A 57671-nucleotide genomic window follows, 5' to 3' on the forward strand; every position below is an offset into this window, starting at 1 on the left:
AAGGCAACGGATTTTGATTCCGTCATGCGAAGGTTCGAATCCTTCTAGCCCAGCCATTTAATATATGCGGGTGTAGTTTAGTGGTAAAACCTCAGCCTTCCAAGCTGATGATGAGAGTTCGATTCTCTTCACCCGCTCCAAAAGAATGGGCCTATAGCTCAGCTGGTTAGAGCGCACGCCTGATAAGCGTGAGGTCGATGGTTCGAGTCCATTTAGGCCCATCATAATTTTATATTTTTTGTTCCGCAGTAGCTCAGTGGTAGAGCATTCGGCTGTTAACCGAACGGTCGTAGGTTCGAATCCTACCTGCGGAGCCATTTTTTTTGAGAATACATTTAAGAGGTTGTAGCTTTAAATTTCTCCCTTGCTATCACCGATAGAGTGATACGTACTCTCTAAACGTTTAAAGCTAATCAAACTAGGGTTAGTTTTTTTTTGTTTTATCAGAAGCTATAATGTACATCTAAATTTTCACAGAACTTCGTAAGGGCCAACTATGGCAGAGGCTTTACATAGTTGCATCAGATATGATCTCTCAAATCCCCACACAATTAATTTTTTCATCACTTAATAATTATACCCATAGAGATTACAGAAGTACTTTCTTTAAAACCATAGCTAGAATAGTTGAATCCTTATCTATTAAAGCAGTGCTATTCATAACGAAAGGGTCAGACCTCACTTCTACTATATAGATAAGCATACAAAGAGACCATTTGGCGGGTGGTATACCAAGTGGTCTCTTTGTGCTTCTTTCTTTAACCTAGGCGCTGGACAAACCAGAAGAGGCCTATGGCCATGATAAGGGTGGAGCTGGTTGTGACGAAAGCGGGAAAACGTTTGTACTTTCTGGCCATGGCAAGCAATGGAAAGACGAGTGCGATGATGGCGATCTGGCCGATTTCGACACCAAGGTTGAAAAATAGCAGCGATGACGCGACGGTGCTGCTAGAGAGCTCCATTTCCTGCAAGATTCCGGCAAATCCGAAGCCGTGGATGAGGCCGAACAGGAGGGTGATGATCCAGCGCTTTTTCATTTTCCACTTAAACAGGTTTTCAATGGCGACAAAAACGATGCTGAGGGCAATCGCTGCCTCTACCAATTGGCTAGGAAGTGAAACGATGCCGAGTGTTGCAAGGCCAAGTGTGATGCTATGACCAAGTGTAAAAGCGGTGACAACCTCAACGACCCGGCCGAGTGAAATGGCAGCTGGGAGGATCAGGCACAACACGAATAAAATATGGTCATAGCCTGTAATGATATGCTCAATTCCAAGGATGACAAAGTTCGAAGCCTGACGAAGCCAGTTCCGATCGCCGATGACTAATTCGCGTTCGGCAATTGTAAACGTGAATTCTTGGGTTCCTTTTTCGCCTTCGATGATGGCAAAGTTAATGTGTGAACGGTTGATATCTTCGACAAATAAATCATATGCGATGCGGGTTGATTCACCACTGCATGGGTACTCCATTAGGAAGTGTGCGAGGGGATAGTTGTCACTCGTCATGCTGACGTTTGTCCCGGTCACTCGCGGTTCGCAAATAAGTTCGTCACGGTAAACATTCATGCCTGCAGTTATGTAATTCGTAAGGGTTTCTTCATTTTTAGATAGCACTTCTTCCATTTTCTGTATTGAATCTGCGTATTCAAAGGCAGTCGTAAACCCGAATGCCTCAGCTAGCTCGGAAAAATCAAGAGCAAGGTCTATTTCAATTCCATCGGATCCGTCCTGAACGTCCATATAGCCGTAGCTGTTGGCGTGGGCACTTACCTTATTTGAAAGGAAGCTTGTTAGTAAGAGTACAAATAAGAGGATGAAAGAATTCAGGATAAGTAGTCGTTTCATATAAGGTGGGGCTCCTTCCTTTTTTTGAAAAAATGTTCCTTTGGAAAACAGGGGAATGGAGATGGTACCGTGGTGATCCATCTCCATCTCCATCCTTGTTTTCTATTACTTTGCTGTTTTAATCTCTTTGATCTGCTTCTTACCGCTTGGTGTTTTATTGATGTCGAAAGCGTCATACAATTCGCCAGTGGCAGTACGGGCTTCATAGGAGAGTTTGTTCCCGTCAACCGTAACCAACTGATAATGCTGTGTATCTTTGCTTGCTTTTTTCACTTCGGCACCATTATCATCCCAGTTTTTCGTTGTAGTGTCGTACATCTTTGGACCGGAAACAGAGACAACGAAGACGGTGTCGGCTTTTTCGCTCATTGCATTTGTTCCATTAGAAACATTAGTGACCATGCCGCGGGCGTAGCTGTGGTCATGTCCTTGAAGAACGAGATCCACACTGTGCTTTTCGATGACAGGAAGCAGCTTGTCACGAACTTCTCCGTTATCACGACCAGGAGAAGTTGAGAAAATTGGATGGTGGAATGTCAAAACGGTCCACTTGTTCGGATTATTGGTCAGAACTTCTTCTAACCATGCGACTTGCTTGTCGAGGGCTACGCCGCGAAGGTTCGTATCAAGGGTAACGATACGCATGCCTTGATAATCGGTATAGTAGACATTTTCCTTATATTCGGCAGGTCCGTTTTCAGGAAAAGCAAATTGTGGCTTCCAGTATGGGGAAAGTCCATTTGGGGAGCCTTTAACGATTTTTCCATATTCGTGGTTTCCTGGTGCAGCAATGCTAGGAACCATGCCATTGATCCAGCCGCCAGCTTCGAACCATTCACCCCATTGCTCGTCGGCATCCCCGTGGTTGATCAAGTCACCAGCGTGGATGATGAAGTCAGCATCAGGCATGTCGGAATAGGCATTACGGATAACACGGGACCAATGTTCTTTAATGTCGTTTTGCGCGTCTCCAACGTAAAGGAAGGAGAAGGGCTCAGCCTTGTTGGAAGCTGTTTCGAATTCAAACCACTCGCTCCAGTTGACCCCATCTCCGACACGGTACAAGTACTTTGTTTCAGGATTGAGGTCTTCAAAGTTAACGGTGTGGTATTTTGAAGTGTATTCCTGATTTCCTTTTACTTCACTTGAGCTTTCGGCAATAATGGTGACCGCTTGCTGCTTGAAGGATGGGCCATCCCCAGCAACAGCAATCTGGGCTTGCGGTGTGACAACGCTAGTATCGGTGCGCCAGGTAACAGCTTGAGTAGTGGCAGTGTCACCTTTCCAGTTCAGGATTACACGGTCTGGAACAGGGGTAGGCTTGTACGTCTCCGAAGCCGGGTACTTTGTTGCAGCCAGGTCGGCAAGTACAACATTCATCGTCGGAACTGCGCCAACCAGCAAGGCTGATAGTAAAATTGTTCTGCTTTTTGTGGTGCTGAACATCTTCTTAAAATTCATTCAATCCATCTCCCTTTGTACGAATATGTATTATGATTCAACCATAGGATAGAGTTATTTAGCGGATGTATGAATAGAGTAAAGAAAAGGTAAATCAGGACAAAATGGGAAAATAGTCTAAAAATGGGCGAGGTAGGGAGGGGAGTGACACTTCCTCTTATTATTTAAGAGTGTAGATTTTCACTATCGAGGATGAAATACTAGGCAATAGTACCCAAGTCGAGATTTGTGACCGTTTAATTTTTAAAATATTCGTAATTTTGTTGTTAAATTTGTAAATATGAAAAGCCAAATCTAAGGGGTTGTGTGAGTGAAATGCAAACATTTTGCTAACATAGAGGATTTTTAATAGAGGCTTCTCATAGTTGAGTAAACTTTTGAGGAGCCTCTTTTTCATTATCTCGTATCTCTTTACCGGTAAACAAAAATAATATATATTGAATGTGTTAAAGTCCTTGAAATACCGCACATTTCGCATACGTCATTAAAGAAATTACACACTCTCACCTTACGGGCGGCATGATGTAATTCACTGAATTATAACAGTGGTCGACAGAATAAACTTGAATTTATTGAAATTTACTATCGAGTGCGATTGTTTAATAAAACAATCGTTCTTTTCGTTGTGATAAATGGATTATTAGTAAACGTGAAAGTAGACTTTGAATATGTTTAAGAGAAGAAACAACGAAGTTTTCGAGCCTGGTATTTGGCGTAAATCCTTTCCTTGGATTCTGAGCATTATTAGTATAGCTCTTCTTGGAATGTGGATATGTACTCTTCTTAATAGTTATGAGGCAGAACCGACGAGTTCAGGATGCGAAGAGGAAGGAAAGGAAACCCCAATTCCTACGCAACATAGGATTATGATTGTTCGAACTTTGACAACAAGGAAGATGCCCAGCTGTTTTATGAAGCCAACGGGGGCCAGATAAAGGTCCTTATGATTTAGACCGGGATAGGGACGGTGGGGCATGTGAGTGGAATTGAAGAAATATGCCCTTTGAAGGGGCAGCTTCATAATTAGTTTTCGGCAGATTTTCGGCAAAACAGCTGTATCATATAAAATGTGTTGAACTGTACTATAAAATAAAACAGCCAAAACCTTATAATATCAAGGTTTTGGCTGTTTCTACTTAGCGTCCCAGATAGGAGTCGAACCTACGACCTACAGCTTAGGAGGCTGTCGCTCTATCCTGCTGAGCTACTGGGACATATGAAAAGAGTGTGACTGATATATTATAGTTGTTATAAGAAAAATTTTCAAGATTTATGCGCTAAAGAAAATTAGGCCCACTTTAAAATAAATAGGGGGATCTAATGAAAAAAAGTATTTTTTTAATAGTTGTTCTTGTGTTTAGGGGCGCTCTCTCATTATATATCCTGGATAAAGCCAAAACAAAGAAACTTCATAAACCTACAGAGTTACTAGCAACAGTGGATGGAGATAGGATTGCTTATCAGGTTCGCAGTTTTAAAATGGATGGGACCGTAATTGTGAAAAGCCAGAAAGAAGATCCTATTACGAAGGTTAACCCACGAACAAAACTTACAGTTGAATTTGTTGAAGAGCCGGAAGGTTTCTGCATTTCAGAGATTGCAATTTTGGAGATGGAGAGGATTTTATAAGAACGGAGGGGTGGAATACAGTCAGTTTCAGAGAGTATACCTTGGAAAATGGGGTTGGTTATAAATCTTATCTTATCCATGCAAAGTGGCTGGCTGGGAAAGAGACGACATATTCCATTAAACTGGACATTAAACAGCTCGTTTCTGATCAGGTATTATTGCCGAGAGAACATGAAAATAGCGCAATAACTATCCTTGGAAAATCAGATGTCAGTCCTATTAATTTTGCTGAACATAAGTATGATTTGAGCCCAATTCGCACGATAGTGACTGATAGAATTATCGTCTGAATATCCTGAATTGAAAATAGAGAGCATCCCCATCTATATTATTTTTGACTATACACAAGAAGTGTTGCGAACCAATAATGACGAAGAGCTAATAAAGTACTTAGAATCAGAGCAAAGAAAAAAGTAAAGAGTTGTTGTGACAGGGGATAAAAAAGATTGTCTGTTGACTCATTATGTAATAATTTTCTGACTAATTATCGCGTTCAATTGTGTATAATAGATGGATAGAAACAAAATACAAAAACGAAATAGGTGTCTTTTTCTAAGACTTAAAAGGGCAGTTGGTGAAAATCCAACGCGGTCCCGCCACTGTAAATGCGAGCGAGCAGTAGATAGCCACTGTATGAAAATATGGGAAGGTGCTGTAAGTGTAGACCATAAGCCAGGAAACCTGCCTGTATTTGTGCACCAAATTTACCTACGTGGATAGGAAGGTGTGTGGCAGACGTACGGGAATATCTGTTCATACTATAGACGATTGACTCATAAGGGTCAGCCTTCCTGAAAAAATAGTGGAGGCTGACCTTTTAATTATTCCCTGTAAAAACGTATGATAGGGGACTAGTAGAATTTGCGAAATTCATTAAAGCAAAAAAATTTACAAAATGGTAAACAATTAGCTTATATACTTGCATTTGCATTTCTTGCTTTTTCAATGATTGTTGGAATTTCAGTAGGTTCGGTATCAGTCCCTGTTTCGGAGCTTTTCCAAATTATTGGCAAGGAAGTGTTCCAATTACCACTTTCAACTGAAGCGAATGTGATGTTCACAAATATTGTAATGAAAATACGTTTGCCGCGTGTTGTGTTGGCCGGTTTAGTAGGCGCATCCCTTGCCATTTCTGGTGCAGCGTTTCAAGGGCTTTTGCGAAATCCGTTAGCCGATCCTTATACACTCGGTGTCTCTTCTGGGGCTTCAGTAGGAGCAGTTGTAACGATTTTCTTTGGGCTTTCTCTACCTGTTATTGGCTTATTTACTTTACCGTTATTAAGTGTCTTGTTTTCATTCTTGACGATTTTCTCTGTGTTGTTGTTTGCACAGAAAATGGATCGCTCGATAAAGGTAGAGACAATTATTTTAACAGGGATTATTTTTAGTTCGTTTTTAGGTGCGTTTATTTCCTTAATGATTGCCTTGACTGGAGAAGAATTACGTCAGATTATTGGCTGGCTATTAGGAAGCGTATCAATGCGAGGATGGAGTTATGTGGGGATTATTCTGCCATTTTTTATCGTTGGAACTGTGATCCTTATGCTGAATGCTCGTGAACTGAATGCTTTATCCTTTGGAGAAGAGCGTGCCCAGCATTTGGGTGTGAACGTGAAACAAAGAAAGCTAATGATTTTGATTGCAGGTTCGCTGTTAACCGGGGCTGCTGTAGCCGTTTCAGGGACAATAGGCTTTGTTGGCTTAGTGATTCCACATTTCACGAGACGACTTGTTAGTCCAGATCATAAGCATTTATTGCCGTTGTCGATGATTATTGGGGCGGGATTCTTAATTTTGGCGGATCTTGTGTCAAGGGTTATTATTTCCCCAGCTGAATTACCAATTGGCGTTATTACCGCATTAATTGGTGCCCCCGTCTTTGCTATAATTTTATTAAAACGGCGCAGGATAGAAGAACGAAGGTGATAAATATGCTAACTGTTACTGAATTGATAGGTGGGTATACCAAGAATATGCCTGTTTTGAAAAATCTTTCATTCGAGGTTGCTCGAGGAGAATTGTTTGGAATTCTCGGACCGAATGGCAGTGGAAAAACTACGCTGCTTCAAATGATGAGTGGCATTTTACCTTATCATAGTGGTGAGATCTTGCTTAAAGGAAAACGGCTGCAGGAGTACCGTACGAAGGAACTGGCTAGAGTAAGTGCTGTCTTGCCACAGCACTCTACACAGGCTTTTTCCTATACGGTAAAAGAAACAGTCTCGCTTGGCAGATATGCGCATCAAAAGGGTTTACTACAGAGTTGGTCAAAGGAAGATGAAGAAGTGGTCCAAAGAGTTATGAAACAGACGGGTACTACTCCGTTTCAACATCTACCATTTGACCAGCTTTCTGGTGGTGAGAGACAGCGTGTCTTGCTTGCACAGTCATTGGCACAAGAACCGGAAATTCTCTTCTTGGATGAGCCGACAAATCATTTGGATCTTTCCTATCAGAAAGAGTTACTCGACTTGATGAAAAGTTGGACAAAGGAAAGAGATCTGACTGTTGTTTCTATTTTTCATGATTTAAATCTTGCTAGTCTTTACTGTGATAGACTGCTACTTTTGGATAAAGGACAAATTCAAATCAATGATAAACCGAATGAAGTGTTAAAACGAGAACGCGTTCAAGCAGTATACCAAACAGACATTGAAAATTACCCACATCCCAATGTTCCTAAATCACAATTATTCATTGTTCCAGCTCATCTTGCAAAAGAGCAAGAAACTTTAGTAATTAACGAGCAATATATAGAAAAGAAAGATGATTGGCTTGCATTGAAATCACCGATCCCGCTTAAGACGATATCATTAGGAATGACAGAGATTGGGAATGGCTGGTACCAAACATTTGTGAATTGTCATAACAAGCGTACCTTTGATTGCTCAGATCCTCAAAAGGAAATGATTGAGTACTTGTCAGCTCATGGATTTAATCGAAGTGAGACGATAGGGATGATAACAAATGTTGATCTGAAAACAGTAGCGGTCAGATTCTATCAAGGAGATAATATTTCAATTTTTATCGTGGTAACGGCTGGAAAAAGGAATATCCATAATCCACATCATGTCGTTCAGTCTGAAAAAGTGATAGGATCAAACATCCATACATGGGTATTTGTAAATGGGTGTTTAACGGAAGAAGCATTTATTCAATGCCTTGTAACTGCAACGGAAGCAAAGGTGAAGGCGTTATACGGGTATGGAGAAGAAACAATGACGGAGGACAGCATCTTAATTGCTGCTTCGCAACGGGGTACAGACATTCGGCATGGTGAATCTATGGAATCATTACGTAAGCTAGTTAGCTCTGGTGTGTATGAATGCATACTGCTTGCCATACAAAACGAATAGGGCGTAAAAACGCCATGATTTACCATGAAGGATATATGATTAAGCACGCTACACTCGCCTAATCACAATGGTGGCGGTGCGGAGCTGGAATATTGGATGCCTTCTCAATAAAATCAGTATACCTGATAAATAGATTGGCTATTTTAGTAAATTGCGAAGCACCGTCCCCATGTCTTTCATACAAAATAATGAATGGAAGGATGAATAAAATGGAGAAAGCGCCCGTCTATTTTATTACTGGGGGCGTGCGTAGTGGGAAGAGCACGTTTGCAGAGGAGATTGCCCATGAGCTGACGCGAACCCATAGTGGAACCTTATTGTATTATTTGGCTTGTGGCAGAGCACAAGATGAAGAAATGCAGAAACGGATTGGGTTGCATCAGCAATCTCGTCAAAACAGTGTCAATCCATGGGCTTTAGGTGAGTTCCCTAGAAATATTGATCATTCCATCCCCTTTTACAGTAAACAGACAATTGTCTTACTAGATTGTTTAACTACTTGGCTTGATAATGAGTTGTTTTCAATCAATTCGGGCCTAAGTAAAGAACATCTCCAAAATGTAATGAGAAATATGTTGGAAAGTATCGAAACAATACGCAAGCATTGCTTTAGCTTAATTGTGGTAAGTAATGAAGTATTGCACGAGCCTTTAACAAGCAATGAAATCGTGCAGGCTTATCAAAAAACAATCGGCAAGCTACATCAGGAACTTATTGCTCGTTCAAATCAGGCCTATTTGGTAGAGGCAGGTATTCCAATCTTGATGAAAGGAAACAGGTAAAGAATGAGTGTACTAATTGGTTATTTGATTAATCTTCAGTTCTTCACGGCAATTCCGATAAAAAAGCCGCTTCCCATGGATGAACCATTCATTCATCGAGCTGTTCAAACTTTTCCGCTTGCAGGGCTATCGCTCGGTTTGCTAACCAGCGGCAGTCTCTTTGCGCTCATGGAGTGGACGCCTTTCTCTTTGCTAGCCATTAGTTTTTTCGTTTGGCTTTTGACGATTATTCTAACTGGAGGTCTTCATCTTGATGGGTGGATAGATGCAAGTGATGCACTTTTCTCCTATCAGGACAAGGAAAAGCGGCTTGAAATTATGAGCGACCCACGAACGGGAGCATTTGGCGTTTTATCCGTGATTATCTTATTAAGCGCGAGGTTTCTATTTATTTATGAAATCATTTCAAGAATGAATCTTGCTTCTTTTTTCTTAATTGCTTTAATTCCTGCTATAAGTAAAATGGTGATGGGGATGTTGCTCTATACAATGCCGCTCGCTAAACAAGAAGGGCTGGCAGCCTTTTTTCAAAGAGCAGCGAAAAAAAGCAGTATACATATATATGGGTTATATCTAATTGTCCTATTAATGATGGCATTTTACATAAGCATATCTTTACTTTATATGAGTTTAATCATGATAGCGGTAGCATGTATTCTCTTTTTATTGATCCGCAGAAAAACATTAATCTGGTTTGGCGGAATTACTGGTGATGTTCTGGGGGCATCCGTAGAAGGAGTGGAACTGTTTTTATGGCTAACGGTGTGGGGATTACCTTACTTCGCCATGGCATGACAGAGGCGAATATGAAGAAACAATATGTAGGATGGACAGATTCGCCGCTGACAGCAGAAGGGTTGCTGGAACTTGAGCGGTTACAATCAAGCTATCCAAATTATGAGGATTTGTACTGCAGTGATTTAAATCGTTGCATTCAAACTGCAAACATCTTATTTCCAAAGTGTGAACCTATATTAAAAGAGCAATTTCGTGAAATGAATTTTGGTGAGTGGGAAGGAAGAACCTATGAGCAGTTATTAAGCTTCCCTCATTATATGCGCTGGCTTGAGCACCCATTTGAAATCGGATTACCACAAGGGGAGTGCTACCAAGATTTCAATAAAAGAGTACTTAAAGCTTGGGGCGAGATGGTAGAGGAAATGGAGATTAAGGGAACTAGAAATATTGCGGTTGTTACACATGGTGGGGTTATTCGTAATATGCTCGTCTATTATGCTCCTGAGCAAAAGTTATTTTGGGAATGGAGTATTCCATATGGCTGTGGATATGAGCTTTACTGGAAAAGCTACGAGCAATTGAGGAGGGGTGAGAGATGCACTTCATTACGGGCGGTGCCTATAATGGGAAAAGAAAATGGGTAAGGGCGTTATATGAGCCAAAACAATGGATTTCGGCTTATCATAATCATCCACTCCCGGTTCGGTCAAATGATTTTTCAGAAAAAAAGATTGTATTAGAAGGAATTGAGATGTGGATCAAGAATGATGTAGAGAGTCGTGATGGTTCAAACATTCGCGCTAATTGGAAGACGTACATCCAAAGCTGGCGCGAATGGGAGCGGGAGGAAGAAGATCGATTAATCATAATGATTGGAACAGATATTTCCAAGGGAATTGTCCCGATGAACAAACTAGACCGAACTTGGCGGGATGTTACAGGTTGGGTATATCAAGACTTGACAGTCCTATCAAATCGCGTCGATATCATTTGGTATGGCTTAAATCAACAATTAAAATAGGGGGGATGAAAGCATGAATATTTACACACGTACAGGAGATAAAGGGAAAACAAGCGTAATTGGCGGCCGAGTGGATAAGGATGACATTCGAGTTGAAGCGTATGGAACGGTTGATGAGGTGAACAGCTACGTTGGGCTAGCTATGGCGGAATTAGATCCTACAAAATTCGCGGATGTTTTAGCAGATCTGGAGAAGATCCAGCATGAATTATTTGATTGTGGCGGTGATTTAGCAACGATTTCCGATAAAGCACCGGAAAAGCTAACTGCAGAAGCTATTACGTATTTAGAACAGCGTATTGATGAATATATTTCGGAAGCACCGCCACTTGAGAAATTTATTTTACCAGGGGGAACGAAGCCAGCAGCAACCATTCATATTGCTCGAACGGTTGTGCGTCGGGCTGAACGACTGACTGTAACGCTTATGAAATCAGGGGCCGCGGTCTCTCCTCTGTCTCTGCAATATTTAAATAGATTATCTGACTACTTCTTTGCGCTTGCGCGAGTGATTAATGTACGCCAAGGGGTGAAAGATATAGAATATGTCAGAAGTGCGAAAGTGTTCCACAACACCAAGAAAAAGGAGCAAACGGATTGAAATGAATGTTAAACAAATGAGCGCCCTTGCCATCTTTATTGCTTTATCGGCAGCAGGTGCTTTTATAAAAATACCAGGTATTATTGGCAGTGTGGCACTGGACAGTTTTCCTTCGTTACTAGCGGCATGTTTACTCGGCCCAGTTGCGGGGGCTGTTGTCGGCGGACTCGGGCATCTCATTTCAGCTATTATAGGTGGAATGTTGCTCGGACCCCTTCATTTCATCATAATGCTAGAAATGGCCTTGCTTGCGTGGACATTCGGGATTTTGTATCGAGGGGGTAATAAGCTCGGGGCATCTCTGTTATTTTTTGTTGGAAATGCATTTATTTCTCCAATCCCCTTCATAATTATTATCAGCTGGTCATTTTTTGTGGCATTAATTCCATCGCTAACCATTGCAACAGCGATTAATTTAGGGATTGCCCTAATTTTACTGCCGCGATTGACACCTATTTTGCAAAAAATGATGAGCGAAGGTACAAAGAAATGAGAGATGTATTAAAATTGCCGATCTCTCATTCTGAAACTTTAATTATTTCATGTGATAATAGCGGCGGCATTGGCATAAAGGAAAAGGATGTTGTAAAAGTTCCTTATGAAGTGACAGCATATTACTCCTTTCGGGTAGCGGTAATGGAATGCATGGCAGCAGGTGCCATTCCGATTGCGGTAACTGTTCAGAATTTTTGCGGTGAAGCAGCATGGGATGATATCTGCACAGGAGTGTTGGCGGGACAAAAAGAGCTAGGTTTGGATTTGCCGATTACTGGAAGTACAGAAAGCAATCTACCATTATTACAATCTGCTCTTGGAATGATCGTGATCGGTAAATGGAATGGCTCAGTCGAGATCAATCGGATGAGGAAAGTGGCTATTATCGGACATCCTCTTGTTGGCAATGAGGTCATCGAGAAGGAGGACCGTATTGCACCACTTTCTTTGTTTAAAGCAGTTTGTGAATACGAAGATGTAGTCGTGCTCCCAGTCGGATCAAAGGGTATTGCATATGAATGGCGAAAGTTGAGTGATACGGATATCCCAGATGCACTAAGAAATCAAGTCAACGTTGATGCATCTGCAGGACCTTCAACTTGCTTCCTTATTTCCTACCCCGATCATCTTGAAGAAGAATTAAGAAAATTAGCAGGATATTATTTTGTAGGTTAAATATGAAAGGATGGCAATTATGCGTGTGAGTAAAACAAATGCCATGAGAATCCTTGATGGTAAAAAAGTAGAGTACGAAATTCTTACATATGACAATGAAGATGGAAAAATCCATGGCACAGCGGTAGCTGATAAAATTGGCAAACAAGCTGATGCTGTTTTTAAGACGCTTGTTTCGCAAAGTGGACCGAATCTATTTGTTTTTGTCATTCCAGTCGGTGGCGAACTTGATTTGAAAAAAGCAGCTAAGGCGGCAGGAGCGAAGAAAATGGAAATGCTTCCTGTGAAAGAGTTACAAAAATGGACAGGATACATCCGCGGCGGCTGTTCACCAGTCGGAATGAAGAAGTTGTACCCGACTTTTATTGATAAAAGCGCGCTAGCTTTAGCTACAATGATCGTTAGTGCTGGAAAGATTGGCACGCAAATAGAAGTGGAACCAAACAAGCTTGCTGAAACAGTTGAAGCAAAGTTTGTCGAGTTAATTAAATAAAGAGGATATCCTATAAAAGGGTCTAACCGCAAGATCTATACTAATGCAATCTAGCATTGTATAAAAGATTGTGAGGTTCGATCCTTTTTTCGCATTAATTTGTAGTAAAATCCCGGACTAACAATCAATGGGTGGTTTAAGACAACTTGACTGATTGAAGTTTCACTTTATATGGATAGGCGCTCTCATAATAGGCGTTCACCCAATCTACATCTCTTGCATATGCTAGCGTTGAAAGCAAAGATATCTCTCAAGTATCAGGGCATAAAGGAGAGTGTTGAATAGGTGACTGGAAAAACCAAACATTATTTTGCAGGTGGAAACACAGCAAAAGGATTTCACAGTTTATATGAATCTAATTTGCAGGAGTTAGAAAGATTATATATTTTAAAAGGTGGCCCAGGGACTGGAAAATCTACATTGATGAAGAAAGTAGGGAAGGAATGGGTGGAGAAGGGGTTCGATATCCAGCTCATGCATTGCTCATCAGATTCAGATTCAATTGATGGAGTGATCATAACCGATTTAAAGGTTGGAATTGTGGATGGTACGGCACCACATGTAATAGAGCCAAAAGCACCAGGTGCAATAGAAGAATATATCAATCTTGGGACCGCTTGGGATTCGCAAACTCTTAGTCAAAATAAGCAAGAAATTATGAAGTTAACAAGTGAAATCAACGGTGCTTTTGAAGATGCTTATTCTTTATTTGCTTCCGCTTTAGCAGTCCATGATGAGTGGGAAGAAATCTACATCGCCAATCTAGATTTTCAGAAGGTGAATAAGCTGACTGAGAAATTGAAGGATACCTTTTTTGGAGAAATTTTTATTAATAAAAAGTCAGAAATCAGGCACCGGTTTTTAGGGGCAGCTACTCCAATAGGAGCGGTCGATTATGTGCCGAATTTAACAGAAGATATAGCCAAGCGCTATTTTCTAAAAGGGCGGCCAGGATCAGGGAAATCAACGATGCTCAAGAAATTGGCGCTTGAAGCAGAGCAGCGTGGTTTTGACGTTGAAATCTATCATTGTGGTTTTGATCCGAACAGTCTTGATATGGTCATTGTACGTGAAATAGGAGTGGCTATTTTCGACAGTACCGCGCCTCATGAATATTTTCCAAGTCGCCAAGGTGATGAAATTGTGGACATTTATCAAGAAGCGATTTTACCTGGGACTGATGAAATATATAGCGATCAAATCCAAGATATTTCAACAAGATACCGTACGAAAATGAAGGAAGCGACAAAAGCTTTAGCAAGAGCAAAATCCTTACATGATAAACTGGAAGAAATCTATATCCGTAACATGGATTTTTCGGAAATAGATCGAATTCACAACAGTATTTGCGAAAAGGTCAATCAGATTGCTCAACCGCTTATATAATAGGAGAAGAGGATGACTTAAAGGTGCTTTTGGCCTTATGAGTCATCCTTGTGTGCTTTTGTCCTGTTCTTTGCTAAAATGGAAGCAGTCAGGAGTGAGAACAAAATGGAACGTATTAGGCTACAGAGCGATTTATCCTTTTCGAGAATTATTCATGGTCATTGGCGGTTAGCCGATTGGAACTATTCTGTAAAGAAAAGAATAGAGTTAATCGAACAATGCTTAGAGCTTGGGATTACAACGATTGATACAGCCAACATTTACGGGAAGTATACTTGTGAAGCTCTTTTTGGGGAAGCATTAGCTTTAAAGCCTGAACTTCGTGATAAACTGGAAATCGTTACGAAATGTGGAATTAAGCTAGCAAATGAACATAATGGCGTTCATTTGAATCATTATGATAGTAGTAAAGAACATATTATTGAATCAGTAGAGCAGTCTCTTACATATCTTCAAACGGATTATATAGATGTCTTGTTGCTGCATCGCCCGGATGTTTTGCTGAATCCCGAAGAGGTAGCGGAAGCATTCATGAGATTAAAGCAGGCAGGAAAGGTGAAGCATTTTGGTGTATCGAACTATTTGCCATCACAAGTGGAAATGCTAAACGCATATTTAGATGTACCGCTTGTGACCAATCAGATCGAACTATCGGCCCTGTATCGTGATCATTTTGAAAACGGGGTTCTAGATCAATGTATCAAGGAGAACATGCCTCCGATGGCTTGGTCACCACTTGCAAGGGGGAAGTTGTTCACAGGTGAAGACAATCAGGCTATTAGAGTCCGCCAAGCCCTTGAACAAGCTGCGGCTGATATGAATGCACAAAGCATTGATGAAGTTGCGTATGCCTGGCTCATGCATCACCCTGCAAAAATTATGCCGATTGTCGGTTCAGGAAAAATGGAAAGAATCAAAGCGGCAGTTCATGCTTTATCGTTGAATATTAGCAGAGAGCAATGGTATGAAATTTGGGTAGCATCGCGTGGCAAAAATGTCGATTAACAAAAATTAAGGCAGTAATATAAAGATATGAAAAATGAATGGTATGAGGTGAATAAAGTGATTAAAACGATAGCTACAGATATGGACGGAACATTATTGAATAAAGTTCAAAAAGTGAGCAAAGAAAATAAGGATGCGATTGAAGCGGCTCAAAGACAAGGCATTGAAGTGATTGTAGCTACTGGAAGATCCTATGAAGAAGCCCGTATTGCATTGGATGAAGCGAAGCTCGACTTACCCATTATAGCTGCGAATGGGGCAGCTGTTTACACACAAGATGGGCAAATTGTTGCGTCCAATCCGATGAGCTCCGAAGTGGGACTTGAGATGGTTGAGTTGCTTGAAAAGGAAAATCTTTATTTTGAAGTGTACACAAGCAATGGTGTATATTCGAAAAACTATGAGGCCTCTGTTGCAGTTTTAGTTGATATTATCTTAACTGCAAATCCGGATCTCGATCCTTTGAAAGTCACAGCACGCGCCCATGAGCGATTAAAGATGGGCCTTGTAAACACAATTACCGATTATCGTGAATTATTTACAATGCCGAGCGTTGTGATTCATAAAATGCTTGTTTTTTCTAATGATCTTACTGCTTTAGGTCAAGTAGCTGGTAAAATTAAGCGAATTAAAGGCCTTGCCGTTTCATCATCAGGACGTGAAAACTTGGAAATTTCAAGTGAAGCAGCACAAAAAGGAAATGCTTTGATGAATTACTTAGCGAATAAGGGAGAATCCATGAAGGATGCGATGGCTATTGGTGATAATTATAATGATGTGTCCATGTTTGAAAGAGTTGGCCGCTCAGTAGCTATGGGAAATGCACCGCTAGAGATTCAGAGGTTATGTCATTTCGTCACAGCGAAAAATGATGAACATGGTGTTGCCAAAGCGATTCATGAAGTGTTAAAGGAAGTACAAGCAGTTAATGAAGCTTAAAATGAAATGAAAAAAATGCCTTAATATAGGTGTTTTTTTTATTGGCTATGATAAAGCTCATTGTTGATTTTTGGCGCTATGTTGTTTGGAGCGGAAGGCGTGAGACTCCTTGGGGGAAAAGCGAGTCAAAGGCAGACGCCACAGGCGCACAGCGCTGAGGAGGCTCCCGGACCGCCCACGGAAAATGAACGCATTTCGTTTCAATCAACAGGCAAGTTTAACAAAGCCTTTTTATTAATAGCACTGGATAGTGTTTCAAGAAACTGGACATTTTGATAAAATAGATATATAGTTACCTAGGTAATCTATTTCAGGAGGAAATAAAATTGACCCCAAATCATCAATTCTTTCACCAATATCTACAGATCTCTAGGTTGTTCACGAAGAAATTAAATGAGCAACTTCTTCAATACGGTCTTTTTCATTCACAATGGAGCATTGTTTATTTTTTAAAAACCAAAGGTCCAACAACCCTTGTTGAAATCGGTGAATACTTAAATGTTGAAAAACCTACGATTACGCGGACGGTCCAACGTTTAAGTGAAGGAGGCTTTATTGAACAAGTCCCAGGGAAGGATCGCCGTGAAAAACGAATTCAGCTAACAGAAGCAGGAGAAGAAGTGTATATAGCGTGTAGAGAAGCAACGAATGAATTTGAATGTAAAATCATGGATGGTATTTCGGAGCAAGAAAAGGAAGCGGTATATCAGACACTTACGAAGCTATGTGTCAACTTAGAGAAATAGGTGGTAAAAAATGAATAAACCAAAATTATGGACGAAAGATTTCTTAATCATTTCTTCAACGAATTTTTTTATTTTCATGACCTTTTATTTATTAATGGTCACATTATCGGTTTATACGATTGATAAATTCGGAGCAACGACAAGTCAATCAGGACTTGCATCTAGTATTTTCGTTATTGGAGCACTGGCTGTTCGGCCGTTTGCCGGAAAATACATTGAACGGATTGGGAAAAAGAATATGTTGTATGGATCGTTAGTACTTTTTCTTATTACAACATTGGTCTATTTCAAAGCGGATAGCTTGGCGTTTTTATTAATAAATCGCTTGTTGCATGGGATTGCGTTTGGATTTGCGTCAACAGCGACAGGTACGATTGCAGCCGATGTTATTCCAAATGAACGTAGAGGGGAAGGTACCGGTTACTTTGCGATGAGTATGAATCTGGCAATGGCCGTTGGACCGTTTTTAGGATTGGTTCTCAGTCAACATGGAACGTACAACATGATTTTTGCATCATGTGTTCTATTTGTCGTTATTGCCTTTATACCAACCTTGTTCATAAAAACTAGAAAAGTAGAACTAACAGCAATGGAAAGGGAAACATTGAAAGGAATCAAAGTGGGAGATTTCTTCGAAGCAAAGGCATTACCGATTGCCTTTGTCATGTGTATTGTAGGGTTTTCTTATTCTAGCGTTTTAACTTTCTTGACGGCATATTCAAAGGAAATTGGCTTAGTGAATGTTGCAAGTTTCTTTTTTGTTGTGTTTGCCATTTTTTTATTAGCGTCTCGACCATTTACGGGTCGTTGGTTTGATCTAAAGGGAGAGAACTTCGTCATTTACCCCTCCTTGCTTTTATTTGGTCTAGGGATGCTACTTCTCAGTCAAGCGAGTCATGGACTTATGCTATTGGCCGCAGGTGCGCTAATCGGTATTGGATATGGAACCTTCCAATCAAGCGCTCAAGCTATTGCAATAAAGAATTCGCCACGACATAAGATGGGGCTTGCCACATCTACCTTCTTTGTGTTCGTTGATTTAGGCATAGGTATCGGACCTTTTACCCTCGGCTTCCTAATCCCTGTTATCGGCTATAATGGTCTATACGTGAGTATGGCATTAGTAGGGTTTGCATGTATGTTTGTTTATTATCTTTTACATGGGAAAAAATCAAATGCGAGTAAGCAAGAGGTTCATGCATATAAATAAAATAATAATTTTTTTGAAGAAAGATGAATAAAAAAAGAAATTGGTGAAATAATAGTAGTACGATGATTATTTCAGAGAAATTCCCCCTTTTGAATCGCCCGCCTATTGGCAGGTGATTTTTTTATGGGGGGCTTTTGTTTTGACTTCATTTTTGAATACTATTAAGAAGGTAGGTTTGCTGAAGGGAAATAATGGATAATTATGTGATCTTCTAGAATTACAAGATATCTAACTTCATACCAATTGGGTTTACTCTTTTTTTATTTGATTTGCAGTTACTTAAGATTTTGTCTTTATGTTTGGCTCTTTTCGTAAAGATTGTTGTTTTTAGCAAGAAACCAATTCGAACAGATGTTGATCTTCGTTACAGGTGCGAGACTCCTGCGGGAAAAGCGTGTTGAGGGAGACCCCGCAAGTGCAAAGCACTGAGGAGGCTTCTGAGACCGCCTCTACAACGGAAATCAACCCGGGTTATTAGTGTAAAAATGATTGAAAAGCAACAAAGTATGTGAAAACAGCCTTATGTTTAAATGGGTGAAATATATTCTATTGGTGAACGAAGATCTAATCGACTAATTTAGGTGAAACTCGATTAGTGATTATATGAATCTATCATACCTTAACGTTATATCAATTATTCATTCATTTTCATAAGACTAAATGAAAATAAAAATAACTATACGAAAGTAAAATTGACAAAATGAAAACAATTGATAAAATATAATTAAATCAAAATCAAATAATAAGGAGTGGAATAAATGGATTATCAAAAGTTATTTAGTTTGAAAGACAAAACAGCTCTAGTTACAGGAGGAGCAAGAGGGCTAGGTAAAGCCATGGCAGAAGCACTGGCTCAGGCTGGTGCAAATATTGTCATCGCAGATATGGAATTGGCTTCAGCACAACAAACGGCAAAAGAATTAGCTTCATTTGGCGGGAAAACTTTGGGTCTTCAAGTAGATGTAACAAGTGAAGAGCAGGTTAAAGCCATGGTTGAACAAATTGTAGGTGAATTCAATGAGTTGAATATTCTCATAAATAATGCGGGTATTTGTCAAAAAATCACGGTGGAAGAACAGAGTTTAGAAGATTGGAAGAAAACAATGGATGTTAATGTAAACGGTGTCTTCTTAGTTTCGAAGTATAGCGGTAAACAAATGAAATTACAGGGAGGGGGTTCGATTATTAATATTGCATCAATGTCTAGTTTTATAGCGAATACTGAAGCGCAGTGTGCTTACAATGCATCAAAAGCAGCGGTTGATATGATGACAAAATGTATGGCATCCGAATGGGCAGGAAACAATATTCGTGTCAATGCCATTGCGCCAGGTTATATGAAAACAGAGATGACAAAACCGATCTTTGCACCTGGAGGAGAGCTAGCACATGTACTGGATCTCGTTCCATTGAAAAGGCTGGGGGAACCTCATGAACTTGGCGGTTTGGCTATTTATTTGGCCTCTGACGCCTCGACTTTTGCAACAGGCTCGACATTTATAGTGGATGGCGGATACACAATCTGGTAAAAAACACTAAAAGCTATCATTCCGTTTAGTGGAGTAAATGGTATTTATGACACCCTTAGAGTGCTAAACGTAAAATTTTTAGCGCTCTCCTTTTTTCCGATATAAAATGATTTATAGTCATTTTTGTATTGTGTTAATCATCTAAGTCTTACTATTTGATAGTGTGGTAGTGGCTGTTGTTGTGTTTGTAATATTAATATCTAAATTTCTTACAAAATTATAGTGACAATGAAAAACAGCATACATTTAATATGCTGTTTAATGTGCTATTTGCGATATTTCTTAAGGTTGTGGAACTACGTAAATAAAATTTGTTTGCTTTAGTATGTTTCACCGGAAACAATCAGAACTTCAATTCCTTGATCATTTAGTTTCGCTGCATAATCTTCAGGAAGTTCGTCATCTGTAATAATTAAATCGAGCTGATCAACAGAAGCGAAAGATGCAATTGAGTTTTTATTCATTTTTGTATGATCCAAAAGAGCAATTACTTTTTTAGAAGCGTTGACCATTGCCTTTTTTAATTCAACTTCGTATACGCTGAAGTCGGTTAAACCAGACTCAAGTGAAAAGCCATTTGCAGAAGTAAACATAGCATCTATATGGATTTTACTTAAAATACTAACACCCAGGTTCCCTTCTAGAGAATAAGAACCTCGTTTTACAATCCCTCCCAATAAAATAACAGTAATATCTGAATGATTGTTTAACTCCAGGGCGGTGTTTATGCCGCTTGTCACGACAGTTAAACGAATAGACGTATCTCTTAACACACGAGCTAATTCAAGAGCTGTTGAACTAGCATCGAGCATAATACATTGACCACTAGATAAAAGCTCAACTGCCTTTTTAGCGATGGCTGATTTTTCATCCCGATTTTTACTCTCGCGCATGGAAAAACTTGTGTCACTATCTTGATATTCGGATAAAATAGCTCCGCCGTGTGTTCTTTTTAATAATCCGGATTCTTCCATTTTTGATAAATCTGTTCGTAACGTTGCCTCGGAAACTTTGATCTCTTCGGAGAGCTCTTTAATAGTTACACGTTGCTGATCCATTAGCTTATCCATAATAATTTTATGTCTTTCTGATGCAAACATTTTCGTCATCCTTATCACCTGCATATATTTATTTTCGTTTTGAACTAAATTATAAAAATAATTGAAATTAAAAGAAAAATTCATGGCGGACTCATAAAAAGTAATATAGAAGCTTTACTATTCATATTACATCTAATAGTACATCATTTGGCGTTAATAATGTAATATATTTTAAAAACCGAAAGTAAATGAAAAATTATTGAAAGTAATCAAAAGAATAAGTTGACCAATCAATAATAAATATAATATAATGAAAATCGTAAACAGGATAGACTCTTATAAATAAAGTTAAAAGAATATTGAAACTGTGTAACTGTGTAACAGATAAACTGCCTTCTATAGAAGGGACTTGAGAAATTTCAACTATCAAACCAAATGTAAGCGTTAACGATTGTGAGGGTAGCGAAATTTCAACTAAAGAAGAGGAGAGATGAATGATGTGCACAAATCAAATAGTATCACAAAAAAGCGACGTTAGAAATATTCCGACAACAATGAAAGCGGTTGTTGCGTACTCGCCCGGTGACTACCGGCTGGAAGAAGTGGCAGTTCCTCAAATTAGCGACGGAGAAATACTCGTTAAAGTGGAGGCATGTGGTATTTGTGCAGGGGATTTAAAAGCGTTTGATGGAGCACCAAGCTTCTGGGGAGATGAAACACAGCCTGCGTATATCAAAGCACCGATGATTCCAGGGCATGAATTTATCGGGCATGTCGTGGCACTTGGTGAGGGTGTGAAAGGTGATTTTAAAATTGGTGATCGTATTATTTCAGAACAAATTGTTCCTTGTTGGGACTGCCGATTCTGTAATCGTGGACAATATTGGATGTGTGAAAAGCATGATTTATATGGCTTCCAGAATAATGTAAACGGTGCGATGGCGGAGTATATGAAATTTACAAAAGAAGCCATTAACTATAAAGTTCCAGAAGATCTTCCGATTGAAAAGGCAATCTTAATCGAGCCTTATGCATGCTCTTATCATGCTGTAGAACGTGCACAAGTCCAGTTGGACGATGTGGTTGTTCTAGCAGGGGCAGGAACACTTGGACTTGGAATGATCGGTGCAATCAAAAAGTCAGGGCCGGATAAATTAATCGTGCTAGATTTAAACGAAGATCGCCTTGAAATGGCGAAGAATTTCGGTGCTGACATAGTATTGAATCCGGCAAAAGACGATGTGGACGCAATTGTAAAGGAACTAACAGATGGCTATGGCTGTGACATTTACATTGAAGCAACAGGTGCTCAAAAATCAGTGGAACAAGGATTGAAAATGATTCGTAAGCTGGGTCGATTTGTTGAATTTAGTGTATTTAAAGATCCTGTTACAGTTGACTGGAGTATTATTAGTGATCGGAAAGAGCTTGATGTACTTGGTTCTCACCTTGGTCCATACTGCTATGAACCTGTTATGAAGGGGATAGCGAATGGAGACCTTCCAACTGATGGCGTTGTCACGCACGTGTTGCCGCTTGAAGAGTTTGCACAAGGGTTCCAGCTTGTTAAAAATGGAGCGGAGTCATTAAAAGTAGTACTTAACCCCAATCTGTAAAAAAAATAAATTTATATAGGTTCCTGAAGCATGTCAGGAACCTTTTTTAAAACAATAAGGAGGGAATCGGATGAATAAAGGACTTTTAGGCAAACTTGGAATGGATTCTAAAATGGCCATGGGGTTTATTGGTATCTTACTGTTTATGATGGGAGATGGGCTCGAACAAGGCTGGCTTTCTTCCTATTTAATTGATAATGGTCTGACGGTTCAACAATCAGCGCTGCTATTTAGTGTATACGGTTTCGCCGTGGCAATTGCAGCATGGTTTTCAGGTGTACTTGCTGAAGTTTTAGGTCCGCGTAAAACTATGACAATAGGCGTCGTTTTATTTGTTATTGGAACCGTTATCTTTTTAACTGTCGGTCTTAAAACGATGAATTTGGCTGTTATGATTCCAACCTATTCACTTCGTGGGCTTGGCTATCCGTTATTTGCTTACTCATTTCTTGTTTGGCTGACGTATTACGCACCAGCTGAAAAACTTGGAACGGCTGTAGGTTGGTTTTGGGTTTCGTTTGCTGCTGGCTTGAACGTTCTTGGTGCTTATTATTCAAGTTTCGTTTTGCCATTCTTAGGAGAAATGAAAACGCTTTGGAGTGCGTTGGTGTTTGTAGCACTAGGAGCTATACTTGCGATTCTATTAAATAAAGATGATGGTAGTAATAAAAGAAAATTCGAGACGAAAGCGGAAATGATTAAATATCTTTCAAAAGGAATTACTATAGCATTTGAACGACCGAAAGTTGGTCTTGGAGGAATTGTTCGAACGATTAATACTGCGGGTGCATACGGGTTGGTTGTTTTTCTTCCAGCGTATATGATAGAAATCGGTTTTACGCGGACAGAATGGCTACAAATTTATGGTGCACTTTGGACAAGTAATGTGATTTTTAACATTATTTGGGGTGTTGTAGGAGACAAGCTCGGGTGGCGAAACACCGTAATGTGGTTCGGTGGAGTGGGCTGTGCGATCACCATTATGACTCTTTATTATATTCCAAAGTTTATGGGACCAAATTATTTGGCCACAACTATTGTTGCGATCTGTTTTGGTGCATGTGTAGCAGCATTCGTACCGCTTTCTGCTCTTATACCATCACTTGCTCCTGAAAATCGGGGGGCTGCGATGTCTATTTTAAATCTTGGTGCAGGCTTGAGTACGTTTGTAGGTCCTGCAATTGTTGGTCTGTTTATTGGTAGTGTAGGCACGGTAGGTATTCTTTGGATTTATTCAGGACTTTATTTATTAAGTGCATTAATCATGAAGTTTGTTACACTTCCGAAAAAGGAAGAAACCGTTAATAACTTATCAGATGTTCAGGCTGTTTAATATCATGAACGAATGAGAACATCTTATAGATGTTCTCATTTTTTTATCGAAATGAAAATAATCGAAAATAAAAGAAAGTAAATATTGACTTTTCGATAACAAAATGAAAAAATAAACTTAAGAATAAAACAAGAAAATATTGAAAGGACGATGTATAATGAAAATTGGATTAGGTTCTGATCATAACGCGTTTGATATGAAAGATAGTTTAAAAAGTTACATTAAGGAGCTAGGACACGAGGTTGTCGATTACGGTTCGGATGGTTCATGTACAGAAATTGATTATCCAGGTGTTGCATTTCAAGCTTCAAACGATATTAATGAACAAAAAGTAGATCGGGCTATTCTTGTTTGTGGTACTGGAATTGGTATGGCAATTGCAGCTGGAAAGGTGCCAGGTATTCGTGCAGCGTTATGTCATGATACGTACTCTGCAGAACGTGCACAAAAGAGCAATGATGCTCAAGTGTTAACGCTAGGGGCAAAAGTGATTGGTATTGAAACAGCAAGAAATGTTGTAAAGGTATATTTAGAGTCCTTTTTCTCAGGTGGAAATTCAGCAAGAAAAGTACAGCAAATTATGGATAAAGAACAGGAATTTTTGAGAGGAGCAGAAGTATGAAAAAGCTCATAAATAATCCAACAAAAGTTGTTGAGGAAATGATTGAAGGCTATGTGAAAGCATATCCGAAACATGTACGTCAATTGGCTGAAAATGAGCGTGCACTCGTTACGGCGAAAGCAACGCGCGAAGGAAAAGTGGGTGTGCTAATTGGTGGCGGTTCTGGCCATGAACCTGCTTTTATAGGTTATGTTGGCGATGGCATGGCGGATGGCGTGGCTGTAGGAAATATCTTTGCTTCTCCTCCTCCAGATCCGATATTAGAGGCAACGAAAGCAATCGCTAAAGGCGAAGGCGTAATTTATGTATATGGAAACTACGCTGGAGATGTGATGAACTTCGGTATGGCTGCAGAGCTTGCAGATCTTGAAAGCGGTATCCGTGTTGGATCGGTTCTTGTTACAGATGACGTAGCCTCTGCACCTAAAGCAGAAAAAGAAAAACGCAGAGGAATAGCTGGTGAGTTTTTTGTTACAAAGGTTGCGGGTGCAGCAGCAGATAAAGGATATAATTTGGATGATGTTGTTCGAGTTGCACAAAAGGCAAACGATTACACACGTACTATGGGGGTAGGATTAACTCCTTGTTCGCTTCCACAAACCGGAAAGCCAAGTTTTGAGCTCGCTGAAAATGAAATGGAAATCGGTCTTGGTCATCACGGTGAACCAGGAATTGAAAAAGGTGAATTGCAGCCTGCAGACCAAGTGGTAGACCGCCTTGTGAATGATATTTTAACGGATATGCCGATCGATTTGGGAGAAAAAGTGGCTGTTCTTGTGAACGGATTAGGTTCTACAACGAACATGGAACTTTACATAATGTTTAGACGTGTTGAGCAGATTTTGAGTGAAAAAGGTATTGAGATCCATCGATCTTACGTTGGTAGTTACAGCACATCACTTGAGATGGGTGGCGCTTCTGTCACAATAACAAGATTAGATGAAGAGTTGGCAGCGTTTGTTGATCATCCAGCAGATTGCCCAATGTATGTTCAAAAATAAGGAGGAACCCGCGATGAAAGTAACAGCAGAAGAACTTAAAACATTTTTGAAGAATGTTGTAACAATGATAGAAGAACAAAAAGATTATTTATGCGAACTAGATCGGAAACTAGGTGATGGTGATCATGGTGTGACGATGTCGATTGGCTGGCAAGCTGTGAATGAAAAGCTCGATGGGGACTTGAAGGAGGAGGTCGATTGCGGAAAAATAAGTATCTTGACAGGGCGAACTTTTTTAAGCGCTGTAGGCTCTTCAGTCGGACCACTTTATGCAACTGGTTTTATGAGAGGGGCAAAAGCATTTCAGGGAAAATCTGAATTAAAAGATGAAGATTTGAAAGATTTCTGGGTAGCGTTCATTGAGGGGATTAAAGAGCGTGGCAAAGCTGAAGTTGGCGATAAAACGATGATTGATACACTCCAGCCCGCACTTGAAAGCTTACAAGCCGATTTTGAGAAATCAAATAATTTTTTAACTGCGTTTGAAAGTGCTGTACAAGCGGCTGAAAAAGGAATGGAATCTACGAAAGACATGCTGTCTAAACGAGGACGATCAAGCCGCCTCGGTGAAAGGTCACTCGGTACAACAGACCCTGGTGCAGCATCAGCGTTCATGATCCTAAATACATTTTTAGCAACAATAAAATCTGTTCAAGTAGCATAATAGCAAGCTGGTAAGCTTATTAAAGATTAAAAAATGCAGTCGAATAATTATTTATAGAGATTCATTCTATCGAGTCTAAGGAGGGTGAGTTTCTTGCCTGAATTAAATATTAAACTAAAAGAAAATGTTCAGTCACTTGCAGGTGAGTTTTTAATAGTTTCCCAAAAGGCAGCGATTGCAGCATATCCGTGGATTGGGAAAGGAAATAAAAATGAAGCGGACGGTGCAGGTACGGAAGCAATGCGAAATGAAATGAATCGTATAAATATGAATGCGTTGATTGTAATTGGTGAAGGAGAAATGGACGAGGCACCGATGCTGTATATCGGTGAAAGACTCGGAGCAGGAAATGGACCTGATGTTGACATTGCGGTTGATCCGGTTGAGGGAACGACGCTTGTTTCAAAAGGTCAGGAAAATTCATTGGCAGTCATTGCGGTTGCAGAGAAGGGTACACTCTTACATGCACCGGATATGTATATGGAAAAAATTGCAGTCGGACCTAAAGCGAAAGGCTGTATTGATATAACAGCTCCCCTCACAGAAAATATGAAAGCCGTCGCTAAAGCTCTTGGAAAAGATATTAGCGAGTTGACGGTGATGATGCAGGATCGTCCGAGACATGATTATTTAATGAAGCAAGTATTTGAAGCAGGCGCTAAAGTTCGGTTATTTTCAGACGTTGACATAACAGGGGCAATTGCAACAGCAATTGAAGAACTGGATGTGGATATCCTTGTCGGTACGGGTGGTGCACCGGAAGGAGTGATTGCGGCTGTTGCATTAAAATGTCTCGGAGGTGATTTCCAGGCTAGACTTGTTCCGGAAACAGAAGAAGAGATGGACCGCTGTATTAAGATGGGGCTGGTAAATCCAAGGGCGGTATTGACGATGGATCACATTGTGAAATCCAATGACTGCTTTTTTGTAGCCACGGGCATTACAGATGGCCTCCTTTTGAAAGGTGTTCATAAAAAAGAGAAGGATAAAGTTTCAACACATTCATTTGTTGCAACGATGAGCCATTCTCATTTTATTGAAGCGCGTCATTAAGTCCCTTTAGTTGTAAACAGTGGAAAATGGTCATCGAATATAAAATGAGGAAAGAGCAAAAAAGAGAGAAACTACAGTTTCTCTCTTTTTGTTCTTTTTCAATTCTCCGGCCATTGATAGGTCCAAAGTCTTTCCTTTTGAATCCAACCGAGCAATTCAGGGTCTTCCGCTTCAAGTTTTTCAGCCCAATCAGCAAGCATCGCTTCGGTTTGTGAGCGGTGTGCTTTCATGGCGGCTATCTTCTTATCTTGTACTGGGGTAATATCATGGATAATATCAGGTTCGCCTAGCTCAGCCACACAGTTGTTTGAAAAGGCCACACATTGAAGTTTGGGCTTATCTTTTACCGGTAACGCTTCTACAGCACGAACAACGGCTCGAGCTGTGGCTTCGTGATCGGGGTGTACGCTGTAGCCGGGATAAAATGTGATGATGAGTGATGGTGTTAGTTCATGGATTAAGGTAGTGATTTTCTTAGTGAGTACGTCATCATCCTCGAATTCGACGGTTTTATCACGTAATCCAAGCATTCTTAAATCTGTAATCCCTAGCGCATTTGCAGCATCCTGTAATTCTTTTTTGCGAATTTTAGGAAGAGATTCTCTAGTAGCGAAGGGAGGATTACCGAGATTACGTCCCATTTCGCCAAGAGTTAAGCATGCATATGTTACAGGCGTACCTCTTTCTATATATGAAGCGATCGTTCCTGAAACACCAAACGCTTCATCATCTGGATGTGGAAATACGACTAATACTTGTTTTTCTTGTTCCAAAGCGATCATCTCCTTTTCTCATTCAAATGGCTGTGGGCTAATTTGTAAAGCAACAGCAAGTTTTCCGGTTGAATCAAGTCCAGCTAACAGAAGCCTACCTTGTTCATCTATTTCGAAATGATTTAGCCCTTCTGCATACACCCAACCAATTTCAAGCTTAAGCCCTACGCGATAGGGATCATCGCCAACAATCTTTCCGTGTTCATAACGAACTTTGGCATTGCGGATATAAGCACCTGCGGAAAAAAACGATTCATCATGGTGAGAGGCGTATGCCCCATTTGTCGTTTCAAGATGCAGAAAAACATCTCTTTCACAGAAAGAATCAATCGCGCGTTGTACTTCTTCACGTTCAATCGGTTTCATCTAATGTCCTCCTAAGTCGGAGCGAATGATCGTCCGTCTACATGTTAGTGTCATACATACCATCTTACAAAAATAGCTATAAAAAGTGAAATGATAAGACTAAAGGTACTAAGTAAGGCGATTTTTCCTACATTAACGGAAAGTCAAGCTCCCCATCTCAAGGCTTAGTGGAATCGCGAAACGAAGGTGTGGGATGAAGATCCCCCACCGATGGAACTTTCCCTTTTATATGAAAAAAAAGGCTTGACCTCAAAATGAGGAAGCCTATAAATGTTGCGTTAGACAAGTCGGAAAACCGACATTTTTTATTTGAATTGTTTGTATGCTCCATGCAAAACAGGACCAACATATTGATTAAGCTTCCATGAATGACGAATCGCTTCTGTGATAAATTCTTTCGCAGTGTAAATGGCTTCTTTCGGCGATTTTCCTTTTGCAAGCTCTGCTGTAATGGCAGCGGAGTATGTGCAACCAGCTCCGTGTGTATAGGCCGTTTCAATCTTTTCAGATTCAAGAATTTCAAATTCAATTCCATCATACAGTAAATCGATTGCCTTATCATAATTAAGCTTACTGCCGCCTTTAATTAATACATACTTAGCACCTAATTCATGGATTTTGACTGCTGCTTCTTTCATATCATCTATCGTTTGAATCGGACCTGTTTGTGCTAATTGCCATGCTTCAAACAAGTTAGGGGTAATAACGGTTGCTCTTGGTGCCAAGATTTCACGAAGAGCAATAGCTGTTTCAGGGTGTAATACTTCGTCTGTGCCTTTACAAACCATAACAGGATCAATCACGACATTTTTCAATCCATTTTCATCGATTGTACGTCCGACTAATTCAATGGTTTCTACACTTCCAAGCATTCCTGTTTTCATTGCATCAATGCCAACGGAAAGGATCGTTTCCAGTTGAGCCTCTAAAGCCTTGATATCTTGTGGAAATACATTGTGATTCCAGTTATTCTTTGGATCCATTGTCGCAATAACTGTTAAAGCAGTCATACCATATACTCCAAGTTCTTGAAGTGTTTTTAAGTCTGCTTGTATACCCGCTCCACCACTAGCATCTGAGCCTGCGATAGAAAGTGCTTTTTTCATAGTCATGATTTAGTGACCCCCTAAGGAAGTATATAAAAAATTTTATTAATTTCTGTTAATAAGTATAGCATAAACAGTGATAAGTAAAACGAGGAAATGCTTGAGCGCGAAGTGAATTATATATGTTGTTTACGGCATTCTAGATTCATAGGAAGTGAAGTGCTAGACAGGTATATAGTAAGATTTTCTTTTATAGTAGATAGAGTAAAGACAAACAGGCCTGTCATTTTACCCCCTTATTTAGGGAATGACAGGCTTGTTGAATTTGATTAGTGTTTGGAAGTTTCACCTTATTTCACGTTAGTGCTTGCTATGATGACCACTTTTCCTTTATCCAGTTCTTCCTCATACTGAGAAGCTTCTGACTCAGTTAAGCCAAGATTCTCAAAGCGGTTACGTAGCTCATCTCCTCGAGATTTAAATAAATTTCCAATTGTATCTAAGAGGCCTTGCTCCTTCATACCGATTTCTTCTGTGTTTGTAGCTTCAGTCAAATGCTCTGAGCGGTCTAGATTATGAGCGAATAAGTAAATATTTTCCTTAGTAAACCCTGTTGTTACCAGCTGATTAATTCTTTCCTGTGCTTGTACGCCATTTTCTACAACATATACTTGATTCATAGTAAAGTTCCTCCTTTAGTTTTTTAAAAGTGGGTGTTTGTAAAAGTCTCTGTTAGCTATGTTCTATATATAGCCGCTTTTGCTAGAATCGAAACTTTCTAATTAAAGGAAACTGAAAATTAGTAGGTTGTGAATTTGAAAATCTTCTGTATACGGTAGGTAATATACTTAAACACAGGAAGTTTATCCTGATATTCTTCATAATCAACCGTATAGATCCCATCCTTATTGTTCCAAATCCAACCATACCCTGACTCACTAAACCATTGCAGAAACGTACGGTAAAAACCAGAGTATATTGGATTCGGATCTCGTAAACATCTAGATTAGCCACTATCACTTCAATCCCGTTTTCTCTCATTTTCTTTAATTCTTTTAATTGATAGGATTGATAGGTTGAATTCACTTCATCTGTAATAAAAATTACCTGAATATGAGGATTGACTCGCTTCTTGGCAACAAGTTTATCTGTTAAAGTCTTACTTAATTTGGGGAAATGTATGTCTTCATCATAAAATCCGCTGAACAAAAACATGTCGATCATAATAAATTCATCAGCGTCTTCAATCGCTTGGAAGATATTATTAAAAATCCGCTGTTCATGCTTTACATGGCCGTTTTTATCTTTGTAGATAAATCGTATATGAAATTCACATCATCAATACGATGTACCTCTCCTTCAAAGGAAACCCCATGTGGCAAAGGTTTATAGCTGTTGTACATAATTACAATTGTAATAACTAGAAGAATCATATATATACCATACATCCATTTGCTTACAAGCCAACTTCTTCTCATTCTCTATTCCTCCAAGATTCATCCGTCCATCTAACCTTATATCCATAAATGGATAGAGTAGAGACCTGGCAATTTATAAACGCCTGATAAAGTGAAACTTCAATCAGTGGGGGGGGGCTGCCCGTTAATGCGGGGTAAAATGAGGAAGGAAGTATTTGTATAACGTATAATAAAGAATAGTAGATTGTAGAAAGGAGCTTTTAGCAATGGTGAATCAGATTCTACATAATGATTGGGGGCCTCTCTTGGCAGAGGAATTTAGAAAGCCGTATTATCGAGAGCTACGAGAGTTTTTGAAAAAAGAATATAAGAATGAAAACATCCATCCTGAAGCAAAGGATATTTATAATGCGCTTACACTTACACCGTTTCATAGGGTAAAGGTAGTCATTCTAGGCCAGGATCCATATCACGGACCGCATCAAGCTCATGGTCTTAGTTTCTCTGTTCAACCAGAAGTGAAGATTCCACCTTCTTTAAAAAATATTTATAAAGAATTGCATGCAGATATTGGCTGTACAATTCCGAATCACGGAAACCTTGTTCAATGGGCAGAACAGGGGGTACTGCTTTTGAATACAGTGCTGACAGTTAGAGAAGGGGAAGCACATTCCCATCGAGGGAAAGGCTGGGAGCTGTTTACGAATAAAGTCATTTCACTATTAAATGAACGCGAGACACCAGTGGTCTTTATTTTATGGGGAAAACCAGCACAAAGTAAAATCGTGTTAATTGATACAAAGAAGCATCCAATCATCGCATCGGTTCATCCAAGCCCCTTATCAGCAAATCGGGGATTCTTTGGGAGCCGACCGTTTTCAAAAACGAATCATCTTTTAAAGCAGCTAGGAGAACAAGAGATTGATTGGCAAATTTCAAATAGATAAGATTTACGTTTTTAAGTTTGATTTTAGAACTCGTAACTGTTGGAGTTCCCACTGGTGTTAGTTAAATCGGAATAAAAACTGACAATGTTCCACATGAAACAAAGAGTTTTACGAAAGGATTGTAGATTATGCAGGAAAAAAGAATAAATTGTGTAGCCTGCAAGCATTATTATGTGACGTGGGATCCTTATTTTCCAAGAGGGTGCAGATCATTTGCCTTTAAAAGTGCTAAACTTCCATCATTAGAAGTATTCCGCTCATCTGGTGAAGCCTGCATGAAATTCATACCGAAACCAGCTGGCAAATCGGTAAGAAGCAAGCTTTGAACTGATGCTTGTTTTTTGATATGCTAAACAACAGCAGAGGTTGTCCTAAACGGGGTTGACCTGACATGTAAACAATCCATAGTCGATGTGCATCCGGCTTACGTGATGGGATAGACTTAGGTAAAGAGGTGAGTAGATGGAAATTTCATCTGATAAAATATTAGATAAGATGGGTGAATTAGTTGCAAAAGCAAAGCAAGCGGAATCTAAAGCAGAATTAAGTGGCTATGTACTAGCGATTCAAGCATTATGCGAATGTTTGCATGAAGGAAAGGAAGAACCGGTAACACATTTAAGTATGAGCCGTATTCCAGTGCAGCCGCAACCTGTATTCAATCAGCCGATTCAGCAGCCAGTCCCGATTGTTTCATCCATGACGCAAACGAAACCTGTTAAAATAGATGATGCAAATGGAGATTCTTTGTTTGATTTTTAAATAAAAGGGGTGTTTGGGATGAAGTTATTTATTATTTTAGGAGCGATTAATGCCTTTGTAGCTGTGGCACTTGGTGCTTTCGGTGCCCATGGGTTAGAGGGGAAAATCTCTGATAAATACCTAGCAGTATGGCAAACCGGTGTTCACTATCAAATGTTTCATGCAATAGGCTTACTAATCATCGGAGTTCTTCTTGGAAAAATGTCTAGTCCTATAATGAACTGGTCAGGGTGGCTCATGTTTGCTGGTATCATTTTATTCTCGGGCAGCTTATATGTGCTCAGCGTATCAGGAATTAAGGTTCTTGGTGCGATTACCCCTTTAGGAGGAGTCGCTTTCCTTGTAGCGTGGGTGTTGCTAATCGTTGCAACTGTGAAATATTGATAAAGTGAAACTTCAATCAGTGGGGCTTCATCCGCCACCTAAGCTTCTTCGATTCCTTAATCACTTGAGGTGAAGGGGTTAAAGCGGGATAACAATGAAAAAAGGCTGTTACAAGTGTTGGATCTTGTGGCAGCCTTTTTAGGGTACAAGTATGAAGCGTATAAACCGTTTCGTTGGATTTTGTTAGCGACTAAAAGTGCCTTCATTATCTTGGTGGATAGGAAGCCAAGTTCGGCTGACTTGATGCGAATGGATATTCATATTCAATTTCTTCATCGAAGGTGATGTAATCTAAATAAACCATCGGTATTAAATAACGAAGTCCTGTTTGCGGATCACTGATGATAATATGGTCGCGACCGGCCGCTTCAATTATTCCTTTGAAAATTTTTGCATTCCACTCCCGGTTATTTTCAAAGGTTGTATAGATGGTAACTAATTTTCCTTTATTAAGCCTGAGAATATTCTCAATATAGGATTCCTCAACTGGTAGCATCCCTGGAACTTGTGGATTACCGGTCGGCATGCTTGGTGGCATAAAAGGTACTTGTAAAGGTGATTGAGTAGGCTGAGTAGGCTGATATGGCCCTGGCTGTTGATATCCAGTCGGACTTTGAGTCGGATTCATGTTGCCATATTGTGGTGGAAACGGGTAATTGCCAAATTGATTATGGTTTGTAGGCTGATTCATTGATTTCCCTCCAAATATCAGAAAATAGACTTGAAACTGAGTACAATCATACGAAACTTCTATGTTGGTAAATTTCCACCATTAATAATCAACCCCATAGGACGCTATCCTCGCCTAATCACAATGATGGCGGTGCGGAGCAGGAATTTTGGATGCATTCTCGATAAAATCAGTAATACCTGCTAAGTAGATTGGCTAGATTAGTAAGTCGCAAAGTCTCGTCCCTTTGTCCTTCATACGAAGTGAGTCGTCAATGAACGTTAGGGATCTTCAGATGCTCCCTGCTTGTTTCGTGCTGTCTTGCTTAGTATGAAAAAGATGGCTGCGAAAAATCAAAGAACGCCTACTGGGTATACTCCTTCTTTTATTTGGCTAAAGGGCGATTATCCCGATAAAGACATATGTAGCTGGAGTGTTCTTCCGGAATGCCTTTCTTTTAATACGTACTGTATACACTAGGGCAATTAGCTTGAGTAGGCTGGAAGAAGCAGTGTGACTTGAATCGGCCTGTATTGTCTTGGTTATACCATTGTGCAGGACAAGCTCCAGCAGGTTTAAAAAACCATAATGAATAACGAGCTGGGTGGTATCGGTTTCCTTTAATTACTTTTCTAGCAAGGTCAATTTCTGATTGACGAGCCCGTTGATAGAAATACCCTTTCTGTGTGGCTTCGAAGCCTCCTGGACTCTGGAAAACCATCTTATTCATGTTTGAGATGTTTTTAAAATCAAGACATTCGGCTCTCACCCGATTTACGCCCACATTTCCAACTAGTAGCATACCTTGAGTCCCTTCACCCTCACCCTCACCCTCAGCCCGCATCAAACGGGCTAAAAGTTTTACATCTTCTTCGTTATGCTTGATGACTGCCAACCTAATCACCTCTCTATGGCTGATTTGACTATTTAATCTTGATGTATTGGTTATAGGGGATTATTTACATAACAATTGCATCATCACTAATTCATGTGTACGGTAAAGGAAGCATGTTTATGACAAAAAGTTTGAGTCGTTGTGGTGGGGCGGATTATTGCGGGAATTCAAACAAAATAGAACTATTAAAACATATGACATATTAAGAAAAGGTCTGACATCACATCGACTATCTATCGTTTATTTGATGTGTAATAAACCACGATAAGCAGTGTATAGCATGTGAAATCAGACCCTTATGGGACAAAGCCTTCAAACTTTATTTCGCATGAATGAGAGTAAGACCGCAGCCTCAAGGCTTAGAGGAATCGAAGAAACGTAAGAAGGGAACTAACTGCCTGTAAAAAAGCCCGATTGGAGAGATACAGTGAACTCACTTTTGTGGTTTTCAGAGGTGTAGTTGAGGTCCACAGGACGCGGCGCACTTAGTCTGATTCATTGGGTAATAGTTCGTACGTACTATGAACGTATCGAAGCAATAGCGAAGATCTTAGAAAGGGACAAAAAATCAGTAGGGGATGATGAGATCCCCCTACTGATTTTTAAGTTTCACTGTATCTACTATATGTTCTAATTTGTTATACGGATAAAAATGTAGAAATTTCTTCTTCGGAAAGGATGTTTCCAACAAAGAAAGAACCGAATTCGCCATAGCGAGCACTTACTTCGTCAAAACGCATTTCGTAAACAAGTTTTTTGAATTGCAGTACGTCATCAGAGAATAATGTAACGCCCCACTCAAAATCATCAAAACCGACAGACCCGGAGATAATTTGTTTCACTTTTCCAGCATAACTGCGGCCAATTAAACCGTGGGAACGCATTAAGCTTTTACGTTCTTCCATAGAGAGCATATACCAGTTGTCATTGCCATCACGGCGCTTGTCCATTGGATAGAAACAAACATACTTTGATTTAGGCAAAATAGGGTATAAACGAGAACGAACGTGAGGATTTTGGTACGGATCCTCATTCGACTCACCAGAAAGATAGTTACTTAGTTCAACAACAGATACGTATGAATAACTAGGAATTGTATATTCAGCTAGCTTCGATTTATTGAATTCCAATTCAATTGCGTTAAGCTCTTCCATTGTAGGTCGTGCAAACATCATCATGAAATCTGCTTTTTGACCAACAATTGTATAAAGCGCATGACTGCCTTCATTATTACTTTGTGTTGTATTCCACTTGTCTACTAAACGGTTGAATTCTGAAATTGCTTCTTTTCGTTCTTCGTTGGAGAGTAATTTCCAAGATGCCCAATCAATTGTACGGAAATCGTGCAGGCAATACCAGCCATCAAGGGTTTGTGCAGCTTCACTCATGAGTATCACTCCTATATATTGTTTTGTATGAAAGAAGAGGGGGTAGTTTAAATAACTTGTATGGAATAGCTCATGTCACAAGAACCCTCTTCTAACTAAATATTGGCGAATTTTCGCCATGATTTTTTTCTATATATTAACTATATCATAATTTAATTTAAAGGAAATTTTGAGAACCGGATCTGTTCAAATTTAGCTCAACAAGTTCAAGATTTGTTCATAATTATCATCGCCATGATTTTTCATCTTAACCCTATTTTCTATTTTTTAGGGGAATGGTAACGCATACTATCTCAAAATAATACTTTTTTAATAATGAAAGCGTTATCAGGTTGTCTGTTTCTAGAATTTTTTAGGCTAAAAGGGTATGCTAATTATATAACAGAAAATTGAATGCTTGTGCCATGATTCATTAGGAATAGTGACGGTTCATAAAGTTCAATTTGTACAGGAGGAAAAGCATGAGTAATTTATTTGATACATTAAAAGAAAAAGTTTCAGGACACAATTTGAAAATAGTTTTTCCAGAAGGTTTGGATGAAAGAATCTTGACAGCGGCTACACGATTAGCAGAAGACAAGCTGTTGACTCCTATCTTGATTGGAGATATTGAAAAAATACAGGAATCAGCAAAAAAATTAGGTGTTTCCCTTGAAGCGGTGGAAATTTATGACCCAACTCAATATGCGATGATGGATGAACTTGTTGCATCTTTTGTGGAAGCACGTAAAGGAAAAGCAACTGAAGAACAAGCACGTCAAATTTTATTGAATGAAAATTATTTTGGTACAATGCTTGTGCATACGAATAAAGCAGACGGCCTTGTTAGTGGTGCTATACATTCCACTGCTGATACTGTACGACCTGCACTTCAAATTATTAAAACAAAACAAGGTGTTAAAAAGACTTCTGGTGTATTCATCATGGTTCGCGATGAAGAAAAATATGTGTTTGCGGATTGTGCAATTAACATTGCACCAGATCAGAATGATTTAGCGGAAATAGCGATTGAAAGTGCAAAAACTGCTGAAATGTTTAATATTGAGCCGCGTGTTGCGATGCTTAGTTTCTCGACAAAAGGATCAGCAGTTTCACCAGAAACGGAAAAAGTAGCGGAAGCAGTAAAAATCGCTCAGGAATTGAATCCGTCATTAATTCTTGATGGAGAATTCCAATTTGATGCCGCTTTTGTACCTTCTGTTGCGAAAAGTAAAGCGCCTGGTTCTTTAATTCAAGGTGATGCGAACGTCTTTGTGTTCCCAAGTCTTGAAGCAGGTAATATTGGGTATAAAATTGCCCAACGTCTTGGTAATTTCGAAGCGGTTGGTCCGATTCTACAAGGCTTGAACCGTCCGGTTAATGATCTTTCTCGCGGTTGTAATGAAGAAGATGTGTATAAATTGGCTTTAATTACTGCAGGTCAAGCTATACAGTAATAATAGCTAGTCTGGGTCTGACCTAAGCACTCTAAATCAGTATGTAGTGTCTCACACTTATTGTCCTACTGTATTTAGTTATGGCGGGGTCTGACCCTTTTTTTATCTGTCTTTTTAAAAAATAAATAGCTAATGGTATAATGGATTGGATTTAAATTGCGAGAGTAAGAAGTGCCTAGAAATCCGACAACTATTTTTCCCAGGATTTGAACCACCTCTTAAATGATGATAAAAGGAAGCGTCTATATGAGTGAAAAAGAATCATTAATCATACAGCCGGAGTGGAGAATTATTGACCAATCTTCACTTGGCCCTAACTTTCATGCACTGCAGTCATTTGCAATGGATGATACATTATGTGCCTCTGTCGGCAGTGGTCGTTCCCAAGCAGTTGCTAGGGCATGGGTGCATCACCAAACGATTGTACTCGGAATTCAGGACACGAGACTACCATTCCTTCAAAGTGGACTCACATATTTAAATGATTTGGGCTATCAGGTTATTGTAAGGAATTCAGGGGGGCTTGCTGTTGTTCTTGATGAGGGTGTGTTAAATGTATCGCTTGTGTTTCCAGAAACGGAGCGAAGAATCGAAATTAATCGAGGGTATGATGCCATGCTTGATTTGATTCGTGCGATGTTTTCCCACTATGATGTTAAGATTGAAGCAAAAGAAATTATCGGATCGTATTGCCCCGGAAGTTATGACCTCAGCATAAATGACAAAAAATTCGCGGGCATTTCCCAGAGAAGGATTCGAAATGGAGTTGCTGTGCAAATCTATCTATGTGTAAACGGTAGTGGTTCTGAGCGTGCAGAGCTTATTCGCGGCTTTTATTCTCAAGCAAAAAAAGACGTCGAGACGAAGTTTGCCTATCCTGATATACAACCAGAAGTGATGGCATCATTATCAGAGCTATTAAATGTTCCATTAACCATCCAAGATGTAATGTTGAGTCTACTACAAACCTTAAAGCGAACAGGAGGAAGCATCTATTCTTCGCAGCTTCAACCAGAAGAGTTAGCTATATTCGAAGGGTATTTAATGAGGGTGAAGGAACGTAACGACAAGTTAGATCATGAATGACACAAAACTCCAATAGCGTAAAAACGCCACATTTACCACATGTAGTACGCTACATTCACCTAATTACAATGGTGGCGGTGCGGAGCTGGAATTTAAAGTACCTTCTCAATAAAAGAAGTATACCTGCTAAGTAAATAGGTTATATGAGTAAGTCGCTAAGCCCCGCCCCATGTCATTCAGGATGCAAAAGGGCATACCCCACTCTCAATACTCAGTGAATTGTGATAAAAACTTCACCTAAAATAAGAGAGTTAACAATCTGGTCTGTCCTTTTTTGTAGCATCCTCTTTTTTATAAAATTGAAACTTCAATCAGTCTCAAAGCTTTGAGAGAGTTACTGTCCGCTAATGCGAGATAAATGATTAAGATATTACACATGAAATATAAACGTGTGTTGCCTACCGTCTCCGCAAATACATATCTATTTAAATGGTCAATTATTCAGCTACTTTTTCCAGATTTCCGTTGCGATCCATTTTGAATTTAGTAGCAGGGCGCTCGTCTTCTTCCAAAAGCACCAGTTTTCTAGCACGGTTCATGATTTTCATTAAAGTTTCGTAGTCTTCCTGCATGAGCCCGCTATTTTGCTCAAGTGAATTCAATTGATTTTCTAAGACATCATTACGTTGTCTCAAGTCTTTCACTTCAATCTTTAATCTTTCATTTTCTGCTCGAAGCAGTTCTACATGAAGCGTTGAATCATCCATAGATTGTAAAAATGAGATTACCATATCTAGAGTCAAAATTGAACTGGATTTTGATAGTTCTCTAGTACGAATAGGGGGCGCTACTTCTTCTGATAGTTCTACAGATATTTCTGGAGCTATCTCCTCCACTGGTTCAGCAGATAAACCGATTGCTTCTGCTGTAGGAGTGGGTGGTGTATAAAGCAGACGCTTTTTTCCACCTTGTTCTTTACCTAACATCCGATTACGCTGTTTCCGTTGTTTTTTTGCCAATTGCAGAGCTTTGTCATATGTATGACGAACGACTGCATTCCAACGAAACCCACAAGCAGCTGATGTACGATTTAACTTATCACCGACTTCTTCAAAAGCATTCAATTGGGTGCTGCCTTCACGGACATGCCGTAGCACTGTCTCAGCTAGTAATAAATCATCTTCTTCTGTCCAAGCATCTTGACGAACTTTCATCCTAATCTACTTCCTTTCTGGTAACATGTAAAATTGGTAACATATTAATACACTACATCGAAGTTTGATTACTCTAACCTGTTATACGATTCATTATTACCAATGGTTAGGACATTTATTCATCAAACTTAAAAGGATACTAGTTTTTCCTGAAGTGTTAAGAAGATTGATGTCTGAATCTAAGTGAAACTCAAATTCTGGATGAATTGTCACTGAATGTACGCTTTTAGAATTGGGGATCGACATGTTAAAATACCTACTATATGAATGGCAGCTTGAATGAATTTAGCTATTATCTGTGATTAATTCGAATGAAAATAAAATCTACGCCCATAAAACTTGAGGAATAGACCAATAATATCGATTTAAACCATTCTTATCCGCAATCGAAATTAAATAGAATTTCACTCAAAATCTAGTGCATATTTCTAGTAAGGGAATAAAGCATGGACCTCTTTTTTACCCCAAAAAATTTTAAAGGAAAAGACCAGGATAAGGACTTCGAGTTATTCAATCGCCGAAAAATAGGACATATAGGATTTTTTTTAAAAGACAAGCTATAATAATAGAATCAAAAAGAAAAAGCGCTTGCGCTAGACACTAAAATTCATGTTAAAAAGAGGGTTGTCCATGAAATATTCCCGTGAAAAGCTTAGTGAAGAGAAAGTATTTAAAGATCCCGTTCACCGCTATATACACGTGCGGGACAGGGCGATTTGGGATTTAATCAGTACAAAGGAGTTTCAAAGATTACGCAGAGTGAAACAGTTAGGCACAACCTATTTAACCTTTCATGGTGCAGAGCATAGTCGTCTCAATCACTCACTTGGTGTATATGAAATCGTGCGCCGAATTGTCGATGATGTATTTGAAGGAAGACCTGAATGGAACCAAGAGGAGAGGCTTCTTTCCTTATGTGCTGCCTTGCTTCATGATTTAGGTCATGGTCCATTTTCTCATTCATTTGAAAAAGTATTCGATCTGGATCATGAGCAATTTACGAGAGAGATTATTCTTGGCCGTACAGAAGTGAATGGGGTACTTCGTAGAATTGACCCTGATTTTCCAAAGAAGGTTTCGGATGTTATTGCCAAGACATATGAAGACAAGCTAGTCGTAAGTCTGATTTCAAGCCAAATAGATGCAGACCGGATGGATTATTTGCAACGGGATGCTTATTTTACTGGTGTTAGCTACGGGCATTTTGATATGGAGCGGATTTTGCGCGTGATGCGCCCACGTGAAGATCAAGTAGTGATTAAACAAAGTGGGATGCATGCAGTGGAAGACTATATTATGAGTCGCTATCAAATGTACTGGCAAGTTTACTTTCACCCCGTATCGCGAAGTGCAGAAGTCATTTTGACGAAAATTCTACATAGAGCGAAGCATTTATATAATACGGGTTATACGTTTAAACAGGAACCGGTTCATTTCCGTTCATTGTTTGATGGTAATGTAACAGTAGAGGATTATTTGAAACTAGACGAGGCGGTCATCCTTTATTATTTCCAGGTTTGGGAAGCGGAAGAAGATGGCATATTGCGTGACTTGTGTCTTCGCTTTATGAATCGTAAACTGTTTAAATATGTTGAATTCCATCCATCCAATGAGCAAATGAATAAACTGATGGAGCTGAACCGTTTATTTAAAAAAGCTGGCATCGATCCAGAGTATTATCTCGTTGTCGATTCCTCTTCTGATTTGCCCTATGATTTTTACCGCCCAGGTGAAGAGGAAGAACGTTTGCCGATTCATTTGTTGAAAAATAACGGGGAGATCAGAGAGTTATCCCGTGAATCAGAAATAGTTGATGCAATTTCTGGTAAAAGAAGAACGGACCATAAGTTATATTTCCCTGCCGATTTATTGCGTGATGAATCAACAAAGAAGAACGTGAAGCGGCAAATCCGTGAGCTACTTGAATTGTCATAACTTTATAGTGCGTTTTTAAAAAGGTGGATAAAAAGAGCCGAGAAGTTCGAGGAGCGATTGTCTCGAGGACCGGAACGTATACGTAATACGTGAGGACCGGACTTGCACAGGATGTGCTGGCTTCTGTGTTGCGCACAGGGCGTGCGCGATTTTAACAGCAGGTCATAATGAGCGACGAAGAAATTCGACAGCTATTTTTACCGGACTTTTTGAACAACCTCTTATAGCAAAGGAACATTTAGAATGAGGAGTGATGAGCCTTGTTTAAGGATCATGCTAAGATTATTCATGCCATTTCTTCTGCAGGAGAAATAAATGGAAGAAAAAAACTACAAAAAATGATTTATATTGCTAAGAAGCTTTCCTTTCCGTTTCAGGAAAAATATCAATTTCACTTTTACGGCCCTTATTCAGAAGAGCTAACGTTACGAGTTGAGGAATTATGTGAAATGGGATATTTGAATGAAGTGAGGGAAAAGAAGGCAGGCTACTATCAATATTGTTACTCAATTACAGAGTCGGGTAGGAATTTCCTTGGGATGCATGAGATGGATATGCCTACATTAGAACCATGTCTCTGTGACATGAATGAGCAACATGCTCGTTTTTTGGAGCTTGTTTCGACTGTGCTTTATTTTGATACTCTTGAAAAAGATGAAGTATCAGAGAAAGTATTTACTTTGAAAAGCAAGCAAAAGTACACGCATGAAGAAATTGACGAAGCATATGAATATATTAAGAAATTAAAGGAAAAAGCTAAGCTGGATTAAGGCTTAGCTTTTTTAGTGATAAGAAAAGTTTACTATAGGTTTTGCATGAAGGACATAGGGACGGGGCTTCGCAATTTACTAGTAAGATCGAGAAAGCATCCAAAATTCCAGATCCGGACCGCCACCATTGAAATTAGGCAAGTGTAGTGTGCTCCATAATATATCCTTCATAGTAAAGGGTGGCGTTTTAACGCCATATGAGTTTTGTATGTAGCATTAGCATCAAGATATAAGTTAATCGGTGATCCCGATTTTCTTATTGATCACTAAGGCGGATACCATTTTGCGCGTAATGATTTTTCGGCATTTCTTCGATGAAAATCGTTACTTTCTCAGGTGACGCTCCAGTTGTTTCTGAAACAGCAATCGTCACTTTTTCCACGAGTGCTTTCTTTTGTTCCTCAGTACGTCCTTCAAGCATTTTTACCGTTACATATGGCATAGTATACCCCTCCATTCTTTATGCTTTTAGTGTTCCATATTGGTGTGATAATTGCAAGAAAATTTGGAAACAACAGTCCCGTTAAGCTGAAATGAGTTTAAAACATATTCCATCATCTAACTCTTTTTCATATTTGAGAATTTGCTGTATACTAATGGATATTAAACGATGGAGGAAAATAGTTTGGAACGATTTTTAGCATATCCACTTGAAGAGATACCTTATGTTGTTGTCTCTCTATTGATAGCGTTTACGGTGCACGAATTTGCTCACGCTTTTGTAGCTTATAAATTTGGAGATTCGACTGCCCAGAAAGAGGGGAGGCTGACATTAAACCCAGTTGCCCATATCGACCCATTGGGGACATTACTCATCCTCATAGTTGGCTTCGGTTGGGCGCGTCCGGTTCCGGTGAATCGATTTTATTTTAAAAAACCACGTCTAGCGGGGGTCCTTGTTTCCTTTGCAGGCCCATTTAGCAATTTTTTAATTGCGGCGGTTGGCTATTTCATTCTATATGGGTTGTACGCTGCGGGACTTGAACCGAATATACCATTTTTCGTTGTGGACTTTTTGGAAATGTTGATTCATTTAAATATTGTTCTGTTTGTATTCAACTTACTTCCATTGCCACCACTTGACGGATATCGGATTATTCAGGATCTTGTTTCATCAGATATGAGGGCAAAAATGTCACAATATGAAAATTACGGGGCTTTGATCTTTTTAATCTTGGTGATTACACCGCTTGGCGATTATACGATAAGACCCGTTCTTACAACTCTCATCCCGTTTGTGTTACAGAGCATGAGCGAATTCTTTTCATTATTATTTTTTTAACGAGATACTGTATATATAAGGAGGTATAAAGTAGATGTCAGAACAACCGAAGAAGAAAATAGGATTTAATATTATTAAAAATGACCCGACAGAAGGACATGGCGGATTTGGCGCTGGTGTTATGACTCTTGATAATATCTCACCTGTCATCATTGACGTAGAAGAAGGAACAGCGGAAGTGGATATTGGGGCTATGCATGCGAGAAGTATGGTAGAGCGAGGAATTAAATTCTTGAAAACAAAAGAAGAAGTTCCAAATGGCAAACCGTACTGGCTCGTCTGGGTGACAATTGAAGCGACTCAAGAAGGTCCTCGGTATGTTGGTGTTACGGCATGCGAAATGACAGTAGACCGCTCTATTCGCCGAGGATATAAGTCTCTTCCGCAGCATGTCAACTATATGGATAAATCGCTGAAACGACATATTATTGTCGAGCATATGGATGAAAAATCAAAAAGAATATTAGCGGAGTTTTTGAAAAGTCATAATGCTCAAATGTGGGAACATTCGTCTGCACAATTAAAGCAAGGGCTTCTCGAGGAAGATATTTAGGCGATCTTTTATTAAAATAGCACTCAGGCTCTTGTCGAAATTGAAAAAAATATGTAAACTAAAGCTGGGTAAAACCACTATAGCTAGGACACGAAAAACCTCGTTGCCGTTTTTGGCTTCGAGGTTTTTTGGTTTAAGGATATGGGGCCGGGGCTTCGCGACCTTCTGATAGAGCTAATCTACTTAGCTGGCGTATTTATTTTATCGAGAAAGCATTCAAAATTCCGGCTTCGCACCGCCACCATTGTGATTTTCTTATTCCCCAAATTTAAAGATACGTTTATACCAAGGCTTTTTCTTTTCCAATGGTACAGTTTCTACTACTATCGGTTCACCATCCTTGCCGTGACTCGAGCAGAATTCTTTCGGTTCTGTGCCTGTAACGAAGTATGTTAACCGGGCGCCAAGGCAATCTGGAGTGGCAAGTTTTCCACTTTCCGGGTCAATGTAGACGCCGATGACATTATTGGTTTCTTTGAATTCTTGTACAGGCTGATTGCTTACGCTGTTCTCCATGAAATCAGCCCAAATTGTTTTTGCGTAGCCTTTCTCCACAGGCTTCTCAAGCTTATTTCCTTTATCGTAACCAATCCAGACCCCTGACACGAGCTTTGGTGTATAGCCAATCATCCAGCTGTCTGTGCTCGTACTGCCTGACTTTCCAGCGTAGGTGCGCGTCAGCTTGGAACGAATGGAGTTGCCGGTCACTTTCGCATAACCGTTCAATTTCTCATCGAATACACCCGTCAACATTTGGGTCATGACAAAGGCCTGATCAGCATCAAGCACTTGTTCATCAACATCCTGTTGTTCAAAAATAACTTCTCCCTGGGCATTTTCCACCTTTTTAATAAAAATGGGTGTTACCCTTTTTCCGCCATTTGCCAAAATACTGTAGGCGTTTACCATTTCAATTGCCTTTATTCCGGATGTACCGAGAGCGAGTGAAGGAACGCTTTTCATCTCAGTCGTGATACCGAAGCTATGGATTGTATGAATAAAGGAATCCAAACCAAGATAAAAGAGTGTCTTCACAGCATAGATATTATCGGAAAGAGCAATTGCTTGTGCAAGGGTAATCTCGTCATTGGCATATTGGTGATTATAGTTGCTAGGTGTGTAAGTTGATTGGTCATGATTATAGTTAAACGTTGTTTTTTCACTTTTTAACATAGTTGATGGTGTATAGCCATTTTCTAAGGCTGCATAATAAAGTAAAGGTTTAATCGTTGAGCCCGGTTGTCGTACTGCTTGGGTTGCTCTATTAAAAGGGGAAGTTTGATAATCCCTGCCCCCGACAAGCGCCTGCACTGCCCCCGTTTCCGGATTCATCGCGACAAGTGCCCCTTGAATGGTAGAATCGGCACTGATTATGGTAGCAAATGATTTTTCCGCTATTTGCTGTTGACGCTCATTTAAGGTCGTATACACGCGCAGCCCACCAAGCTCAATGGTCCGTTCATCAAGCTGGAGCTGTGATTTTAAAGCTTGTTTTACAGCGTCCTGAAAATAGGGGGCCGTATGACTTTGCACAATTAGATGTTTTCCTTTGAACAGGAGAGAGTTGCTACTTGCTTCATTGGCTTGTTTATTCGTGATAAATTTCTTCTTAATCATGGATGTTAGGACAATCTGTTGTCGGTTTTTAGCTCGATCGAAATTTTCTAATGGTGAATAAAGAGTAGGTCCTTTTGGAATACCTGCAAGCATACTTGCCTCTGCTAGAGATAAATCCTTTGCATTTTTACCAAAATAATATTGGCTTGCAGCTTGGACACCATATGCACCATGACCATAGTAGATTGTGTTCAAATAGCCTTCAAGAATTTCTTCTTTTGAATAATTCAGTTCAAGACGGATTGTATAAAATGCTTCGTTTAATTTACGACTCCACGTTTTGTCATTCTCTAGGAATAAACTTCGTGCATATTGCTGTGTGATGGTACTTGCTCCTTGGACTTTGGACATAGCACGAATATCAGCTGCGATCGCTCCAGCAATCCGCTTAAGATCGAAGCCGTGGTGGGTAAAGAACTGTCGATCCTCGACAGCAATTGTTGCATTGATTAAATGAGGAGAGATGACCTCAAGCTTTTCCCAATAGCGTTTCTGTCCATGGCTGCTTTCGCCGATTACCCGATTATTATCACTGTAATAAATGGTAGACTGGGGAACTGCAATCGGCGGTGGCCCAAGGATTTTGGCATAGATCAGTATGGAAAAAAGAAATAAAAATAGCAAAAGAAAAGCCATTGCAGAAATCATAATAATCGCCCGAATATATTTTCGCGTTTGTTTAAAACGTTGTCCTGTAATAAGTTCCAAAAGTTACACCTCCTCAATTTTTAATGGATGAAATTTCCTCTATGTAACAGTATGAAAAAAAAGGCCATATTTTAAACATGCTTATAGGCCAAAATAGAAATTCCCCTTGCAATTCTGCTAGATTGGTCTATACTTTTTTCTAGCAAATAAGAAAAACCGTCACAGTTCTTGGCTACCAAAACTAGTGACTCTAACATAAACTTATGATCCTGCGTGGCAGAGGTAAGGTTAGACACAATTGTGAAAACGAATATTTTAAGAAAAAGCATATCCAGAAATGCTAGCACATGTTCAATAAGGAGTATAAAAAGAGCCGAGAAGTTCGAGGAGCAATCGCCTCTAAACCTGCGCGTATACAGTAATATGTGAGGACCGGACTTGCACAGGACGTGCGCGATTTTAACAGAAGGTCATTAATGAGCAGCGAAGAGATTCGACAGCTATTTTTACCGGACATTTTGAACAACCTCTACTAGTAATGTTCACAGGGTTGCTTATTTTTTAATGAGTAGCTTCAGATGGACACGGGTATGATGAAAGAAGTGAAAGGACGTTTTAACGTCTATCTCTAATGTGAAGGCCAAAGAATATAGCGCGTTACACGCACCTCTCAAAGGTTGAGGTGCGGAGCCATCTTCTAGTACACTTCTTTTAATCTTAGAAGTATGATTCTAGTTAGATTGGCTCTGTTTTTAAGTCGCAAAAGCCTCTTTATCCTTCATACAAAAAAGCATAGAAGGGAAGCGAATTACATGAGCATTTGGTTTACTGAGAAACAAACGGAGAATTTTGGAATTACGATGAAAGTGAATCGTACACTACATACAGAACAAACAGAGTTTCAAAAGCTTGATATGATTGAAACGGAAGAATGGGGCAACATGCTTTTACTTGATGATATGGTCATGACATCAGAACGTGACGAGTTTGTTTATCATGAAATGGTGGCTCATATTCCGTTGTTTACGCATCCTAACCCAGAGAACGTATTAGTAGTAGGTGGAGGAGACGGTGGCGTTATCCGTGAAATATTGAAGCACCCAAGCGTAAAGAAAGCGACACTCGTTGATATCGATGGAAAAGTTATTGAGTACTCTAAAAAGTTCTTGCCTAGTATCGCTGGAATGCTTGATGATCCACGTGTGGATGTTCAAGTAGGAGACGGCTTCATGCATATCGCTCAAAGTGAGAACGAATATGATGTCATTATGGTGGATTCTACAGAACCTGTAGGACCGGCTGTAAACTTATTTACAAAAGGATTTTATGCAGGTATTTCAAAAGCTTTAAAGGAAGACGGAATCTTCGTTGCTCAATCGGACAACCCTTGGTTTAAGGCAGATTTAATTCGCGACGTTCAACGTGATGTGAAAGAAATATTCCCAATTACGAATTTGTACGTAGCCAATATTCCAACTTATCCGAGTGGCCTATGGGCATTCACAATCGGCTCTAAAAAGTACAATCCACTTGAAGTGTCAGAAGATCGTTTCCATGAAATTGAGACAAAATACTACACAAAAGAACTTCACAAAGCAGCGTTTGTTCTGCCTAAATTTGTTCAAGACTTAATTAAGTAAGAAGACTGCTCTAAAACTTAATAATGAAAAAGGTTAAGTTCTAAGGCGGCGGTTTCAAACTGATTTATAGAAGCCCCGCCCCTTTTTATAGCGCCTGTTTGGGAGAGGATTTCCCCAAAACATTTGTTAGGACTTAAAGCGTCTTGCAAACAGTGCTCGTAAAAAACAGAATGTGGAGGCATAGCTATGCGTTTTGATGAAGCTTATTCAGGAAATGTTTTTATTAAAAGTCACCCAAATTATGAAGAATCGAAAGCTGTGCTATACGGTATGCCGATGGATTGGACTGTAAGTTTCCGCCCAGGATCGCGATTCGGCCCTGCGCGTATACGTGAAGTGTCTATTGGACTGGAAGAGTATAGCTTATATTTAGATCGCGAATTAGAAGAAGTGAAATTTTTTGATGCTGGTGATATCCCTTTGCCTTTTGGTAATCCAGAACGCAGTGTTGCGATGATTGAAGAGTTTGTTGATAAAGTGCTCGCAGATGGCAAGATTCCGATCGGAATGGGTGGGGAGCATCTTGTAACATGGCCAGTTATTAAGGCGATGCACAAGAAATATCCCGATATGGCGATAATTCATATGGATGCGCATACTGATCTACGCGAGGACTATGAAGGAGAGCCACTTTCTCATGCAACAATTATTCGTAAATCGGCTGAATTGATTGGACCAAGTAATGTGTACTCGTTCGGCATTCGCTCCGGTTTAAAAGAGGAATTTCAATGGGCAAAAGAAAATGGCATGAAAATTGCTCCATTCGAGGTATTAGAGCCATTAAAGAAGGTGTTGCCTGAACTTGCGGGTCGTCCTGTTTATGTCACAATTGACATTGATGTTCTTGATCCTGCGCACGCACCAGGAACTGGTACAGTAGATTGTGGAGGGATAACAGCTAAAGAGTTGCTGGCATCGATTCATGAAATTGCCCACTCAGAGTTACAAGTGATAGGTTGCGATTTAGTAGAAGTAGCACCTATTTATGATCCATCTGAGCAAACAATGAACACAGCTAGTAAGCTTATTCGTGAAATGATTCTTGGTTGGATAAAATAATCATAGAGGATGACAATGTTGTCATCCTCTTTTTGTATGAAGGACATGGGGCGGGGCTTCGCAAAATCAGCTCCGCAACGCCACTTTCATCAGGTGATCCAGTTTATAGAACCTGACCTTTTTCATCGTTGGGCCTTAGAGCAGGTGCTTATGGATGTCTTTTAGTGTAAAATTGAAAAAATAAGACTTGTAGATTGAACTGAAATAAAAAGTGTTCTGTTAAAAAGAAATAGACAAGGATTGGTTAATTTACCTTGAGATCTACAGATTAAAGTGTAAAGTAATTCAGATGTGAATAAAGCCATCCTCTAAACAGTTCTTGGCTTTTTAAAGCGATATTGTTTCTTATGCAGGTTGAATCTTTTCGAAAGAGTATTTATACTTATAAAGTTATAGAGGTATTGAAGGATGTGTAGAAAATTGGTACTTCATGATCTGGCACAGCAATCTGTAAAAGTAACACTTAAAACGAAAATTACGGTTGGCTCTGAATCCGAGGCGTATGAGTTGATAACTTTTGGGACAAAATTTCAAAAAAATTCCTCATTTTATTTACAATATACTGAGGAAAGTGAAGCGGGGAAAATTCAGACAACAGTTAAATATAAAGATAATGAGATATTGCTTCTACGAAATGGAGCGACTAAGATGCGTCAGCTCTTCCGTGAAGGAGCAGCGACAAATGGTCATTACGAAAGCTTGTACGGCATGTTGACACTGCTTACTGAAACAAAGTCAGCAAAGCATCAATGGAATGAAAAGACAAAGGAAGGCCGTTTTGAAATTTCCTATCAAATGCAGATGCAAGGGGCAGAGCCCGGTCAATATGAAATGACGTTAATATATAAGGAGGAAGCATAATCAATGAATATCGTCCAGCAAGTTCAAGAAAAGTTAAAACAAGAAATAAAAGATGCAGTAATAAAAGCAGGACTAGCTACTGAAGAGGAAATCCCCAATGTGGTATTAGAGCTTCCGAAAGATAAAACACATGGTGATTATTCAACAAATATGGCGATGCAACTTGCTCGCGTAGCGAAAAAGGCTCCTCGTGCAATTGCGGAAAGTTTAATTGAAAACTTTGACCGTAATAAAGCTTCGATTGAAAAAATTGAAATTGCAGGTCCTGGTTTTATCAATTTTTACATGAATAATCAATATTTGACTGAGTTAATTCCAGTCATTTTAAAGGCCGGAGATTCTTATGGTGAAAGTGAATTTGGTCAAAAACAAAAAGTTCAGGTAGAGTTTGTTTCTGCTAATCCGACGGGTGACCTACATTTAGGGCATGCACGTGGAGCTGCAGTAGGAGATACTTTATGTAACGTCCTAGCTAAAGCAGGCTATGATGTGTCACGTGAGTATTATATTAATGATGCCGGCAACCAAATCAATAATCTTGCTAAATCTGTAGAGGCTCGTTATTTCCAGGCTTTAGGTCTTGAAAAAGAAATGCCACAAGATGGTTATCATGGCGCAGATATTATTGGAATCGGCAAAAAGCTTGCTGAGGAATTCGGTGATCAATACGTAACAGTGGATGAAGGCACGCGCTTTGATTTTTTCCGTGACTACGGCTTGAAATATGAAATGGAAAAGTTAAAAACGGACTTAGAAAATTTCCGTGTTCGCTTTGATGTATGGTATTCCGAAACGTCATTATATAAAAATGGGAAAATTGATGAAGGTCTGGCTGCGTTGAAAGAAAGAGGCCATATCTACGAAGAAGATGGAGCTACATGGTTCCGTTCAACAGAATTAGGTGATGATAAAGATCGCGTTCTTATTAAGCAGGATGGTTCTTACACATACTTAACACCAGATATTGCGTACCACCGTGACAAGTTAGAACGTGGCTTTGAGCAACTGATTAATATTTGGGGAGCTGACCATCACGGATATATCCCTCGTATGAAAGCAGCGATTGAAGCTTTAGGCTACCGTCGTGACCAACTAGAAGTAGAAATTATTCAGCTCGTTCATTTATATAAAGATGGCGAGAAAATGAAAATGAGTAAGCGGACTGGAAAAGCGGTAACGATGCGAGACCTGATTGACGAAGTAGGTCTTGATGCAACACGTTATTTCTTTGCGATGAGAAGCGCGGATACCCATATGGACTTTGACTTAGATTTAGCCGTTTCACAATCCAATGAGAATCCTGTTTATTACTCACAATATGCACATGCACGTATATCAAGCATTTTACGTCAAGGAGAAGAGCAAGGAATTAACTTAGATCAATCAGCAGATTTCTCGCTACTTGCTACAGAGAAAGAGATTGAACTTTTGAAAAAGCTTGGTGAATTCCCTCAAGCCATTGCTGAAGCAGCTGATAAACGGATGCCGCATCGGATGACGAATTACATCTTTGATCTAGCTTCAGTATTCCACAGCTTCTACAATGCTGACAAAGTTTTGGATGTTGAGTATACTGACCGTAGTAAAGCACGTCTCGCACTTGCTAAATCTGTGCAGATTACACTGAAAAACGCACTTGCCTTGATTGGCGTATCTGCACCAGAGAAAATGTAAAGAAAATAGAAAGAGGATGGCTCAGGTGCCATCCTCTTTTGTATAAAAGCGGGGCTTCGCAGCTTACTAAAATAGCCAGTCTACTTTGCAGATTTACTTCCTTTATTAAGGAAGTAGTTCATAATCCGGCTCCGTACCGCCACCATTGTGATTAGGCGAGTGTAGCGTGCTTAATGATATTTCCCTCATGGTAACTGGAGGCGTTTTAATGCCATATTTGTTTTGTATGTGGGACTAGCTAGTAAACGTCAATAAAGTGAAACATCAATCAGTGTGGGATAAGTTCTTTATCATTTCTATTTCCACTCCACTGAACCGCCGCTGATTCGTTTTACGCCACGGATTTTTGCTATATCGTTTATCAATTGTAACATGGCTTGGTCTTTCATTTTCGCTTCAATCATGAAGTCGACATCCTGTTGATATTTTTTAAGTGCTTGAAGAAGTGGCATGATAAAGTCAAGGTTGACAAAATCGGAATGGGAACGGAATTCTTTCTCTGATTTAGGCGAGGAAATATGGATTTTTGGTGCTAATTGTGTATGCTCCCAGGTTGAAAAAATGGCGGGAAGTAAATCCTGAAATGCCTTTTCTCCAACGTTAGCCATATGGTGATGATAATCAAATACCATTGGGATTTTTTCTTTCTGACAAATAGCTAACGTCTCATCAGTTGTATAGGTTTTGTCATCATTTTCTAGTGTCATTTGACGTTTCACAATCTCAGGAAGAGAGCGTAAATTCTCGTGAAAGCGGAAGGTTGCACTCTCTTTATCGCCATATGCTCCACCAACGTGAATATTAATAACCGCTTGTTTTTCCACACCCATAGCTTCAAGCATTTTAAAATGGAATTCCATATCCCTTACAGCGTTCTGTGTAATTTTTGGTTTTGGACTAGTGAAAAGCGTGAACTGATTAGGGTGGAAGCTGATTCTTAATTTATTCGTTTTAACCCAGTCACCTAGCTCTTTCCACTCGTCTTTAAAGGGTGTAACAAAATCCCAATTAACATCAGGATGGGTTGCTAGTGGAACGATGGAGCTGGACATCCGGTATATTTCAATCTGATGGGCCGTATTGTAATAGAGAATGCGTTTTGTATTAGTGATATTCTGTTTTGTGACTTCCAGCAGTTTTTGCATGCCTTTCTCTTTTCCTAGCTGGTCGAACCTTTTGAACGTCACTGTTTTTGCGGGTGAAGCGTCCCATAGTCGCGTCGCATTGGAAACAAAACCAAATCGTATTTTCATAAGAAATCCTTTCATTATTCAAAAACTTATAAAAAAGGTGATATCGTATAGGCGATCCGTTCTTTGATCGATTGAATTAAAGTGGGACGAGATAGCATACACTCCGATAACGTTGTGGACTTCGAGATGTCATCCTGTATTTTCTTTGCCACTTCAGCTAAAAATGATGGATCATAGATTAGACAATTGACTTCATGATTTAAAAACAAACTGCGTTTATCAAAATTTGCCGTGCCAATATCACAAAGATTGTTATCAATAAATAAGACTTTTGAATGATAAAATCCATTTTGGAACTGTAATACGTGAGCACCTTCTTTTATTAAGATTCGAAAATAACGATAGGCGGCTTCTTTCACGAATGGATGGTCAGAAACAAAAGGAACAATGATGGTTAGTTTAATACCTTTTTTTAGCAATTTCCTCAGTTCTTCAAGTAATGCTTCGCTCGGAATGAAGTAAGGAGTGCCAATGATAATTTCATTTTTCGCCTTGTGAAAGAATTGTGTAAATATTTCTTCCAAACCGAATCCTTCGGTTGGAACAATCATATGTTGCATAGAGCCAGGTTGCTGTTTGGGGAAATAAGAATCACTATTCCGGTAATCTTCCTTTGTAGCCGTATACCAGTCGGTTAGAAACTCATATTGTAAATCTTGAATGGATTCACCAGTCATTTTAAGATGATAGTCTCTCCAAGGACACAACCTAGGGTCTTGATTGATATATTCTTTTCCGATATTTAATCCACCTAAATAACCAATCTCTCCATCAATGACAGTAATTTTCCGATGATTGCGTTTTTGTGAGGTATAGAAAAGGTAGGGCAGTTTTGGTGTAAAACTATAAGAAAAGTGAACACCGTTCTTTTTTAATTCTTTTATTATTCGCTTTGAAATATTTCTACTTCCCATCCAGTCAATCAAAATCCTTACTTCAACTCCGCTTCTGGCTTTGCGCATCAATAAGTCCAAGAAATGTTGGCTAAACTGATCATTTCTAATAATATAAAAAAGAACATGAACATGTTTAGTAGCTTGATCAATATCCTTGAATAATTCTGCAAATAAATCATTTCCATCTGTATAAAGCTTTAAGTCTCCTCGGCGTTTTGGATACACTCGATTGTGGTTGTTTTGAGTATGGTGTTTTTGTCCTCGTCTAAAATCAATTCTTAGCCAATAGAGGACAAAAAACAGTAGCAGTAAAAGAACGATAGCAATTTTCAAAGCATTCTCTCTCCTCAAATGTGGCAAGTCTCGTCTCATTAGTTTACGCATCATTTCCATTTATACTCATTAAATAAGCCTATTGAAGTGAATAGAATTTTTACAATCACAAATGTTAACTTAATAGTTTAAAAATTCGGAATATAAAAATAAATTTATTGACTGAATGCTCATTCATTATATAATGGAGTTAATCTAGTACAGGATAGTGGCAATGATTTTGCCAAATCAAATCGGCCATTCACCAGAAGGGGGTTAATTTCTGTGGAAATGAATCGTTTACTTTGGATAAACTTAGTCGTAACAATCGTTGTGATCGCTTACTCCGCGAGCCTTTTTACTTATTTACTTAGAACAAGAACAGCTTATATAAAGCTTGGAAAAAAAGTAGAATTTGATAACCGCGTAAAAGAGCGACTGTTGAATATTTGGATATATGTATTTAAACAGAAGAAATTATTGAAAGATAAAAAAAGCGGTATGATTCATGTCATGCTATTTTATGGGTTTATTTTAGTGCAATTCGGTGCAATCGATTTTATTATCAAAGGTCTGAAACCGGGGTGGCATTTACCTTTTGGTCCAGTCTATCCTGTTTTTACTTTCTTTCAGGAAATGGTCACATTAACTGTACTTGTCGCGATCATATGGGCATTTTACCGACGATATATTGAGAAACTTGTCCGTCTAAAACGTGATTTTAAAGCAATGCTTGTCGTACTTTTTATTGGTGGCATTATGGCTACTGTGTTATTAGGCAATGGAATGGCTTTGATCTGGAATGAGCATGAAGCTACTTGGTCAGAGCCCGTCGCCTCAGGAGTTGCATTCCTATTCAATTGGATCGGACCAACAGCAGCAACGATAGGCTTTTACATGGCATGGTGGCTGCATTTGCTTATTATATTAACCTTCCTTGTTTATATCCCACAATCCAAACACGCTCATTTAATTGCAGGACCTATCAATGTTTTCTTCATGCGCTTAACGAACCCTGGGAAGCTTGCATCCATTAATTTTGAGGAAGAACCAGAGGATGATGAAGCAGAGGTCTATTACGGTGCTCAAAAGATTGAAGATTTTACGCAGTACCAGCTTACTGACTTATATGCTTGTGTGGAGTGCGGACGTTGTACGAATATGTGTCCGGCATCTGGAACAGGCAAAATGCTTTCGCCGATGGATCTCATCGTAAAAATGCGCAATCACTTAACCAATACTGGCGCTGCCATTACAGGCAAGCAGCCGTGGGTGCCGGCATTTGTGTTTGGTAAAACAGAAGGTAATCAAATCGCGATGCTGTCAAGAACAGCAGGAGCGCAACAAACAGCGGCAACAACCGAACCCTACAGTAAGAACTTGATTGGCGAAGTGATTACGGAAGAAGAACTGTGGGCTTGTACAACTTGTCGGAACTGTGAGGACCAATGTCCGGTATTAAATGAGCATGTAGATAAAATTATCGATATGAGACGTTATCTTGTCTTAACAGAAGGAAAAATGGACCCAGACGCCAAACGTGCGATGACAAACATTGAACGCCAAGGAAATCCTTGGGGTTTAAACAGAAAAGAAAGAGAAGATTGGAGAGAGCTACGCGATGATGTTCACATCCCAACTGTGAAGGAAATGAAGAAGGCAGACGAAGAATTTGAATACTTATTCTGGGTAGGTTCTATGGGATCTTATGATAATCGTAGCCAAAAGATTGCCTTATCATTTGCCAAGTTAATGAATGAAGCTGGTGTGAAAGTTGCGATTCTTGGAAACAAAGAGAAGAACTCAGGAGATACGCCGCGCCGTTTAGGAAATGAATTCGTTTTTCAAGAACTCGCAACGAAAAATATAGAAGAGTTTGAGAAAAACAATGTGAAGAAAATCGTCACCATCGATCCGCATGCCTATAATATTTTCAAAAATGAATATCCTGACTTCGGATTGGATGCAGAAGTGTATCATCATACTGAACTGCTTGCTAAGCTTGTAAAAGAAGGAAAACTTGTGCCGAAGCATCCAGTTCATGAGAAGATAACTTTCCATGATTCTTGTTACTTAGGCCGCTACAATGAAGTGTACGACCCACCTCGAGAGATTTTGAAATCAATCCCTGGCGTTACCCTTGTTGAAATGGAAAGGAACCGAGAAAATGGCATGTGTTGTGGAGCAGGCGGCGGCTTGATGTGGATGGAAGAAAAAACCGGACATCGTATTAACATCGCCCGAACAGAACAAGCACTTGCTGTAAGACCATCCGTAATCAGCTCAGGCTGTCCATACTGCTTAACGATGCTTACGGATGGAACGAAGGCGAAAGAAGTAGAAGAAGATGTAAAAACATATGATGTAGCGGAATTGCTGGAGCGATCAGTCATAGGGAATCAACAAATAGTAGTTTCATAACATAAACCTAATGCTTAGAGACTCAAATTTATCCCGCATTAACGGGCAGCTAGGACCCCCACCTTCAGGGGTTTGGGGGAATCGAAGAAGCGTAGGTGGGGGATGAAAGAACCCCCACTGACTGATGGAAGTTTCACTTAATCGAAACTGATATATGTAAAGAAGTTTTATTCAATGTTTCTAACAGGTTTAAATAAACTATAAATTAAATAATAAAAGCGCTTACAACAAGTGGTCGAAAAGGCGTTTGTGCTTTTCTTATGAGCGAGCGTTCAATCAGTTTTGAAAATAATCATAGGGAGTTAGGAGGGTTTTTAATGAAAAAAACAGTGATTGTGAGTGGTGCCCGTACACCTTTTGGTAAATTTGGCGGAGGTCTTAGTAGTTTAACAGCTTCAGAGCTTGGTGGAATTGCAATCAAAGAGGCTCTTAACCGAGCAAGAATGGATGCAAGCCAAGTCGATGAAGTGATTATGGGGAATGTACTTCAAGCAGGACAAGGACAAATTCCTTCGCGGCAGGCTGCGCATCATGCAGGTTTGCCTTGGCAAGTAAAAACTGAAACGATTAATAAAGTTTGTGCATCTGGGTTACGCAGTGTGACACTTGCTGATCAAATTATACGGCTTGGGGATGAAGAAGTCATCGTTGCTGGTGGAATGGAGTCTATGAGTAATGCGCCGTACATTTTGCCAAATGCAAGATGGGGATTGCGAATGGGTGATTCACAATTGAAGGATGTACTGATTCATGACGGTTTAAGCTGTAGCTTCACTGGTGTGCATATGGGCACATACGGGAACAGCACCGCAAAAGAGCTAGAGCTATCACGAGAGGATCAGGATCATTGGGCATTTCAAAGTCACCAAAAAGCAATAGCAGCGATTGCGAATGGAACACTTGCTGAAGAAATTGTACCAGTTCAAGTATCTGGTAGAAAAGGAGAGCTTTTAAAGATCGTGAACGATGAAGCACCAAGAAAAGATACAACGATTGAGAAGCTAGCGACGCTCAGACCTGCCTTTAACAATGAAGGAACGATTACAGCAGGAAACGCTCCTGGTATTAATGATGGAGCAGGGGCACTTGTATTAATGAGTGAAGAACGTGCAGAGAAAGAGGGCATTGCTCCATTTGCTTATATTCTGGGTCATGCAGAAGTAGCGGTAGTAGCGAAAGATTT

The 57671-nt window shown here is 39.6% G+C and carries 55 protein-coding genes, 4 tRNA genes and 1 riboswitch (1 of these 60 running past the window's edge); of the genes, 42 read left to right on the plus strand and 17 right to left on the minus strand.

Going from position 1 to position 57671, the window contains the following annotated elements; translation table 11 throughout:
* Nucleotides 1-66: 66 nt before the first annotated feature.
* The 3 genes from V179_RS0121865 to V179_RS0121875 all read left to right on the plus strand — a co-directional run bounded on the left by V179_RS0121865 (nucleotide 67) and on the right by V179_RS0121875 (nucleotide 317).
* A tRNA-Gly gene (locus V179_RS0121865) sits at nucleotides 67-140 on the plus strand.
* A 7-nt stretch (nucleotides 141-147) separates the two neighbouring features.
* Nucleotides 148-221, plus strand: a tRNA-Ile gene (locus V179_RS0121870).
* Between the two features lie 21 nt (nucleotides 222-242).
* A tRNA-Asn gene (locus V179_RS0121875) sits at nucleotides 243-317 on the plus strand.
* Nucleotides 318-758: 441 nt separating this feature from the next.
* Here the strand turns inward: V179_RS0121875 and V179_RS29290 are convergent.
* The 3 genes from V179_RS29290 to V179_RS0121895 all read right to left on the minus strand — a co-directional run bounded on the left by V179_RS29290 (nucleotide 759) and on the right by V179_RS0121895 (nucleotide 4522).
* Nucleotides 759-1928 carry a HupE/UreJ family protein gene (locus tag V179_RS29290; RefSeq protein WP_051405087.1) on the minus strand — a complete coding sequence of 390 codons (1170 nt, stop codon included), beginning with the start codon at nucleotides 1926-1928 and terminating at the stop codon, nucleotides 759-761.
* Between the two features lie 24 nt (nucleotides 1929-1952).
* Nucleotides 1953-3308, minus strand: a complete 1356-nt coding sequence (locus V179_RS28490) for a purple acid phosphatase family protein (RefSeq protein ID WP_051405088.1) — start codon at nucleotides 3306-3308, stop codon at nucleotides 1953-1955.
* Nucleotides 3309-4448: 1140 nt separating this feature from the next.
* Nucleotides 4449-4522: transfer RNA gene (locus tag V179_RS0121895), tRNA-Arg, on the minus strand.
* Between the two features lie 106 nt (nucleotides 4523-4628).
* On the opposite strand from V179_RS0121895, the gene V179_RS0121900 reads away from it, so the two are divergent.
* The 18 genes from V179_RS0121900 to V179_RS0121990 all read left to right on the plus strand — a co-directional run bounded on the left by V179_RS0121900 (nucleotide 4629) and on the right by V179_RS0121990 (nucleotide 19913).
* On the plus strand, nucleotides 4629-4937 hold the full coding sequence (locus V179_RS0121900) for a hypothetical protein (protein ID WP_028393357.1): 309 nt from the start codon (nucleotides 4629-4631) through the stop codon (nucleotides 4935-4937).
* A 41-nt stretch (nucleotides 4938-4978) separates the two neighbouring features.
* Nucleotides 4979-5227, plus strand: a complete 249-nt coding sequence (locus tag V179_RS0121905) for a hypothetical protein (RefSeq protein WP_028393358.1) — start codon at nucleotides 4979-4981, stop codon at nucleotides 5225-5227.
* 233 nt (nucleotides 5228-5460) lie between these two features.
* A riboswitch (cobalamin riboswitch) is annotated at nucleotides 5461-5640 on the plus strand.
* Between the two features lie 158 nt (nucleotides 5641-5798).
* Entirely contained in the window at nucleotides 5799-6863 is a 1065-nt protein-coding gene (locus V179_RS0121910) for a FecCD family ABC transporter permease (RefSeq protein WP_028393359.1), read from the plus strand.
* 5 nt (nucleotides 6864-6868) lie between these two features.
* Complete coding sequence (locus V179_RS0121915; protein ID WP_028393360.1) at nucleotides 6869-8293, plus strand: ABC transporter ATP-binding protein; 1425 nt, start codon at nucleotides 6869-6871, stop codon at nucleotides 8291-8293.
* A 209-nt stretch (nucleotides 8294-8502) separates the two neighbouring features.
* A complete protein-coding gene (locus V179_RS0121920) occupies nucleotides 8503-9075 on the plus strand; it encodes a bifunctional adenosylcobinamide kinase/adenosylcobinamide-phosphate guanylyltransferase (protein WP_028393361.1) in 573 nt (190 codons plus the stop codon).
* 3 nt (nucleotides 9076-9078) lie between these two features.
* Entirely contained in the window at nucleotides 9079-9870 is a 792-nt protein-coding gene (gene cobS, locus V179_RS0121925; RefSeq protein ID WP_028393362.1) for an adenosylcobinamide-GDP ribazoletransferase, read from the plus strand.
* Complete coding sequence (locus tag V179_RS0121930) at nucleotides 9828-10457, plus strand: histidine phosphatase family protein (protein WP_028393363.1); 630 nt, start codon at nucleotides 9828-9830, stop codon at nucleotides 10455-10457. The genes cobS and V179_RS0121930 overlap by 43 nt, the downstream gene beginning before the upstream one ends.
* The gene (locus tag V179_RS0121935) at nucleotides 10409-10834 is read left to right on the plus strand and encodes a bifunctional adenosylcobinamide kinase/adenosylcobinamide-phosphate guanylyltransferase (protein WP_028393364.1); all 426 of its coding nucleotides are present in this window, start codon (nucleotides 10409-10411) and stop codon (nucleotides 10832-10834) included. Before V179_RS0121930 ends, V179_RS0121935 begins: the two co-directional genes overlap by 49 nt.
* A gap of 13 nt (nucleotides 10835-10847) precedes the next feature.
* Nucleotides 10848-11435 (plus strand): cob(I)yrinic acid a,c-diamide adenosyltransferase, encoded by a 588-nt coding sequence (locus V179_RS0121940; RefSeq protein WP_028393365.1) that lies wholly within the window; start codon nucleotides 10848-10850, stop codon nucleotides 11433-11435.
* Between the two features lies 1 nt (nucleotide 11436).
* Complete coding sequence (locus V179_RS0121945) at nucleotides 11437-11928, plus strand: ECF transporter S component (protein ID WP_028393366.1); 492 nt, start codon at nucleotides 11437-11439, stop codon at nucleotides 11926-11928.
* Entirely contained in the window at nucleotides 11925-12605 is a 681-nt protein-coding gene (locus V179_RS0121950) for a hypothetical protein (RefSeq protein WP_028393367.1), read from the plus strand. The genes V179_RS0121945 and V179_RS0121950 overlap by 4 nt, the downstream gene beginning before the upstream one ends.
* Before the next feature lie 19 nt (nucleotides 12606-12624).
* Entirely contained in the window at nucleotides 12625-13098 is a 474-nt protein-coding gene (gene ybaK / locus V179_RS0121955; RefSeq protein ID WP_028393368.1) for a Cys-tRNA(Pro) deacylase, read from the plus strand.
* 285 nt (nucleotides 13099-13383) lie between these two features.
* Nucleotides 13384-14484 carry a PRK06851 family protein gene (locus tag V179_RS0121960; RefSeq protein ID WP_028393369.1) on the plus strand — a complete coding sequence of 367 codons (1101 nt, stop codon included), beginning with the start codon at nucleotides 13384-13386 and terminating at the stop codon, nucleotides 14482-14484.
* 105 nt (nucleotides 14485-14589) lie between these two features.
* On the plus strand, nucleotides 14590-15489 hold the full coding sequence (locus V179_RS0121965; RefSeq protein WP_028393370.1) for an aldo/keto reductase: 900 nt from the start codon (nucleotides 14590-14592) through the stop codon (nucleotides 15487-15489).
* A gap of 57 nt (nucleotides 15490-15546) precedes the next feature.
* Entirely contained in the window at nucleotides 15547-16428 is an 882-nt protein-coding gene (locus V179_RS0121970; RefSeq protein WP_028393371.1) for a Cof-type HAD-IIB family hydrolase, read from the plus strand.
* A 326-nt stretch (nucleotides 16429-16754) separates the two neighbouring features.
* Nucleotides 16755-17174 carry a MarR family winged helix-turn-helix transcriptional regulator gene (locus V179_RS0121980; RefSeq protein ID WP_034302303.1) on the plus strand — a complete coding sequence of 140 codons (420 nt, stop codon included), beginning with the start codon at nucleotides 16755-16757 and terminating at the stop codon, nucleotides 17172-17174.
* A gap of 10 nt (nucleotides 17175-17184) precedes the next feature.
* A complete protein-coding gene (locus tag V179_RS0121985) occupies nucleotides 17185-18384 on the plus strand; it encodes an MFS transporter (protein WP_028393373.1) in 1200 nt (399 codons plus the stop codon).
* 758 nt (nucleotides 18385-19142) lie between these two features.
* Entirely contained in the window at nucleotides 19143-19913 is a 771-nt protein-coding gene (locus tag V179_RS0121990) for an SDR family NAD(P)-dependent oxidoreductase (protein WP_028393374.1), read from the plus strand.
* A gap of 320 nt (nucleotides 19914-20233) precedes the next feature.
* On the opposite strand, the gene V179_RS0121995 is transcribed toward V179_RS0121990, so the two are convergent.
* Entirely contained in the window at nucleotides 20234-21022 is a 789-nt protein-coding gene (locus V179_RS0121995) for a DeoR/GlpR family DNA-binding transcription regulator (RefSeq protein WP_028393375.1), read from the minus strand.
* Nucleotides 21023-21450: 428 nt separating this feature from the next.
* Here V179_RS0121995 and V179_RS0122000 point away from each other — a divergent pair, with 428 nt between their 5' ends.
* From V179_RS0122000 to glpX, 6 genes are all read left to right on the plus strand, one after another.
* Nucleotides 21451-22569, plus strand: coding sequence for an MDR/zinc-dependent alcohol dehydrogenase-like family protein (locus V179_RS0122000; protein ID WP_034302306.1), 1119 nt, complete (start codon nucleotides 21451-21453; stop codon nucleotides 22567-22569).
* A 70-nt stretch (nucleotides 22570-22639) separates the two neighbouring features.
* A complete protein-coding gene (locus V179_RS0122005; RefSeq protein ID WP_028393377.1) occupies nucleotides 22640-23902 on the plus strand; it encodes an MFS transporter in 1263 nt (420 codons plus the stop codon).
* A gap of 157 nt (nucleotides 23903-24059) precedes the next feature.
* Nucleotides 24060-24524 carry a ribose 5-phosphate isomerase B gene (gene rpiB, locus V179_RS0122010; RefSeq protein WP_028393378.1) on the plus strand — a complete coding sequence of 155 codons (465 nt, stop codon included), beginning with the start codon at nucleotides 24060-24062 and terminating at the stop codon, nucleotides 24522-24524.
* Nucleotides 24521-25525 carry a dihydroxyacetone kinase subunit DhaK gene (locus V179_RS0122015; protein ID WP_028393379.1) on the plus strand — a complete coding sequence of 335 codons (1005 nt, stop codon included), beginning with the start codon at nucleotides 24521-24523 and terminating at the stop codon, nucleotides 25523-25525. The genes rpiB and V179_RS0122015 overlap by 4 nt, the downstream gene beginning before the upstream one ends.
* 13 nt (nucleotides 25526-25538) lie before the next feature.
* Nucleotides 25539-26189: a dihydroxyacetone kinase subunit DhaL gene (gene dhaL / locus V179_RS0122020; RefSeq protein ID WP_028393380.1), complete on the plus strand. Its 651-nt coding sequence runs from the start codon at nucleotides 25539-25541 to the stop codon at nucleotides 26187-26189.
* Between the two features lie 93 nt (nucleotides 26190-26282).
* Nucleotides 26283-27242, plus strand: coding sequence for a class II fructose-bisphosphatase (gene glpX / locus V179_RS28500; RefSeq protein WP_051405089.1), 960 nt, complete (start codon nucleotides 26283-26285; stop codon nucleotides 27240-27242).
* Between the two features lie 98 nt (nucleotides 27243-27340).
* Here the strand turns inward: glpX and bshB2 are convergent, their stop codons facing one another.
* The 5 genes from bshB2 to V179_RS29300 form a co-directional block, all read right to left on the minus strand.
* Nucleotides 27341-28015 carry a bacillithiol biosynthesis deacetylase BshB2 gene (gene bshB2, locus V179_RS0122030; RefSeq protein ID WP_028393381.1) on the minus strand — a complete coding sequence of 225 codons (675 nt, stop codon included), beginning with the start codon at nucleotides 28013-28015 and terminating at the stop codon, nucleotides 27341-27343.
* An 18-nt stretch (nucleotides 28016-28033) separates the two neighbouring features.
* Nucleotides 28034-28381: a YojF family protein gene (locus V179_RS0122035; RefSeq protein ID WP_028393382.1), complete on the minus strand. Its 348-nt coding sequence runs from the start codon at nucleotides 28379-28381 to the stop codon at nucleotides 28034-28036.
* Nucleotides 28382-28686: 305 nt separating this feature from the next.
* Complete coding sequence (gene pdxK / locus V179_RS0122040; protein ID WP_028393383.1) at nucleotides 28687-29493, minus strand: pyridoxine/pyridoxal/pyridoxamine kinase; 807 nt, start codon at nucleotides 29491-29493, stop codon at nucleotides 28687-28689.
* Nucleotides 29494-29777: 284 nt separating this feature from the next.
* Nucleotides 29778-30107 (minus strand): general stress protein, encoded by a 330-nt coding sequence (locus tag V179_RS0122045; protein WP_028393384.1) that lies wholly within the window; start codon nucleotides 30105-30107, stop codon nucleotides 29778-29780.
* 606 nt (nucleotides 30108-30713) lie between these two features.
* Nucleotides 30714-30905 (minus strand): hypothetical protein, encoded by a 192-nt coding sequence (locus V179_RS29300; protein ID WP_028393386.1) that lies wholly within the window; start codon nucleotides 30903-30905, stop codon nucleotides 30714-30716.
* Between the two features lie 206 nt (nucleotides 30906-31111).
* On the opposite strand from V179_RS29300, the gene V179_RS0122060 reads away from it, so the two are divergent.
* The 3 genes from V179_RS0122060 to V179_RS0122075 all read left to right on the plus strand — a co-directional run bounded on the left by V179_RS0122060 (nucleotide 31112) and on the right by V179_RS0122075 (nucleotide 32938).
* On the plus strand, nucleotides 31112-31792 hold the full coding sequence (locus V179_RS0122060) for a uracil-DNA glycosylase (protein WP_028393387.1): 681 nt from the start codon (nucleotides 31112-31114) through the stop codon (nucleotides 31790-31792).
* A 462-nt stretch (nucleotides 31793-32254) separates the two neighbouring features.
* Nucleotides 32255-32554, plus strand: coding sequence for a YwdI family protein (locus V179_RS28510; protein ID WP_034302311.1), 300 nt, complete (start codon nucleotides 32255-32257; stop codon nucleotides 32552-32554).
* Nucleotides 32555-32572: 18 nt separating this feature from the next.
* The gene (locus tag V179_RS0122075) at nucleotides 32573-32938 is read left to right on the plus strand and encodes a DUF423 domain-containing protein (RefSeq protein ID WP_028393389.1); all 366 of its coding nucleotides are present in this window, start codon (nucleotides 32573-32575) and stop codon (nucleotides 32936-32938) included.
* A gap of 205 nt (nucleotides 32939-33143) precedes the next feature.
* On the opposite strand, the gene gerQ is transcribed toward V179_RS0122075, so the two are convergent.
* From gerQ to hemQ, 3 genes are all read right to left on the minus strand, one after another.
* A complete protein-coding gene (gerQ, locus tag V179_RS0122080; RefSeq protein ID WP_028393390.1) occupies nucleotides 33144-33629 on the minus strand; it encodes a spore coat protein GerQ in 486 nt (161 codons plus the stop codon).
* Between the two features lie 436 nt (nucleotides 33630-34065).
* A complete protein-coding gene (locus V179_RS0122085; protein WP_028393391.1) occupies nucleotides 34066-34503 on the minus strand; it encodes a cell wall hydrolase in 438 nt (145 codons plus the stop codon).
* A gap of 638 nt (nucleotides 34504-35141) precedes the next feature.
* Nucleotides 35142-35891 (minus strand): hydrogen peroxide-dependent heme synthase, encoded by a 750-nt coding sequence (gene hemQ, locus V179_RS0122090; protein ID WP_028393392.1) that lies wholly within the window; start codon nucleotides 35889-35891, stop codon nucleotides 35142-35144.
* Between the two features lie 461 nt (nucleotides 35892-36352).
* Here hemQ and pta point away from each other — a divergent pair, with 461 nt between their 5' ends.
* Together pta and V179_RS0122100 are read left to right on the plus strand one after the other, a co-directional pair.
* A complete protein-coding gene (pta, locus tag V179_RS0122095; protein ID WP_028393393.1) occupies nucleotides 36353-37327 on the plus strand; it encodes a phosphate acetyltransferase in 975 nt (324 codons plus the stop codon).
* Nucleotides 37328-37573: 246 nt separating this feature from the next.
* Entirely contained in the window at nucleotides 37574-38413 is an 840-nt protein-coding gene (locus V179_RS0122100) for a lipoate--protein ligase family protein (RefSeq protein ID WP_034302314.1), read from the plus strand.
* Between the two features lie 437 nt (nucleotides 38414-38850).
* Here V179_RS0122100 and V179_RS0122105 read toward each other — a convergent pair whose 3' ends face one another.
* On the minus strand, nucleotides 38851-39567 hold the full coding sequence (locus tag V179_RS0122105; RefSeq protein ID WP_028393395.1) for an RsfA family transcriptional regulator: 717 nt from the start codon (nucleotides 39565-39567) through the stop codon (nucleotides 38851-38853).
* A 630-nt stretch (nucleotides 39568-40197) separates the two neighbouring features.
* On the opposite strand from V179_RS0122105, the gene V179_RS0122115 reads away from it, so the two are divergent.
* Together V179_RS0122115 and V179_RS0122120 are read left to right on the plus strand one after the other, a co-directional pair.
* Complete coding sequence (locus V179_RS0122115; protein ID WP_028393396.1) at nucleotides 40198-41502, plus strand: HD domain-containing protein; 1305 nt, start codon at nucleotides 40198-40200, stop codon at nucleotides 41500-41502.
* A gap of 260 nt (nucleotides 41503-41762) precedes the next feature.
* Nucleotides 41763-42272 carry a YwgA family protein gene (locus tag V179_RS0122120; RefSeq protein WP_028393397.1) on the plus strand — a complete coding sequence of 170 codons (510 nt, stop codon included), beginning with the start codon at nucleotides 41763-41765 and terminating at the stop codon, nucleotides 42270-42272.
* A 256-nt stretch (nucleotides 42273-42528) separates the two neighbouring features.
* Here V179_RS0122120 and V179_RS0122125 read toward each other — a convergent pair whose 3' ends face one another.
* Entirely contained in the window at nucleotides 42529-42714 is a 186-nt protein-coding gene (locus V179_RS0122125; protein WP_028393398.1) for a 2-hydroxymuconate tautomerase, read from the minus strand.
* A gap of 183 nt (nucleotides 42715-42897) precedes the next feature.
* On the opposite strand from V179_RS0122125, the gene V179_RS0122130 reads away from it, so the two are divergent.
* The gene (locus V179_RS0122130; RefSeq protein WP_028393399.1) at nucleotides 42898-43554 is read left to right on the plus strand and encodes a site-2 protease family protein; all 657 of its coding nucleotides are present in this window, start codon (nucleotides 42898-42900) and stop codon (nucleotides 43552-43554) included.
* 34 nt (nucleotides 43555-43588) lie between these two features.
* Nucleotides 43589-44107: a YwhD family protein gene (locus tag V179_RS0122135; RefSeq protein WP_028393400.1), complete on the plus strand. Its 519-nt coding sequence runs from the start codon at nucleotides 43589-43591 to the stop codon at nucleotides 44105-44107.
* A 255-nt stretch (nucleotides 44108-44362) separates the two neighbouring features.
* On the opposite strand, the gene V179_RS0122140 is transcribed toward V179_RS0122135, so the two are convergent.
* Complete coding sequence (locus V179_RS0122140; protein WP_028393401.1) at nucleotides 44363-46432, minus strand: transglycosylase domain-containing protein; 2070 nt, start codon at nucleotides 46430-46432, stop codon at nucleotides 44363-44365.
* A 752-nt stretch (nucleotides 46433-47184) separates the two neighbouring features.
* Between V179_RS0122140 and speE the strand changes: the two genes are divergently transcribed.
* The 4 genes from speE (at nucleotide 47185) to argS (ending at nucleotide 51606) form a co-directional block, all read left to right on the plus strand.
* On the plus strand, nucleotides 47185-48012 hold the full coding sequence (gene speE, locus V179_RS0122145; protein WP_028393402.1) for a spermidine synthase: 828 nt from the start codon (nucleotides 47185-47187) through the stop codon (nucleotides 48010-48012).
* A gap of 186 nt (nucleotides 48013-48198) precedes the next feature.
* Nucleotides 48199-49071, plus strand: a complete 873-nt coding sequence (gene speB, locus V179_RS0122150; RefSeq protein WP_028393403.1) for an agmatinase — start codon at nucleotides 48199-48201, stop codon at nucleotides 49069-49071.
* 420 nt (nucleotides 49072-49491) lie between these two features.
* Nucleotides 49492-49932, plus strand: a complete 441-nt coding sequence (locus V179_RS0122160; RefSeq protein ID WP_028393404.1) for a DUF1934 domain-containing protein — start codon at nucleotides 49492-49494, stop codon at nucleotides 49930-49932.
* 3 nt (nucleotides 49933-49935) lie between these two features.
* A complete protein-coding gene (argS, locus tag V179_RS0122165) occupies nucleotides 49936-51606 on the plus strand; it encodes an arginine--tRNA ligase (RefSeq protein WP_028393405.1) in 1671 nt (556 codons plus the stop codon).
* A 296-nt stretch (nucleotides 51607-51902) separates the two neighbouring features.
* Here the strand turns inward: argS and uvsE are convergent, their stop codons facing one another.
* Together uvsE and cls are read right to left on the minus strand one after the other, a co-directional pair.
* Nucleotides 51903-52859: a UV DNA damage repair endonuclease UvsE gene (uvsE, locus tag V179_RS0122170; RefSeq protein WP_028393406.1), complete on the minus strand. Its 957-nt coding sequence runs from the start codon at nucleotides 52857-52859 to the stop codon at nucleotides 51903-51905.
* Between the two features lie 26 nt (nucleotides 52860-52885).
* On the minus strand, nucleotides 52886-54088 hold the full coding sequence (gene cls, locus V179_RS0122175; RefSeq protein ID WP_028393407.1) for a cardiolipin synthase: 1203 nt from the start codon (nucleotides 54086-54088) through the stop codon (nucleotides 52886-52888).
* Between the two features lie 270 nt (nucleotides 54089-54358).
* Between cls and V179_RS0122180 the strand changes: the two genes are divergently transcribed.
* Nucleotides 54359-56488, plus strand: coding sequence for a heterodisulfide reductase-related iron-sulfur binding cluster (locus V179_RS0122180; RefSeq protein ID WP_028393408.1), 2130 nt, complete (start codon nucleotides 54359-54361; stop codon nucleotides 56486-56488).
* Nucleotides 56489-56805: 317 nt separating this feature from the next.
* Nucleotides 56806-57671: the 5' portion of an acetyl-CoA C-acetyltransferase gene (locus tag V179_RS0122185; protein WP_028393409.1), read on the plus strand. Its footprint extends 319 nt past the window's final position; 866 of the gene's 1185 nt are visible here — the first part of the coding sequence; the start codon lies at nucleotides 56806-56808; the stop codon falls past the right edge of the window.

The organism is Bacillus cihuensis, assembly GCF_000504145.1.
Lineage (GTDB): Bacteria > Bacillota > Bacilli > Bacillales > DSM-1321 > Peribacillus > Peribacillus huizhouensis.

Bases quoted from the DNA above. Each gene is read 5' to 3' on its own strand.
- V179_RS0121935 (WP_028393364.1), top strand. From the start codon at position 10,409: ATGCACTTCATTACGGGCGGTGCCTATAATGGGAAAAGAAAATGGGTA.
- V179_RS0122135 (WP_028393400.1), top strand. From the start codon at position 43,589: ATGTCAGAACAACCGAAGAAGAAAATAGGATTTAATATTATTAAAAAT.
- speB (WP_028393403.1), top strand. From the start codon at position 48,199: ATGCGTTTTGATGAAGCTTATTCAGGAAATGTTTTTATTAAAAGTCAC.
- V179_RS0121900 (WP_028393357.1), top strand. From the start codon at position 4,629: ATGAAAAAAAGTATTTTTTTAATAGTTGTTCTTGTGTTTAGGGGCGCT.
- V179_RS0121990 (WP_028393374.1), top strand. From the start codon at position 19,143: ATGGATTATCAAAAGTTATTTAGTTTGAAAGACAAAACAGCTCTAGTT.
- V179_RS0121940 (WP_028393365.1), top strand. From the start codon at position 10,848: ATGAATATTTACACACGTACAGGAGATAAAGGGAAAACAAGCGTAATT.
- V179_RS0121985 (WP_028393373.1), top strand. From the start codon at position 17,185: ATGAATAAACCAAAATTATGGACGAAAGATTTCTTAATCATTTCTTCA.
- V179_RS28490 (WP_051405088.1), bottom strand. From the start codon at position 3,308: ATGAATTTTAAGAAGATGTTCAGCACCACAAAAAGCAGAACAATTTTA.
- V179_RS0121965 (WP_028393370.1), top strand. From the start codon at position 14,590: ATGGAACGTATTAGGCTACAGAGCGATTTATCCTTTTCGAGAATTATT.
- cobS (WP_028393362.1), top strand. From the start codon at position 9,079: ATGAGTGTACTAATTGGTTATTTGATTAATCTTCAGTTCTTCACGGCA.
- V179_RS29290 (WP_051405087.1), bottom strand. From the start codon at position 1,928: ATGGATCACCACGGTACCATCTCCATTCCCCTGTTTTCCAAAGGAACA.
- V179_RS0122005 (WP_028393377.1), top strand. From the start codon at position 22,640: ATGAATAAAGGACTTTTAGGCAAACTTGGAATGGATTCTAAAATGGCC.
- V179_RS29300 (WP_028393386.1), bottom strand. From the start codon at position 30,905: ATGAGAAGAAGTTGGCTTGTAAGCAAATGGATGTATGGTATATATATG.
- uvsE (WP_028393406.1), bottom strand. From the start codon at position 52,859: ATGAAAATACGATTTGGTTTTGTTTCCAATGCGACGCGACTATGGGAC.
- V179_RS0121920 (WP_028393361.1), top strand. From the start codon at position 8,503: ATGGAGAAAGCGCCCGTCTATTTTATTACTGGGGGCGTGCGTAGTGGG.
- dhaL (WP_028393380.1), top strand. From the start codon at position 25,539: ATGAAAGTAACAGCAGAAGAACTTAAAACATTTTTGAAGAATGTTGTA.
- V179_RS0122015 (WP_028393379.1), top strand. From the start codon at position 24,521: ATGAAAAAGCTCATAAATAATCCAACAAAAGTTGTTGAGGAAATGATT.
- V179_RS0122035 (WP_028393382.1), bottom strand. From the start codon at position 28,381: ATGAAACCGATTGAACGTGAAGAAGTACAACGCGCGATTGATTCTTTC.
- V179_RS0121915 (WP_028393360.1), top strand. From the start codon at position 6,869: ATGCTAACTGTTACTGAATTGATAGGTGGGTATACCAAGAATATGCCT.
- argS (WP_028393405.1), top strand. From the start codon at position 49,936: ATGAATATCGTCCAGCAAGTTCAAGAAAAGTTAAAACAAGAAATAAAA.
- hemQ (WP_028393392.1), bottom strand. From the start codon at position 35,891: ATGAGTGAAGCTGCACAAACCCTTGATGGCTGGTATTGCCTGCACGAT.
- gerQ (WP_028393390.1), bottom strand. From the start codon at position 33,629: ATGAATCAGCCTACAAACCATAATCAATTTGGCAATTACCCGTTTCCA.
- V179_RS0122075 (WP_028393389.1), top strand. From the start codon at position 32,573: ATGAAGTTATTTATTATTTTAGGAGCGATTAATGCCTTTGTAGCTGTG.
- V179_RS0121995 (WP_028393375.1), bottom strand. From the start codon at position 21,022: ATGACGAAAATGTTTGCATCAGAAAGACATAAAATTATTATGGATAAG.
- ybaK (WP_028393368.1), top strand. From the start codon at position 12,625: ATGCGTGTGAGTAAAACAAATGCCATGAGAATCCTTGATGGTAAAAAA.
- V179_RS0122115 (WP_028393396.1), top strand. From the start codon at position 40,198: ATGAAATATTCCCGTGAAAAGCTTAGTGAAGAGAAAGTATTTAAAGAT.
- rpiB (WP_028393378.1), top strand. From the start codon at position 24,060: ATGAAAATTGGATTAGGTTCTGATCATAACGCGTTTGATATGAAAGAT.
- pdxK (WP_028393383.1), bottom strand. From the start codon at position 29,493: ATGACTATGAAAAAAGCACTTTCTATCGCAGGCTCAGATGCTAGTGGT.
- pta (WP_028393393.1), top strand. From the start codon at position 36,353: ATGAGTAATTTATTTGATACATTAAAAGAAAAAGTTTCAGGACACAAT.
- V179_RS0122060 (WP_028393387.1), top strand. From the start codon at position 31,112: ATGGTGAATCAGATTCTACATAATGATTGGGGGCCTCTCTTGGCAGAG.
- V179_RS0121945 (WP_028393366.1), top strand. From the start codon at position 11,437: ATGAATGTTAAACAAATGAGCGCCCTTGCCATCTTTATTGCTTTATCG.
- V179_RS0121930 (WP_028393363.1), top strand. From the start codon at position 9,828: ATGGCTAACGGTGTGGGGATTACCTTACTTCGCCATGGCATGACAGAG.
- V179_RS28510 (WP_034302311.1), top strand. From the start codon at position 32,255: ATGGAAATTTCATCTGATAAAATATTAGATAAGATGGGTGAATTAGTT.
- V179_RS0122100 (WP_034302314.1), top strand. From the start codon at position 37,574: ATGAGTGAAAAAGAATCATTAATCATACAGCCGGAGTGGAGAATTATT.
- V179_RS0122180 (WP_028393408.1), top strand. From the start codon at position 54,359: ATGAATCGTTTACTTTGGATAAACTTAGTCGTAACAATCGTTGTGATC.
- V179_RS0121950 (WP_028393367.1), top strand. From the start codon at position 11,925: ATGAGAGATGTATTAAAATTGCCGATCTCTCATTCTGAAACTTTAATT.
- V179_RS0122125 (WP_028393398.1), bottom strand. From the start codon at position 42,714: ATGCCATATGTAACGGTAAAAATGCTTGAAGGACGTACTGAGGAACAA.
- speE (WP_028393402.1), top strand. From the start codon at position 47,185: ATGAGCATTTGGTTTACTGAGAAACAAACGGAGAATTTTGGAATTACG.
- V179_RS0122105 (WP_028393395.1), bottom strand. From the start codon at position 39,567: ATGAAAGTTCGTCAAGATGCTTGGACAGAAGAAGATGATTTATTACTA.
- V179_RS0122045 (WP_028393384.1), bottom strand. From the start codon at position 30,107: ATGAATCAAGTATATGTTGTAGAAAATGGCGTACAAGCACAGGAAAGA.
- V179_RS0122000 (WP_034302306.1), top strand. From the start codon at position 21,451: ATGTGCACAAATCAAATAGTATCACAAAAAAGCGACGTTAGAAATATT.